The sequence below is a fragment of the Terrabacter sp. NPDC000476 genome, assembly GCF_040300125.1.
Classification (GTDB): domain Bacteria; phylum Actinomycetota; class Actinomycetes; order Actinomycetales; family Dermatophilaceae; genus Terrabacter.
Window position 1 is genome coordinate 1 of sequence record NZ_JBEPDF010000001.1, and the last position, 57,671, is coordinate 57,671.

General features: G+C 73.1%; 51 protein-coding genes and 1 pseudogene (1 of these 52 running past the window's edge). 44 read left to right on the forward strand and 8 right to left on the reverse strand.

Annotation, left to right across the window (positions count from 1 at the left end; all coding sequences use genetic code 11):
- The 5 genes and pseudogenes from ABT295_RS00005 to ABT295_RS00025 form a co-directional block, all read left to right on the forward strand.
- Nucleotides 1-236, forward strand: a pseudogene (locus ABT295_RS00005) (hypothetical protein); the annotation flags it as partial.
- Nucleotides 233-1,384, forward strand: coding sequence for a glycosyltransferase family 4 protein (locus tag ABT295_RS00010; RefSeq protein WP_352392386.1), 1,152 nt, complete (start codon nucleotides 233-235; stop codon nucleotides 1,382-1,384). The pseudogene ABT295_RS00005 and the gene ABT295_RS00010, both read left to right, overlap by 4 nt.
- A 16-nt stretch (nucleotides 1,385-1,400) precedes the next feature.
- Nucleotides 1,401-3,158, forward strand: coding sequence for a CTP synthase (gene pyrG, locus ABT295_RS00015; protein ID WP_352392387.1), 1,758 nt, complete (start codon nucleotides 1,401-1,403; stop codon nucleotides 3,156-3,158).
- A gap of 7 nt (nucleotides 3,159-3,165) precedes the next feature.
- A complete protein-coding gene (locus ABT295_RS00020; protein WP_352392388.1) occupies nucleotides 3,166-3,843 on the forward strand; it encodes an NUDIX domain-containing protein in 678 nt (225 codons plus the stop codon).
- Nucleotides 3,840-4,271, forward strand: coding sequence for a YchJ family protein (locus tag ABT295_RS00025; RefSeq protein ID WP_352392389.1), 432 nt, complete (start codon nucleotides 3,840-3,842; stop codon nucleotides 4,269-4,271). The genes ABT295_RS00020 and ABT295_RS00025 overlap by 4 nt, the downstream gene beginning before the upstream one ends.
- Here ABT295_RS00025 and ABT295_RS00030 read toward each other — a convergent pair.
- Nucleotides 4,173-5,180 carry an EamA family transporter gene (locus ABT295_RS00030; RefSeq protein ID WP_352392390.1) on the reverse strand — a complete coding sequence of 336 codons (1,008 nt, stop codon included), beginning with the start codon at nucleotides 5,178-5,180 and terminating at the stop codon, nucleotides 4,173-4,175. The genes ABT295_RS00025 and ABT295_RS00030 overlap by 99 nt on opposite strands.
- Before the next feature lie 73 nt (nucleotides 5,181-5,253).
- Between ABT295_RS00030 and ABT295_RS00035 the strand changes: the two genes are divergently transcribed.
- Nucleotides 5,254-6,168 carry a LysR family transcriptional regulator gene (locus tag ABT295_RS00035; protein WP_352392391.1) on the forward strand — a complete coding sequence of 305 codons (915 nt, stop codon included), beginning with the start codon at nucleotides 5,254-5,256 and terminating at the stop codon, nucleotides 6,166-6,168.
- On the opposite strand, the gene helR is transcribed toward ABT295_RS00035, so the two are convergent.
- Both helR and ABT295_RS00045 read right to left on the reverse strand, forming a co-directional pair.
- Nucleotides 6,165-8,399 (reverse strand): RNA polymerase recycling motor ATPase HelR, encoded by a 2,235-nt coding sequence (gene helR, locus ABT295_RS00040; RefSeq protein ID WP_352392392.1) that lies wholly within the window; start codon nucleotides 8,397-8,399, stop codon nucleotides 6,165-6,167. The two genes, ABT295_RS00035 and helR, sit on opposite strands and share 4 nt — an antisense overlap.
- Nucleotides 8,400-8,493: 94 nt before the next feature.
- The gene (locus ABT295_RS00045; RefSeq protein WP_352392393.1) at nucleotides 8,494-9,588 is read right to left on the reverse strand and encodes an acyltransferase family protein; all 1,095 of its coding nucleotides are present in this window, start codon (nucleotides 9,586-9,588) and stop codon (nucleotides 8,494-8,496) included.
- Nucleotides 9,589-9,715: 127 nt separating this feature from the next.
- Here ABT295_RS00045 and aspS point away from each other — a divergent pair, with 127 nt between their 5' ends.
- From aspS to ABT295_RS00060, 3 genes are all read left to right on the forward strand, one after another.
- Nucleotides 9,716-11,545, forward strand: coding sequence for an aspartate--tRNA ligase (gene aspS, locus ABT295_RS00050; protein ID WP_352392394.1), 1,830 nt, complete (start codon nucleotides 9,716-9,718; stop codon nucleotides 11,543-11,545).
- Nucleotides 11,546-11,646: 101 nt separating this feature from the next.
- Complete coding sequence (locus ABT295_RS00055) at nucleotides 11,647-12,099, forward strand: helix-turn-helix transcriptional regulator (protein ID WP_352392395.1); 453 nt, start codon at nucleotides 11,647-11,649, stop codon at nucleotides 12,097-12,099.
- Nucleotides 12,100-12,108: 9 nt separating this feature from the next.
- Complete coding sequence (locus ABT295_RS00060) at nucleotides 12,109-12,543, forward strand: VOC family protein (protein WP_352392396.1); 435 nt, start codon at nucleotides 12,109-12,111, stop codon at nucleotides 12,541-12,543.
- Between the two features lie 36 nt (nucleotides 12,544-12,579).
- On the opposite strand, the gene ABT295_RS00065 is transcribed toward ABT295_RS00060, so the two are convergent.
- Both ABT295_RS00065 and ABT295_RS00070 read right to left on the reverse strand, forming a co-directional pair.
- Nucleotides 12,580-13,356 carry a GNAT family N-acetyltransferase gene (locus tag ABT295_RS00065; RefSeq protein WP_352392397.1) on the reverse strand — a complete coding sequence of 259 codons (777 nt, stop codon included), beginning with the start codon at nucleotides 13,354-13,356 and terminating at the stop codon, nucleotides 12,580-12,582.
- On the reverse strand, nucleotides 13,353-15,548 hold the full coding sequence (locus tag ABT295_RS00070) for an MMPL family transporter (protein WP_352392398.1): 2,196 nt from the start codon (nucleotides 15,546-15,548) through the stop codon (nucleotides 13,353-13,355). The genes ABT295_RS00065 and ABT295_RS00070 overlap by 4 nt, the downstream gene beginning before the upstream one ends.
- Nucleotides 15,549-15,565: 17 nt before the next feature.
- Here ABT295_RS00070 and ABT295_RS00075 point away from each other — a divergent pair, with 17 nt between their 5' ends.
- The 15 genes from ABT295_RS00075 to aroQ all read left to right on the forward strand — a co-directional run bounded on the left by ABT295_RS00075 (nucleotide 15,566) and on the right by aroQ (nucleotide 33,037).
- Nucleotides 15,566-16,969 carry a replication-associated recombination protein A gene (locus ABT295_RS00075; protein ID WP_352392399.1) on the forward strand — a complete coding sequence of 468 codons (1,404 nt, stop codon included), beginning with the start codon at nucleotides 15,566-15,568 and terminating at the stop codon, nucleotides 16,967-16,969.
- Between the two features lie 267 nt (nucleotides 16,970-17,236).
- Nucleotides 17,237-18,268, forward strand: a complete 1,032-nt coding sequence (locus tag ABT295_RS00080) for an ABC transporter permease (protein ID WP_352394656.1) — start codon at nucleotides 17,237-17,239, stop codon at nucleotides 18,266-18,268.
- 94 nt (nucleotides 18,269-18,362) lie between these two features.
- Complete coding sequence (locus tag ABT295_RS00085) at nucleotides 18,363-20,117, forward strand: ABC transporter substrate-binding protein (protein WP_352392400.1); 1,755 nt, start codon at nucleotides 18,363-18,365, stop codon at nucleotides 20,115-20,117.
- Between the two features lie 115 nt (nucleotides 20,118-20,232).
- Nucleotides 20,233-21,219 (forward strand): ABC transporter permease, encoded by a 987-nt coding sequence (locus tag ABT295_RS00090; RefSeq protein WP_352392401.1) that lies wholly within the window; start codon nucleotides 20,233-20,235, stop codon nucleotides 21,217-21,219.
- Nucleotides 21,216-22,286, forward strand: coding sequence for an ABC transporter ATP-binding protein (locus ABT295_RS00095; RefSeq protein WP_352392402.1), 1,071 nt, complete (start codon nucleotides 21,216-21,218; stop codon nucleotides 22,284-22,286). The genes ABT295_RS00090 and ABT295_RS00095 overlap by 4 nt, the downstream gene beginning before the upstream one ends.
- Nucleotides 22,283-23,335, forward strand: a complete 1,053-nt coding sequence (locus tag ABT295_RS00100; protein WP_352392403.1) for an ABC transporter ATP-binding protein — start codon at nucleotides 22,283-22,285, stop codon at nucleotides 23,333-23,335. Before ABT295_RS00095 ends, ABT295_RS00100 begins: the two co-directional genes overlap by 4 nt.
- A gap of 303 nt (nucleotides 23,336-23,638) precedes the next feature.
- Complete coding sequence (alaS, locus tag ABT295_RS00105; protein ID WP_352392404.1) at nucleotides 23,639-26,311, forward strand: alanine--tRNA ligase; 2,673 nt, start codon at nucleotides 23,639-23,641, stop codon at nucleotides 26,309-26,311.
- A 2-nt stretch (nucleotides 26,312-26,313) separates the two neighbouring features.
- On the forward strand, nucleotides 26,314-26,844 hold the full coding sequence (ruvX, locus tag ABT295_RS00110) for a Holliday junction resolvase RuvX (protein WP_352392405.1): 531 nt from the start codon (nucleotides 26,314-26,316) through the stop codon (nucleotides 26,842-26,844).
- On the forward strand, nucleotides 26,841-28,100 hold the full coding sequence (mltG, locus tag ABT295_RS00115; protein ID WP_352392406.1) for an endolytic transglycosylase MltG: 1,260 nt from the start codon (nucleotides 26,841-26,843) through the stop codon (nucleotides 28,098-28,100). The genes ruvX and mltG overlap by 4 nt, the downstream gene beginning before the upstream one ends.
- Nucleotides 28,094-28,951, forward strand: coding sequence for a shikimate dehydrogenase (locus ABT295_RS00120; RefSeq protein WP_352392407.1), 858 nt, complete (start codon nucleotides 28,094-28,096; stop codon nucleotides 28,949-28,951). The genes mltG and ABT295_RS00120 overlap by 7 nt, the downstream gene beginning before the upstream one ends.
- Nucleotides 28,948-29,649, forward strand: coding sequence for a prepilin peptidase (locus ABT295_RS00125; RefSeq protein WP_352392408.1), 702 nt, complete (start codon nucleotides 28,948-28,950; stop codon nucleotides 29,647-29,649). The genes ABT295_RS00120 and ABT295_RS00125 overlap by 4 nt, the downstream gene beginning before the upstream one ends.
- Before the next feature lie 62 nt (nucleotides 29,650-29,711).
- Nucleotides 29,712-30,932 (forward strand): chorismate synthase, encoded by a 1,221-nt coding sequence (aroC, locus tag ABT295_RS00130; RefSeq protein WP_352392409.1) that lies wholly within the window; start codon nucleotides 29,712-29,714, stop codon nucleotides 30,930-30,932.
- Entirely contained in the window at nucleotides 30,926-31,465 is a 540-nt protein-coding gene (locus ABT295_RS00135; protein WP_352392410.1) for a shikimate kinase, read from the forward strand. Before aroC ends, ABT295_RS00135 begins: the two co-directional genes overlap by 7 nt.
- Nucleotides 31,462-32,589, forward strand: a complete 1,128-nt coding sequence (gene aroB, locus ABT295_RS00140) for a 3-dehydroquinate synthase (protein ID WP_352392411.1) — start codon at nucleotides 31,462-31,464, stop codon at nucleotides 32,587-32,589. The genes ABT295_RS00135 and aroB overlap by 4 nt, the downstream gene beginning before the upstream one ends.
- A gap of 10 nt (nucleotides 32,590-32,599) precedes the next feature.
- Entirely contained in the window at nucleotides 32,600-33,037 is a 438-nt protein-coding gene (gene aroQ / locus ABT295_RS00145) for a type II 3-dehydroquinate dehydratase (protein WP_352392412.1), read from the forward strand.
- Between the two features lie 26 nt (nucleotides 33,038-33,063).
- On the opposite strand, the gene ABT295_RS00150 is transcribed toward aroQ, so the two are convergent.
- Both ABT295_RS00150 and ABT295_RS00155 read right to left on the reverse strand, forming a co-directional pair.
- Nucleotides 33,064-33,378, reverse strand: coding sequence for a type II toxin-antitoxin system PemK/MazF family toxin (locus ABT295_RS00150; RefSeq protein ID WP_352392413.1), 315 nt, complete (start codon nucleotides 33,376-33,378; stop codon nucleotides 33,064-33,066).
- A 4-nt stretch (nucleotides 33,379-33,382) separates the two neighbouring features.
- Entirely contained in the window at nucleotides 33,383-33,616 is a 234-nt protein-coding gene (locus tag ABT295_RS00155) for a YlcI/YnfO family protein (RefSeq protein ID WP_352392414.1), read from the reverse strand.
- 228 nt (nucleotides 33,617-33,844) lie between these two features.
- On the opposite strand from ABT295_RS00155, the gene ABT295_RS00160 reads away from it, so the two are divergent.
- The 3 genes from ABT295_RS00160 (at nucleotide 33,845) to ABT295_RS00170 (ending at nucleotide 36,107) form a co-directional block, all read left to right on the forward strand.
- Nucleotides 33,845-34,708 (forward strand): PHP domain-containing protein, encoded by an 864-nt coding sequence (locus ABT295_RS00160; RefSeq protein ID WP_352392415.1) that lies wholly within the window; start codon nucleotides 33,845-33,847, stop codon nucleotides 34,706-34,708.
- A gap of 107 nt (nucleotides 34,709-34,815) precedes the next feature.
- Nucleotides 34,816-35,784, forward strand: coding sequence for an intradiol ring-cleavage dioxygenase (locus ABT295_RS00165; RefSeq protein WP_352392416.1), 969 nt, complete (start codon nucleotides 34,816-34,818; stop codon nucleotides 35,782-35,784).
- 29 nt (nucleotides 35,785-35,813) lie between these two features.
- Nucleotides 35,814-36,107, forward strand: coding sequence for a hypothetical protein (locus ABT295_RS00170; RefSeq protein WP_352392417.1), 294 nt, complete (start codon nucleotides 35,814-35,816; stop codon nucleotides 36,105-36,107).
- An 18-nt stretch (nucleotides 36,108-36,125) separates the two neighbouring features.
- Here the strand turns inward: ABT295_RS00170 and ABT295_RS00175 are convergent, their stop codons facing one another.
- Nucleotides 36,126-38,156, reverse strand: a complete 2,031-nt coding sequence (locus ABT295_RS00175) for a HelD family protein (RefSeq protein WP_352392418.1) — start codon at nucleotides 38,154-38,156, stop codon at nucleotides 36,126-36,128.
- A 267-nt stretch (nucleotides 38,157-38,423) separates the two neighbouring features.
- On the opposite strand from ABT295_RS00175, the gene efp reads away from it, so the two are divergent.
- The 17 genes from efp to ABT295_RS00260 all read left to right on the forward strand — a co-directional run.
- Entirely contained in the window at nucleotides 38,424-38,987 is a 564-nt protein-coding gene (gene efp, locus ABT295_RS00180; protein WP_352392419.1) for an elongation factor P, read from the forward strand.
- A 16-nt stretch (nucleotides 38,988-39,003) separates the two neighbouring features.
- On the forward strand, nucleotides 39,004-39,417 hold the full coding sequence (gene nusB, locus ABT295_RS00185) for a transcription antitermination factor NusB (RefSeq protein WP_352392420.1): 414 nt from the start codon (nucleotides 39,004-39,006) through the stop codon (nucleotides 39,415-39,417).
- A gap of 31 nt (nucleotides 39,418-39,448) precedes the next feature.
- Nucleotides 39,449-42,124, forward strand: a complete 2,676-nt coding sequence (mgtA, locus tag ABT295_RS00190; RefSeq protein WP_352392421.1) for a magnesium-translocating P-type ATPase — start codon at nucleotides 39,449-39,451, stop codon at nucleotides 42,122-42,124.
- A 63-nt stretch (nucleotides 42,125-42,187) separates the two neighbouring features.
- On the forward strand, nucleotides 42,188-42,790 hold the full coding sequence (gene pyrR, locus ABT295_RS00195) for a bifunctional pyr operon transcriptional regulator/uracil phosphoribosyltransferase PyrR (protein ID WP_352392422.1): 603 nt from the start codon (nucleotides 42,188-42,190) through the stop codon (nucleotides 42,788-42,790).
- Nucleotides 42,787-43,782 (forward strand): aspartate carbamoyltransferase catalytic subunit, encoded by a 996-nt coding sequence (locus ABT295_RS00200; RefSeq protein ID WP_352392423.1) that lies wholly within the window; start codon nucleotides 42,787-42,789, stop codon nucleotides 43,780-43,782. The genes pyrR and ABT295_RS00200 overlap by 4 nt, the downstream gene beginning before the upstream one ends.
- Nucleotides 43,779-45,122 carry a dihydroorotase gene (locus tag ABT295_RS00205; RefSeq protein ID WP_352392424.1) on the forward strand — a complete coding sequence of 448 codons (1,344 nt, stop codon included), beginning with the start codon at nucleotides 43,779-43,781 and terminating at the stop codon, nucleotides 45,120-45,122. The genes ABT295_RS00200 and ABT295_RS00205 overlap by 4 nt, the downstream gene beginning before the upstream one ends.
- Nucleotides 45,119-46,330 (forward strand): glutamine-hydrolyzing carbamoyl-phosphate synthase small subunit, encoded by a 1,212-nt coding sequence (gene carA, locus ABT295_RS00210; protein WP_502991055.1) that lies wholly within the window; start codon nucleotides 45,119-45,121, stop codon nucleotides 46,328-46,330. The genes ABT295_RS00205 and carA overlap by 4 nt, the downstream gene beginning before the upstream one ends.
- Nucleotides 46,330-49,665, forward strand: coding sequence for a carbamoyl-phosphate synthase large subunit (gene carB / locus ABT295_RS00215; RefSeq protein WP_352392425.1), 3,336 nt, complete (start codon nucleotides 46,330-46,332; stop codon nucleotides 49,663-49,665). Before carA ends, carB begins: the two co-directional genes overlap by 1 nt.
- Entirely contained in the window at nucleotides 49,662-50,552 is an 891-nt protein-coding gene (locus ABT295_RS00220; protein WP_352392426.1) for a dihydroorotate dehydrogenase electron transfer subunit, read from the forward strand. Before carB ends, ABT295_RS00220 begins: the two co-directional genes overlap by 4 nt.
- Nucleotides 50,552-51,574: a dihydroorotate dehydrogenase gene (locus ABT295_RS00225; protein ID WP_502991056.1), complete on the forward strand. Its 1,023-nt coding sequence runs from the start codon at nucleotides 50,552-50,554 to the stop codon at nucleotides 51,572-51,574. The genes ABT295_RS00220 and ABT295_RS00225 overlap by 1 nt, the downstream gene beginning before the upstream one ends.
- A gap of 92 nt (nucleotides 51,575-51,666) precedes the next feature.
- Nucleotides 51,667-52,473, forward strand: a complete 807-nt coding sequence (gene pyrF, locus ABT295_RS00230) for an orotidine-5'-phosphate decarboxylase (RefSeq protein ID WP_502991114.1) — start codon at nucleotides 51,667-51,669, stop codon at nucleotides 52,471-52,473.
- Between the two features lie 122 nt (nucleotides 52,474-52,595).
- Complete coding sequence (gene mihF / locus ABT295_RS00235; RefSeq protein ID WP_345505415.1) at nucleotides 52,596-52,913, forward strand: integration host factor, actinobacterial type; 318 nt, start codon at nucleotides 52,596-52,598, stop codon at nucleotides 52,911-52,913.
- Nucleotides 52,913-53,533 carry a guanylate kinase gene (gmk, locus tag ABT295_RS00240; protein ID WP_352392427.1) on the forward strand — a complete coding sequence of 207 codons (621 nt, stop codon included), beginning with the start codon at nucleotides 52,913-52,915 and terminating at the stop codon, nucleotides 53,531-53,533. Before mihF ends, gmk begins: the two co-directional genes overlap by 1 nt.
- 67 nt (nucleotides 53,534-53,600) lie before the next feature.
- A complete protein-coding gene (rpoZ, locus tag ABT295_RS00245; protein ID WP_020143994.1) occupies nucleotides 53,601-53,864 on the forward strand; it encodes a DNA-directed RNA polymerase subunit omega in 264 nt (87 codons plus the stop codon).
- 8 nt (nucleotides 53,865-53,872) lie between these two features.
- Nucleotides 53,873-55,147, forward strand: coding sequence for a bifunctional phosphopantothenoylcysteine decarboxylase/phosphopantothenate synthase (locus tag ABT295_RS00250; protein ID WP_352392428.1), 1,275 nt, complete (start codon nucleotides 53,873-53,875; stop codon nucleotides 55,145-55,147).
- Between the two features lie 114 nt (nucleotides 55,148-55,261).
- On the forward strand, nucleotides 55,262-56,485 hold the full coding sequence (gene metK, locus ABT295_RS00255) for a methionine adenosyltransferase (RefSeq protein WP_352392429.1): 1,224 nt from the start codon (nucleotides 55,262-55,264) through the stop codon (nucleotides 56,483-56,485).
- A gap of 16 nt (nucleotides 56,486-56,501) precedes the next feature.
- Nucleotides 56,502-57,671, forward strand: the 5' portion of a protein-coding gene (locus ABT295_RS00260; RefSeq protein WP_352392430.1) for a primosomal protein N'. The gene runs 876 nt beyond the window's last position; the window shows 1,170 of its 2,046 coding nt (coding positions 1-1,170); it begins with the start codon at nucleotides 56,502-56,504; the stop codon falls past the right edge of the window.

The following is a 57,671-nucleotide window of genomic DNA, read 5'->3' on the forward strand; positions in this document are numbered from 1 at the left end:
GCGCGGCCGTCGTCGCCGCCGCGGCCGCGGCCGGGTGGTGGCTCGGCGGCGCCTGGCACGTCGAGGGGCTCGCGGCCGCGGCGGTGCAGTGCGCCGCCGTCGCGCTGGGGGCCGTGCTCGTGCTCGCCGCGGTGACCCTGCTCGTCGACCGTTCGGTCGTGGCCCGACTGCGGCGTCCGGGCACCGGTCTCGCGGTGCCGGAGTCCGCGGAGGAGGGCACGGTGGGCGGACGGTGAGGGTGCTCATGGTGCTGGGGCGCGCCGCCGGAGGGGTCGGCGCGCACGTCGACGACCTGACGAGCCGGTTGCGGCTGCTCGGGCACGACGTCGACGTCGTCACCGCCGCCGAGACCGCCGACGCCTTCCGCGCGCTCGAGGCGCAGCGTCTCTGGCCGCTCCACCGGGGCGCGGCCGCCGTGCGCGGCCCCCTCGACTGGCACCGCGTCATGCGCCTCGCCGGCACCGTCGACGTCGTGCACGCCCACGGCCACCAGGCGGCCGTCGTGGCCGCGGTGGCGGTGGCGCGGGCCCGACCGCGACCCCGCCTCGTCGTCTCGCTGCACAACGACCTCGCGCCGGCCGGGGGGTCGCGGGCCCGCCGCGTCGCCACGGACCTCTTCGGCCGGCTGCTCCGGTGGTCGCTGCGCCGGGCCGCGCTCGTCACCGGGGCGAGCGACGACCTGGTGCGCCTCGCCGAGCGGCTCGGGGCCCGGAAGGCCGAGCTCGCGGCGGTGCCCGCCCCCCGGGTCGGAGAGCTGCTGCGCGCCGCGCCCCTCTCGACCGGAGGGCGCCGTGAGCTGCTCGCCTCCGCAGGCCTGCCGGCGGGGCTCGCCGAGCAGCCCGTCGTGCTCACCGTCTCGAGGATCGCGCCGCAGAAGGACCTCCCTACGCTCGTCGCGGCCGCCGAACGGTCACGCACGGCGGCCGTCTGGGTCGTCGTCGGCGACGGCGACGAGCGGCTGCGCGCGGCCCTCGTCGAGGAGGCGGACGGCATCCGGCCTCGGACCGGGGAGCGACGGGGCGCCGACGTGCGCCTCGTCGGCGCCCGGGACGACGTGGCCGCGTGGCTCCGGGCTGCCGACGTGTTCGTCGTCACGAGCCGGTGGGAGGCGCGGGCGCTCGTCGTGCAGGAGGCGATGGCGGCCGGCCTGCCGGTGGTCGTGACGCGGACCGGAGGCCTGCCGGGCCTCGTCGGTGACGCGGGTCGCCTTGTCGCGGTGGGCGACCCGGACGCCGTCGCCGAGGAGGTCGACAGCCTGCTCGCGGACGACGACGAGCGGGCCCGGCTCGGCGCCGCGGCCCGCGCCGCGGCCGCGTCGTGGGCCGGCCCGGACGACGAGGCGCGCCGGTGGGTCGGACGCTATCTCGACACCCTCCCGGGATGACGTAGAGTTAAAGCCCGTGGTGGAAACGACGAAGCACATCTTTGTGACCGGGGGCGTTGCCTCCTCGCTCGGCAAGGGGCTCACGGCCTCGAGCCTCGGACGACTTCTGCGATCGCGCGGCCTGCGGGTCACGATGCAGAAGCTCGACCCCTACATCAACGTCGACCCGGGGACGATGAACCCGTTCCAGCACGGCGAGGTCTTCGTGACCGACGACGGCGCGGAGACCGACCTCGACATCGGCCACTACGAGCGCTTCCTCGACGTCAACCTCGTCGGCAGCGCGAACGTGACGACCGGTCAGGTCTACAACAACGTCATCGCCCGGGAGCGGCGCGGGGAGTACCTCGGCGACACCGTCCAGGTCATCCCGCACATCACCAACGAGATCGTCTCGCGCATGCGGGCGCTCGCGACCGACGGCCCGGACGCCCCCGACGTCATCATCACCGAGATCGGCGGCACCGTCGGCGACATCGAGTCGCTGCCCTTCCTCGAGGCCGCCCGCCAGGTGCGCCACCTCATCGGCCGCGACAACAGCTTCTTCCTCCACGTCTCGCTCGTGCCGTACCTCGCGCCGAGCGGTGAGCTCAAGACGAAGCCCACGCAGCACTCCGTCGCGGCGCTGCGCCAGGTCGGCATCCAGCCCGACGGCCTCGTGCTGCGGGCCGACCGTGAGATCCCCGAGCCGATCAAGCGCAAGATCTCGCTCATGTGCGACGTCGAGGTCGACGCGGTCGCCGCGTGCGTCGACGCCCCGAGCATCTACGACATCCCCAAGGTGCTGCACCGCGAGCGCCTCGACGCCTACGTCATCCGCCGGCTCGGCCTCAACTTCCGCGACGTCGACTGGACGGAGTGGGACGAGCTGCTCCAGCGCGTGCACGACCCCGAGCACGAGGTCGAGATCGCCCTCGTCGGCAAGTACATCGACCTGCCCGACGCCTACCTGTCGGTGACCGAGGCGCTGCGCGCCGGCGGCTTCCACCACGACGCCCGCGTGCGCATCCGCTGGGTGGCGAGCGACGAGTGCCAGACCCCGGCCGGCGCCTCGCGCGCCCTCGGTGGCGTCGACGCCGTGCTCGTGCCCGGCGGCTTCGGCGTGCGCGGCATCGAGGGCAAGCTCGGCGCGCTGACGTGGGCCCGCGAGAAGCAGGTGCCGACGCTGGGCATCTGCCTCGGCCTGCAGTGCATGGTCATCGAGTACGCCCGCTCGGTGCTCGGCGTCGCCGACGCGAGCTCGACGGAGTTCGACGCGGACACCGAGCACCCCGTCATCGCCACGATGGAGGAGCAGAAGGCCTTCGTCGAGGGCGCCGGCGACCTCGGCGGCACCATGCGCCTCGGCGCCTACCCCGCCGCGCTCCGGGAGGGCAGCGTCGTGCGCGCCGCCTACGACGAGGCGCTCGTGCAGGAGCGCCACCGCCACCGCTACGAGGTCAACAACTCCTACCGCGACGACCTCGAGCAGGCCGGCCTCGTCTTCTCCGGCACCTCGCCCGACGGCACCCTCGTCGAGTTCGTCGAGCTGCCGCGCGAGGTGCACCCCTACTACGTCTCGACGCAGGCGCACCCGGAGTTCCTGTCGCGGCCGAACCGCGCGCACCCGCTCTTCGCCGGACTCGTGGGCGCCGCCCTCGAGCGCCAGCGCAGCGAGCGGCTCGTCGAGGTCGAGCGGCACCGGGCCGCCGTCGACGCCGGGGCCGAGGCGCGCGGCGCGGAGCGCGTGGACGAGGACGCCGAGGCCTACGCCACCGCGTCGGACGCCGGCTGAGGGCGGGGTGGGACTCCGCTCGCCGCTCGGCACCGGCGCCGACCTCGTCGAGGAGTGGGTGAGCGAGCCCGTCCTCGACGTCCAGACCCCGTTCCGGGGGCTCATCTTCGACGTGCGCCGTGACCGGGTCGACCTCGGCGCGGGCGGTGTCGTCACCCGTGACTTCGTGACGCACCCCGGTGCCGTCGCCGTCCTCGCCCTGCGCGAGGTCGACGGCGTCCCGCACGTGCTGATGATCCGGCAGTACCGCCACGCGAGCGCCGGCCACGTGTGGGAGCTGCCCGCGGGGCTGCTCGACGTCGACGGCGAGCCACCGTGGGAGGCCGCTGCCCGCGAGCTCGCCGAGGAGGTCGACCTGCTCGCGGGCGAGTGGCACGTGCTCGCCGACGACGTCACGTCGCCGGGGGCCTTCCCCGAGACGGTGCGCATCTTCCTCGCGCGGCAGCTGCGTGACGTGCCGCCCGAGGACGCGCACGAACGCACCGCCGAGGAGCTGACCCTGCGCCCGCTGTGGGTGCCCCTCGACGACGCGGTGGACGCGGCGCTCGCCGGGCGCATCAGCAACTCGGCCACCCTCGTGGGACTGCTCTCCGCCGGCCTCGCACGAGCGCGTGGCTGGTCGTCGCTGCGTCCGCGCGACGCCGCGTGGCCGGCCCGCGACGCGCAGCGCGCCCAGCGGTCGTGAGCGGCTCGGCGTTCGGCGCCGGCTCCGCCCTCTCCGGTGGGTCGTGCCCCTGCGGTTCGCAGCGCCCGTATGCCGGGTGCTGCGGCCCGCTGCTCGCGGCCGATCGTCAGGCGGTCACGGCCGAGGAGCTCATGCGCTCGCGCTACACGGCCTTCGCCCGTGGCGACGTCGGGCACCTCGTGCGCACGTGGCACCCGCGCACGCGACCGGACGACCTCGAGCTCGACCCGTCGACGCGGTGGACCGGGCTCACCGTGCTGCGCACGGAGCGGGGCGGGCCGCAGGACACCGACGGTGTCGTCGAGTTCGTCGCGCGCTGGCGCGAACCGTCAGCGCGGGGAGCCGTCCGGACGGGCGAGCTGCGCGAGGTGAGCCGGTTCACGCGGCGGGCGGGGCGCTGGGTCTACGTCGACGGCGACCAGGCCTGACCGTGGCGGCCGTCGACGTGGACCCAGAGCCCCGCGCGCTCGGCCTGGCCGGCGCAGCACGGCCACCGCGACACCCGCGAGCAGCAGGACGCCGCCGACGAGCTCGAGCAGGTTCGGACGCTCCCCGAAGGCCACGGCCGCCGAGGCCATGCCGAACACCGGCACGAGCATGGCGAAGGGCGTGACCGCGGCGACCGGGTGGCGGCTGAGCAGGGTGTTCCAGATGCCGTAGCCGACGAGCGAGGAGAGGTAGGCGGTGTAGGCCGTGGACAGCACCGCCGACCACTGCACGTGGGCGAGGGCCGCCGCGACGGCGGCCGGTCCCTCGACGAGGAACGAGAGGGCGAGGGCCGGGAGGGGCACGACGAGTCCCGACCACACGGTCACGCCGAGACCCGCCCCCGGGCCCGTCAGCGCACCGGCGCGTCGGGTGAGCACGTTGCCGACGGCCCACGAGACCGCGGCCAGCACGAGGACCACGAGCGGCAGCAGGGGAGCGGACATCCCGCGGCCGGCCGCGATGGTGACGAGGCCCGCGCCGCCGAGCGCGACGCCGACGCGCTGCGCCGGCGTCGGCCGCTCACGCAGCCACCCGGCGGCGATGACGACGGTGAGCAGCACCTGGGCCTGCAGGACGAGGGACGACAGGCCCGGGGGCATGCCGAGGTGCAGCGCGAGGTAGAGCAGGGCGAACTGGCCGAGGCTCGTGAACAGGCCGATGAGGGCGAGGTCGCGCCACGGCAGGGCGGGGCGCCGGACGAGGAGGACGGCCGGCACGCAGACGACGACGAATCGCACGGCGAGGAACAGCAGGGGCGGCACGGTGTCGAGGCCGGTGCGGATGGCCACGAAGTTGGTGCCCCACACGACGGCGATGAGGACGGCGAGGGCGATGTCACGACGGCGCATGACGCCATGGTGGGCGTCGCCCACCGTTCACGCCCATCAAACATTCGCACCCTCGACTGTGTAGCATCGCTGCATGATCGATCCCGTGGCGCTCCGCTCGCTCGTCGCGGTCGAGGCGCACGGCTCGGTGGGGGCGGCCGCCGCGGCCCTCGACTACACGCCGAGCGCCGTGTCGCAGCAGATCAAGCGGCTCGAGTCCCAGACCGGGGTCCAGCTGCTCGAGCGCCACGGGCGCGGGGTGCTGCTCACCGAGGCCGGCCGCACCCTCACCGACTCGGCCCGCGACCTGCTCGCGCACCTCGAACGCCTCGAGTCCCGGCTGCACGACGCGAGCGGCGCGGCGGTCGGCACGGTGCGCCTCGCGACCTTTGCCACCGCCTACCGCGGCATCGTCGTCGGCGCCCTCGGCCGGCTTCGGACGGCGGCGCCGGAAGTCACGCTGCGCCCTGACGAGATCGACCCGTGGGACGCCGTCGACGCCGTGGCCTCGGGGTCCCACGACCTCGCGCTCGTGCACAACTGGGAGCCGCTGCCGCTCGCGATCCCCGACCACCTCGAGGTGCGTCACCTCGGGCGCGACCGTGCCGACGTGCTCGTGCACGCCGGCCACCGGCTCGCCGGCCGCACGAGCATCGGCGTGCACGACGTGCTCGACGAGTCCTGGGCCAGCGTCGCCCCGGGCTCGATCTGCCACCAGTGGCTCCTGAAGATGTATGCCGACGTCGGCCGCGCGCCCCGGATCGGTCACCTCGCGCTCGAGTTCGCCACCCACGTGGCGCTCGTCGACCGCGGCGAGGCGATCGCACTCGTGCCCAGGCTCGGTCGTGGGCCCCTGCCCGGGCGCGTCGTCGCCGTCCCCATCGTCGATCCCGTCTCGGAGCGAACCGTCAGCCTCGTCTGGCGACGGACGATGACGGAGAGCCCGGCGCTCGCGGCGTCAGTGGAAGCCCTTGCGGCAGAGGGCTCCCGCGAGCTGGTGACGGTCTAGCAGGCGCGGCTCGTCAGGACGACAAGCTGCTGCGTGGCGCGCGTCATCGCGACGTAGCGGTCGACGGCGCCCACGACCCCGGAGCCGAACGACCCGGGGTCGACGAGCACGACGAGGTCGAACTCGAGGCCCTTCGTCAGCTCCGGCGGCAGCGAGCGCACCCGGTCGGTCGTGGCGAACGCCGGCGCCCCCACGACGCACGCCACCCCCTCGGGGTGCGAGGCGACCCATCGCTCGACGACGGAGTGCAGGTCGTCCGCGTCGCCGTGGACGACGGGGTGCCCGCCCGCGCGGATCGAGGTGGGCACGTTCGCGTCGGGGAGCGCGGCGCGGATCACCGGCTCGGCCTCGACCATGACCTCCTCGGGTGTGCGGTAGTTGACGGTCAGCGTCGCGACCTCGACCCGGCCGAGGCCCACCCGCGCGAGCCGCTCCTCCCACGACTCGGTGAAGCCGCGCCGGGCCTGGGCCCGGTCGCCGACGACCGTCAGGCTGCGCGACGGGCACCGGGCCAGGACCATCTGCCACTCGGCGTCGGTCAGCTCCTGCGCCTCGTCGACGACGACGTGGGCGTAGGGACCGTCCAGTCGTGCACGCTCGCCCGTCCTGCCGTGAGGCTCGCCGATGTCGGGCGGCACGTCGTCGAGGGCCGACTGCAGGTCGGTGCCGCGCAGCATCGACATGAGGTGCATCTCGGAGTCGTCGGCGGCGACGAGGTGCTCGGCGACGGCGGCGCGCGCCGCGCGCTCGGCGGCCACGGCGCTCGCCTGCCGCCGACGGCGCCCGGCCGCGTCGGGGTCGCCGAGCCGGTGCCGGGCGGCGTCGAGCAGGGGCAGGTCCGAGACCGTCCACGCCGAGGGGTCCTCCCGCTGCAGCGCCCGCACCTGCTCGACGGAGAGCTCGGGGGCGCACCGCCTGAGGTAGGCCGGCACGGTCCAGAGGTCGCCGACGACGTCGGTGGCCTCGAGCATCGGCCACGCGCGGTGGAGCGTGCGGCGCAGGTCGGCGTCCCGCTCGAGCACGCGCCGCACCTGGTCGGCGTCGACCTCGGCGTCCACCTCGGCGTCGGCCTCGGCGTCGACCTCGTCACCGTCGCCACCGACCGGGCCGTGCCGCTCGACGAGGATCGTCAGCAGCTCGTCCCACACGGCCTCGCGGGCCTCGTTGTGCGGGGTACCGGGCGCGGGGGCCTCGAACGCCGTGGCCCAGTCGTCGGGGCCGACCCACAGCTCGGCCCACGGGGTCGTCACCGCCTGGCCCGTCGTCGGCGGCTCCTCGTAGAGCGCGACGGCAGGGTCCACGGCCCGCACGAGCGCGAGCGAGGCCTTGAGCCGGGCCACCTCCGGGTCGGCCTCCGGCGCCGCGTGGGCGCCCTCGGGCACGAGGTCGCGCAGCGTGCAGGTGGCCGCGCCCTCCTCGCCGAGGCTGGGCAGCACGTCGGAGACGTAGGCGAGGTAGGGCTCGTGCGGCCCGACGACGAGCACGCCGCCGCGGCGGTGCCCGAGGCGTGGGTCGGCGTGGAGCAGGTAGGCCGTCCGGTGGAGCGCGACGACCGTCTTGCCGGTTCCGGGTCCGCCGTCGACGACGAGCGCCCCGCGCGAGCCGGCGCGGATGACGGCGTCCTGGTCGGCCGCGATGGTGCCGAGCACGTCGCGCATGCGGTCGGACCGGTCGGCGCCGAGGCTCGCGATGAACGCGGACTCGTCGTCGAGCGCGGCGGCCGTGCCCGGGGCGGTGCGCCCGTCGGCGGTGAAGACCTCGTCCCAGTAGTCGCGCACCCGCCCGCCCGACCAGCGGTAGCGGCGCCGGCTGAGCAGGCCCATCGGGTCGGCGAGGGTCGCCCCGAAGAACGGAGCGGCCGCGGGGGAGCGCCAGTCGACGAGGAGGCGCCGGCCGTCCGCGTCGGTCAGGCCGAACCGGCCGACGTAGACCGGCTCGGGGTCGGCGGTCCCGACCATCCGGCCGAGGGTGAGGTCGAGGCCGAAGCGCTGCAGGGCCCGCAGGCGCGCGCTCAGCCGGTGCACCTGCTGGTCGCGCTCCAGCGCGGACTGTCCGTGGCCGGCCGGCGAGCGCCGCACGGCGTCGAGGCGTTCCGTCAGCTCGTCGACGGTGTGCGCCAGCGCCGCGGCGACGGCGGCGAAGTGCCGGGCGTCGGCGTCGACGAGCGCCGGGGAGCGCTTGTGGGCGAGGTGGTCGGGAAGGTCGAAGGCCTGCGTGGTCAGTGGTCTCACTCGTCCGCTCCGTCGGTGCGCGGGCCGCCGGTGGACGGCCACGGGCGTGGATTCTGCGCCCCGACGGGGGTCTTGCCGCAAGCCCCCTGCTGCGCTATACCTTGGGAAGGGAGGGGCGGCGCCCCTCCTCCTGCTGTGCCCGCGCCGCGCGGCGCTCCTGCTGCCGACGTGAGGGCTGGTCGAGGCGAAGGCGCCCCCGCAGCCGGCCGACCGGACGCTCCACGAGCACCCACGAGAGCCACGACACGACGATCGCCACGGCGACGAGCGCGAGGTTGCGCGCCGTGGTGTGCTCGCCGAGCAGTCGGCTGTTGATGAGCGTCTGGTGCCACAGGTAGAGGGCGTAGCTGATGGTGCCGAAGAAGACCATGACGCGGGAGCCCACGACGCGTGAGTGTCCCGAGACGGCGGCATACACGAGCCACACGCCGAGCAGCGCGAAGACCGCACCGAGAGGTCGGAAGAGTGCGTGGTCGACGTCGGGGGAGTGGCTCGGGAAGGCCGACACGGCCACCAGCACGACGAAGGGGACGAGCGGGCTCGTCGCCGGCAGCTGCCAGCCCTGCGCCCGCACGCCGGCGAGCGCGAAGGCGAGGGCCACGCCGAGCAGGAGGGCGAACGCGTTCGTCTCGGTCGAGATGTCGAGGCGCAGGGCGCTGCCCCGGGTCCACACCGAGTAGAACGTGGCGAGCCCCGCGAGGGCGAGCACGACCGCGAGCGCCCGCCGCCGCAGCCACGTCATGAGGGTGAGGAAGACCGCGGGCCACACGACGTAGAACTGCTCCTCGACGCTGAGCGACCACAGGTGGTTGAGCACCCCGAGGTCGGTGCCGGCGATCCGCACCCAGTTGCCGACGTAGAGCAGCGACGCGAGCGCGCCGACGGCATACGTCGACAGGCGCTCGTCGTTCGTGGCCGCGAGGAGCACGGGCGTCAGGGCCAGCAGGAGCACGAGGGCGGGCAGCAGCCGCAGGGCGCGCCGGCCCCAGAAGCGCCACAGGCTGAGCGCGCCCCACGTGTCCCACTCGCGCAGGAGCAGGCTCGTGATGAGGTAGCCGGAGAGGACGAAGAAGAGCGTCACGCCCGAGAGCCCGCCCCACCGCACCGGGAGGCCGACGTGCGCAGCGACGACGAGGAGGATCGCGAGACCTCGGACGCCGTCGAGGTCGCGGTTGCGGGAGTGCTGCACGGCGAAGAGCCTAGGCGCAGGCGGTCTAGGATTGGTCCCCGGTGCCCGCGGCCACAAGGCCGAGCGGGCGCCCGCTCTGCCCTGGCGGCCCCGTCGTCGCCCGCCCCCGTCCCTGGAAGGACCCTCCGTGCTCCGCACTCACGAGGCCGGCACTCTCCGTGCCGACCACGCAGGCCAGACCGTCACCCTCACCGGTTGGGTGGCGCGGCGTCGAGACCACGGCGGCGTCGCCTTCCTCGACCTGCGCGACGCCTCGGGCGTGGCCCAGGTCGTCGCCCGCGACGAGGTGCTCGCCGAGGGTGGGGCCCACGACGTGCGCAACGAGTACTGCGTCCGCGTCACCGGCGAGGTGCGCACGCGCCCCGAGGGCAACGCCAACCCCGATCTGCCGACCGGCGAGATCGAGGTCATCGTCAGCGAGCTCGAGGTGCTCAACCCGGCCGCCCCGCTGCCCTTCCAGATCGACGAGCGCGTCACGGTCGGCGAGGAGGCCCGCCTCAAGCACCGCTACCTCGACCTGCGCCGCCCCGGTGCGAGCTCGGCCGGTGCCGCGATCCGCCTGCGCTCCAAGGTCAACGCCGCCGCGCGTGCGGTGCTCGGGGAGCGCGACTTCGTCGAGATCGAGACCCCGACGCTGACCCGCTCGACGCCCGAGGGCGCCCGCGACTTCCTCGTGCCGGCCCGTCTCGCGCCCGGCTCGTGGTACGCCCTGCCGCAGAGCCCGCAGCTGTTCAAGCAGCTCCTCATGGTCGCCGGCATGGAGCGCTACTACCAGATCGCCCGCTGCTACCGCGACGAGGACTTCCGCGCCGACCGCCAGCCGGAGTTCACCCAGCTCGACATCGAGATGAGCTTCGTCGACCAGGACGACGTCATCGAGCTCGGTGAGTCGATCGTCTCGGCGCTGTGGCGCCTCATCGGCGTCGAGCTCGACGCGCCGTTCCAGCGGATGACCTACCACGACGCCATGGCGCGCTTCGGCTCCGACAAGCCCGACCTGCGCTTCGGCAACGAGCTCGTCGAGTGCACGGAGTACTTCGCCGACACGACCTTCCGCGTCTTCCAGTCCGACTACGTCGGCGCCGTCGTCATGCCCGGCGGCGCGAGCCAGCCGCGCAAGCAGCTCGACGCGTGGCAGGAGTGGGCCAAGCAGCGCGGTGCGCGCGGCCTCGCCTACGTCCTCGTCCAGGAGGACGGCGAGCTGGGCGGCCCCGTCGCCAAGAACCTCACGGACGCCGAGCGCGCGGGCCTCGCGGCCCACGTCGGCGCCCGGCCCGGCGACTGCATCTTCTTCGCGGCCGGCGCGGCCAAGCCCTCGCGCGCCCTCCTCGGCGCCGCCCGCCTCGAGATCGGCCGTCGCTGCGAGCTCATCGACGAGGACGCGTGGAGCTTCCTCTGGGTCGTCGACGCCCCGCTCTTCGAGCCGGCCGCCGACGCGGTCGCCTCGGGCGACGTCGCCGTCGGCGCGGGTGCGTGGACCGCGGTGCACCACGCCTTCACCTCGCCCAAGCCCGAGTTCCTCGACACCTTCGACACCGACCCCGGGCCGGCGCTCGCCTACGCCTACGACATCGTCTGCAACGGCAACGAGATCGGTGGCGGCTCGATCCGTATCCACCAGCGTGACGTGCAGGAGCGCGTCTTCACCGTCATGGGCCTGTCGGAGGAGGACGCGCAGGAGAAGTTCGGCTTCCTGCTCGACGCCTTCGCCTTCGGCGCCCCGCCGCACGGCGGCATCGCCTTCGGCTGGGACCGCATCGTCTCGCTCCTCGCGCGCACCGACTCGATCCGCGACGTCATCGCCTTCCCGAAGTCGGGCGGTGGCTACGACCCGCTGACCGCCGCTCCCGCGCCCATCACGCCCGCGCAGCGCAAGGAGGCCGGCGTCGACGCCAAGCCGGCCGACTCCGCGCCGGCCGCCCAGGGCGCCCCCGAGGTGAACCCGAAGCAGGGCTGAGCCCGGCGACGGTGGAGCCCTGCCGGCACCCGGTGCCGGCAGGGCTCCACCGATCCCGTGGTCGGCACGCCCGTCGCCCGCCGCCGGGGCACACTGTCCCGGTGACCTCGGTGGGACGACCAGCGCCGGACGACGTGCTCGTCCACCTCCGGCGTGCCCGCGACCTCGCCGACCGCGAGTACGCCGCGCCCCTCGACCTCGCCCGGCTGGCCGCGGCGGCGGGCCTGTCGAAGTTCCACTTCCTGCGGCTCTTCCGCACCACCTACGGCACCACGCCGGCCGAGTACGTCTCGAGACGCCGGATCGAGCGGGCCCAGGACCTGCTGCGGGCCACGAACCTCACCGTGACCGAGGTGTGCCACGCGGTCGGCTTCTCGAGCCTCGGCTCCTTCAGCAGCCGGTTCCGCGCCGTCGTGGGCGAGAGCCCGAGCGACTTCCAGGCGCGGTACGCCGCCACCGGAGCGCCGCGCATCCCGGGCTGCGTCATGTTCATGTGGGGTCTGGCCGAGAGCTCCGCAACCCGGGAGAAGCACGACGGCCCGCCGCCGTCCTAGCGTGGCCGCATGATCACCAACATCTCCATCGTCAGCGTCTTCGTGAAGGACGTCGACGAGAGCAAGCGCTTCTACGTCGACGTCCTCGGGTTCGAGGAGAAGGACGACATCACCCTCGACGGCGGCTACCGCTGGTGCACCGTCACGCACCCCAACCAGCCGGAGCTGCAGGTCAGCCTGGCGATCCCCGGCCCGCCCTTCCCGGACGACCTCGTCACGGCGATGAGGCGGGCGCTCGACGCGGGCGGCCTCAACGGCCTCGGCCTCTCCGTCGACGACTGCGAGCAGACGTATGCCGAGCTGAGCGCCAAGGGGGTCGAGTTCCTCCAGCCCCCGTCGGCGCGGCCCTACGGCACCGAGGCCGTGTGCCGCGACAACTCGGGCAACTGGATCGTCCTCGTGCAGGAAGCCGATCGCAAGGTCGTCGCCGCCGACTTCGCCTGACGTGCCGTCGGGTCCAGCCGCCGGTCGCGCCGCCGGTCAGGGGTCGACGAGGACCGGGCGGCTCGACCAGGCACACGTGCGGTCGTAGCCGAGCGAGAGGTAGAGCGCGCGGGCGACCGTGTTGTGCGAGTACATCCCGAGGGTGCACACGCCGGCCTCCTGCACCGCGCGGCGGGTCACCGCACCGACGATGGTGCGCCCGAGCCCCTGCCCCCGCAGTCGGGTGTCGACGGCGACCGACGAGAGGTGCGGGGCGCCGGCGCGTGTCGTGCCCCAGGCGGCCACCGCCGCGAGGGCGCCGTCGGGCTGCTCGACCGCGAACCAGCGCTCGCCCCGGCCCGGCTCCGTGTCGGCCGTGGGGGAGTGCGCCGCGAGGAAGGCGACGACCTCGTCGGCGCGCCCGACGTCGTCGAGGGCGACGACCCTGTCGTACGAGGGCAGCTCGTCGGGCGCGGTCGTCGTGTGGAACCACTCCCAGTCGCCGCCCTCGAGCACGCGGTAGCGCTCGCGCAGGCACGCCTCGAGGTGTTGCGGCACGCTGACCGAGAGTGCACGCCGCTCCGGCGCGACGGATGCCGCGATGGCGGGGAGGTGGTCGAGCAGGGCGGCCACGCCCTGGTCGGGGCCGAGCACGCTGACGGTGCGGCGCACCTGCTTGCGGGTGCGCTGGAAGGCCACGGCCCCGGCTGCCGCCCACCACGTGTCGGCGAGGTCGGGGGTCACCTCCCACCGCACGAACGGATGCCGTCCGGTGGCCTCGAGCAGCGCCTCGAGGCCGTGGCCGGTGACGACCTCGGGCGACGTCGCGGTCACTCGGTGATCCCGAAGCGGTCGTGGAGGCGCCGCAGGGGCGTGGGCGCCCACCAGTTCCAGCGCCCCAGGAGGGTCATCGTGGCCGGCACGAGGAGCATCCGCACGAGGGTCGCGTCGATGACGACGGCCGCGACGAGGGCGACGCCCATCTGCTTGATGATGAGGATGTCACCGGCGACGAACCCGGCGAAGACGATGACGATGAGCAGCGCGGCCGACGTGATGATGCGGCCGGTCCGCTGCAGCCCCAACGAGACCGCGCGGTCGTTCTCCGCGCCGTGGCGGTGGAACTCGACGATGCGCGAGAGGAGGAAGACCTCGTAGTCCATGGAGAGCCCGAAGCCGAAGGCGAGCACGAGGAACGGCACCAGCGACTCGACCGCACCGACCGACGTGAAGCCGAGCAGCCCCTCGAGGTGGCCCTCCTGGAAGATCCACACGACGACGCCGAGGGCCGCGCCGAGCGAGATGACGTTGAGCAGCAGGGCCTTGAGGGGGATGACGAGCGAGCCGGTCATGAGGAAGAGCAGCACGAGCGTGCCGAGGACGACGAGGCCGACGGCATACGGCGCGCGGGCCGACATGGAGTCGAGGAAGTCGATCTGCCCGGCGGCCTGGCCCGTCGTCAGCGTCTCGAACGGCGCGCGCGCCGCACGCACCGTCGCCACGAGCTCCTGCGCCTCGTCGGAGGTCGGCCGCCCGGCGACGCGCAGGTCGACGCGCTGGTGGTCCTCGCCGAGGGGGCTCACGGTGACGCCCTCGACGCCGGGCTCGGCCGCGAACTGCGCGGCCCAGTCCTGCACCGCGGCGGTGTCGGACGACGCGGCGACGACGGTGACCTCGGGCGCCGACAGCGCCGGGTAGTCGCGGGCCAGCTGCTCGAAGAAGACACGCTGCTGGGCGTCCTTGGGGAGCAGCTCGGTGCCCGACGACGTCAGTCGCATCGACAGGGTGGGCAGCGCGAGGGCCACGAGGACGACGGTGACGCCGACGATGACGGCGACGGGCCGGCGCTGCACGCCGGCGGCGAGCCGGGAGAAGACCCCGACGTCGGACGTCGCCACCGTGGCCCGCCGGGCGAGGCGGCGGCCGCCGAGGACGCAGAGCGCCGGCACGAGGGTGATGGCCACGACCATGGCGACGAGCACGACGCTGACGCCGGCGACCCCGATGGCGCGCATGATCGAGGCCTCGAAGACGAGCAGGCCGGCGAGGGCGATGGCCACCGTCAGGCCGGAGAAGAGCACGGTGCGACCGGCCGTCGCGACGGTGCGCTCGGCGGCGTGCGCGATCTCCTCCCGCGTCGGCGTGCGGTGCGCCCGCTCGCCGAGCTCCTCGCGGAACCGGCTCACCGTCAGCAGGCCGTAGTCGATGGAGAGCCCGAGACCGAGCAGCGTGACGATGTTGACGACGGTCGCGTCGAGCTCGACCGCGTGCGAGAAGCCGAAGAGCGAGAGCAGGGCGCCGCCGATGGCCACGACGGCACCGACGACGGGCATACCCGCGGCGACGAAGCCGCCGAAGACGAGCACCATGACGAGGAAGGTCAGCGGCAGGGCGATGCCCTCGCCGCGGAGCAGGTCCCGCTCGACGGTGCTCGTGATCGCGGTGATGACCTTGCTCGTGCTGCCGATCGACCCCTGACCGTCGACAGCCGACGCCACCTCGAGCAGCGCCGCCTCCACCGCCTGCTCGGCGCGGTCCTGGTCCGGCTTCGACAGCCCGGCCTCGAAGTCGACGACGGTGACGAAACCACCGCGGGCGGGGGAGCCGCCGAGCAGGAGGGGTGCCACCGACGGGTCGGAGGGTCCGCCCGGTGCGAGGAGCGGCGAGCGCACCTCGTTCACCCCCGGCACCGCCGCCACCGCGCGGGCGGCGCGCTGCCCGGCCGCGACCGTGGCGGCATCGCCGAGGTCGGCGCCGGTCACCTGCAGGGTGAGCGTCTCGAGCGCCGGCTGGCTCTGCGCGATGACGTCCTGGGCCCGCGACGACTCGGACTCGACGGTGGGTGCCCCGGAGTGGAGGCGCTCGAAGAGCGACTCGCCGGTGACGCCGCCGACGGCGACGGCGAAGCAGGCGATCGTGGCGACCGCCCACGCGGCGACCCACGTGCGGGGGTGCCGGGCGATGAGCCCGCCCAGGCGGGCGAGACGGGTGCGCGGCGCCGGGCCGGCAGGAGAGGGGTGCTGCACGCGGATAGCCTTCCACAGTGACGACGAACAGCTCGGGGGACCTCTTCGGTGCGGCCGCGGCCGCCGACCGGGGCGAGGCCCCGGCGTCCGCCGGCGCCGCACCGCTCGCCGTGCGGATGCGCCCGCGCTCGCTCGAGGAGGTGCGCGGGCAGGCCAAGGTGCTGCGACCCGGCAGCCCGCTGCGCCGGCTCATCGAGGGCTCCGGTGGCGCGGCCGGGCCGCTCTCGGCGATCCTGTGGGGCCCGCCGGGCACCGGCAAGACGACGCTCGCCCACCTCGTGGCGACGGCCGCCGAGCGGCGCTTCGTCGAGCTGTCCGCGGTGACCGCGGGCGTCAAGGACGTCCGCTCGGTGATGGACGTCGCCGTGCGCGACCGCGACCTCTACGGCCGCCAGACCGTGCTCTTCCTCGACGAGATCCACCGCTTCACCAAGGCGCAGCAGGACGCCCTGCTGCCCGGCGTCGAGAACCGGACCGTCATCCTCGTCGCGGCCACGACGGAGAACCCGTCGTTCAGCATCATCGCGCCGCTGCTCTCGCGGTCGGTGCTCGTCACCCTCGAGTCGCTCTCCGACGCCGACGTCGCCGACCTGCTCGCAGCCGCGCTGACCGACGAACGGGGCTTCGACGGCGCCCACACCCTGGCCGACGACGCGAGCGAGCACCTCGTGCGGATCGCCGGGGGCGACGCGCGCCGGGCCCTGACCTCCCTCGAGGCCGCGGCCGGGGTGGCCCTCGACGCCGAGCCCGCCGGCCGCACCTCGGACGACCCCGTCGCGATCACCCTCGCGCACGTCGAGCAGGCCGTGGCCCAGGCCGCGGTCCGCTACGACCGGGCCGGCGACCAGCACTACGACGTCGCGAGCGCGCTCATCAAGTCGATGCGCGGCAGCGACGTCGACGCCGCCCTGCACTACCTCGCCCGGATGCTCGAGGCGGGGGAGGACCCGCGGTTCATCGCGCGGCGCATCGTCATCTCGGCGAGCGAGGACGTCGGGATGGGCGACCCGACGGCGCTGCAGACGGCGGTGGCCGCGATGCACGCCGTCGCGCAGATCGGCATGCCCGAGGCGCGGATCATCCTCGCCCAGGCCGTCGTGCACAACGCGCTCGCACCCAAGTCGAACGCGGCATACCTCGGCATCAACGAGGCGATCGCCGACGTGCGCGGCGGGCGCGGCGGTGTCGTGCCGGCGCACCTGCGCGGGAGCGGCTACGCCGGAGCCGAGCGCCTCGGCCACGGCAAGGGCTACGTCTACAGCCACGACGAGCCGGACGGCGTGGCCGCGCAGCAGTACCTGCCCGACGACCTGCACGACGCGATCAGCTACTACCGACCGACCGACCGGGGCTTCGAGGAGCGGCTCCGGACGCGCTGGGAGTGGCTCGCGGGACGTCTGGGACGCACGCGTCGGGACTGACGCGAGGGCGGCGCGCCGGGGACCGTTTCGGGGATTGTTTCGGGGCGGTCACGCTGGAGCGGACATCGTGCGGCGGGCCCCCGGGGCTCGGTAACGATTTGTCATCCATGCGCGTCTCGGTGCTTGGACAGCGCGAATCTGTGTGGCAGTGTGACGACGTCCCGACGGGGGTGGCACGCGATCTGTGCGGCCACGACGTCGGGGGCCCGCCAGAGCTCGTCGGGCCGATGAGATCCCCCCCAGGATGGAGACGACGCGTTGAACGCAATGCCGGAGCCCTCAGCAGGAACGCTGATCGAGGAATCCGAGGAGCAGGGTTCGACGAAGGCCCCCGAGCACCAGGAGAAGCGCACCGGTCGTTCTCCCGGTCAGGTGGCCTGGTCCCGGCTCAAGAAGGACAAGGTGGCGATCGTCTGCTTCGCCATCGTGCTCTTCTTCATCGTGGTGGCGATCTTCGCGCCGCTGCTCTACTCCCTCGAGTCGGTCGACCCGCTGACCGGGGTGAAGGCGGACCCGTACGCCACGCACACGCAGCTCATCGACTTCAACGGCCTGCCCGAGGTCGGTGCGAGCTCGGCCCACTGGCTCGGCGTCGAGCCGCGCCTCGGTCGTGACCTCTTCGCCCGCTGGGCGATCGGGGCGCGCCCGTCGCTCATCATCGGCTTCGTCGCCGCGGCGGCCTCGACGATCATCGGTGTGACGCTCGGCCTCATCGCCGGCTACCTCGGCGGCGTCGCCGACAAGGTCATCTCGTGGGTCATCGACTTCTTCCTCTCGCTGCCGATCCTGCTCCTCGTGCTCGCCATCGTGCCGATCATGCAGAAGAGCCTCGCCGGCAACGGAGACCTCACGGCCGACGAGATCTCGCAGATCCGCTTCGTCGTGCTCATCGTCATCCTCTTCGTCTTCGGCTGGATGGGCCTGGCCCGCCTCGTCCGAGGAGAGGTCAAGAGCCTGCGCGAGCGCGAGTTCGTCCAGGCCGCGCGCGCCATCGGCGTCCCGACCCGCCAGATCCTCTTCCGCGAGATCCTGCCGAACCTCGTCGGCCCGATCATCGTCTCGGCGTCGATCGCCGTGCCCGCCTACATCACGTACGAGGCGACGCTGAGCTACCTCGGCGCCGGTCTCGTCGAGCCGACCGCGTCGTGGGGCCGCACCATCGCCGACGCGCAGAACCTCTTCGCCACGTATCCGCTGTGGCTCTGGCCCTCGGTCATCGGCCTGTCGCTCCTCGTCCTCGCCCTGAGCCTGCTCGGCGACTCGATCCGCGACGCCTTCGACCCCACCAGCCGCCGCTAGCCCCACCCCGGCTTCGGCACACCGATGTTCCCGGCAAAGAGCCGGGACAAGCACAAGGGAGCAAACAACAATGCGCTGGACCAAAGTCCTGACCGTGGGAGCCGCGGCTTCCCTCGGCTTCGTCGCGGCCTGCGGCGCCCCGTCCGCCAACAACGGTGGGGCCGGCAACGGCACCAACGGTGGCAACGCGCCTGTCGACCAGGCCGGCGCCGCCCTCGACCCGAACGCCAAGGGCCCCGCCCCGGAGATCCAGGGCGCCAAGCGCGGCGGCATCCTCACGGTGCCCTACGCCTCGGTCCCGGCCAACTTCGACCCGAGCGACCAGTTCTACCAGGACACGGCCGTCATCTTCTCGCTCACCCACCGCGCCCTGACGACCTACGTCAGCCGCGAGGGCAAGCAGGTGCTCGTTCCGGACCTCGCCACCGACCTCGGCAAGCAGTCCGAGGACGGCCTGACGTGGACCTTCACGCTCAAGGACGGCATCAAGTACGAGGACGGCAGCCCCGTCAAGGCCCAGGACATCGTCTTCGCGGCCAAGCGCTCGTTCGACCCCGACCTCGCGGCGAACGGCCCCACGTACCAGCGCGAGTTCTTCAAGGGCGGCGCGGACTACCAGGGCCCCTACAAGGGTGACAAGAACTGGAAGGGCGTCGAGGCCACCGACGACAAGACGATCGTCTTCCACCTCGAGAAGCGCTTCGAGACGCTGCCCTACTTCGTCTCCTTCAACCAGTTCACGCCGATCCCCGAGGCGAAGGACAAGAAGGCCGACTACCAGCTGCACCCGCTCGCCACCGGCCCGTACATGTTCGACAAGTACACGCCCGGCACCGAGCTCATCCTCAAGCGCAACCCCAACTGGGACAAGAACACCGACCCGGCGCGTCACGACTACCCGGACGGCTTCCACTTCAAGTGGGGCGTCGACACCATCAAGACGCAGACCGCCATCCTCGCCTCCAACGGCGACGACGCGACGAGCCTCAACTGGGACCCGATCGACTCCTCGCTCATCCCGCAGATCGAGGGCGACAAGAAGGCGCAGTTCGCCGAGGGCCCGTCCTCGTGCGTGCTCATGGTCAACCTCGACGCCCGCAAGATCCCGCTGCCGATCCGCAAGGCGATCGCCGTGGCGTGGCCCTTCGACTCGATCCACAAGGCCGGCGGTGAGACGACGCACTCGTTCTCGCCCGCCAGCACGATCATCCCGCCGCAGATCCCGGGCCACCTCGACTACACGGCCGAGGCCGCCCCGGGCTTCAAGATGAACGGCCAGGGCGACGGCAACGCCGACGAGGCCAAGAAGATGCTCGCCGCCGCCGGTTACGGCGCCGACAAGCCCTTCGAGCTCATCTACTACTACACGAACGACGACGACACCGCCCAGAAGGTGAACCAGGTCCGCAAGCAGGCGCTGCAGAAGGCCGGCTTCAAGGTCACCGACATCGGCGTGCCGAACGCCGAGCGTCGCAAGCTCGTCGGCGACCCGAAGGGCAAGTACAACATGCTCCAGTCGCCGCGCGGCTGGTGCTTCGACTGGCCGTCCGCCGACTCGATCATCCCGCCCACCTTCGGCACGATCGCCCTCTCGCAGGGTGGCACGACGTTCGGCAACTTCTCCGACGCCAAGATCGACGCCGAGATCAAGCGCATCCAGCAGCTCTCGATCACGGAGCAGGGCCCGGAGTGGGGCAAGATGGACAAGTGGCTGACGGAGACGTACCTGCTCGCCATCCCGGACAACAACGACAAGGGCAACTCGGTCTTCGGCACGAAGGTCAAGAACGTCGTCAACAACCCGAACAAGGGCATGCCGGACCTCAACGACGTGTGGCTCGACCAGTAAGTCATCAGTGACAGCACCCCCTCGGGGGAGCAGGATCTGACTTGATAGCCGTGGTGGGGGCCCGGGACATCCCGGGTCCCCACCACCGGCGCCCACCTCGTTTGGAAGGCAAACCGTGCTCACGTACATCCTCAGGCGGCTGGCGCTCGCCCTGAGCGTCATCCTGGCCACGCTGGTGTCGACGTTCCTCATCTTCTTCGCCGGACCGTCCGACCCCGCCCGCGCCATGTGCCCCGAGACCCGGTGCAACGCGCAGCGCCTCGAGGCGATCACCAAGAGCCTCGGGCTCGACAAGCCGCTCGGCGCGCAGTTCCTCGACTACTTCAAGGGCCTGTTCGTCGGTCGCGACTTCCTCTACGCCGGCGACACCGTGCACTGCGGCGCTCCCTGCCTGGGCTTCTCGTTCGTGACGCGTCGCTCGGTCAACGACGAGCTCTTCTCCCGCTTCCCGAACACCGTCGTGCTGGCCCTGATGGCCGCCGTCGTGTTCGTGACCATCGGCGTCGCGGTCGGCATCTTCGCCGCCGTGCGCCGCGGCACCGCCCTCGACCGCACCGTCGTCGGTGCCTCGCAGGTGCTCGGCGCCATCCCGTACTACGTGCTCGCGCTGCTCGTCGCGCTCTACCCCGTGATCCTCTGGAACATCCTGCCGCAGTACTCGTCCCTGTCCTCAGGGGTCGGGCCGTACTTCCTCGGCATGCTGGCACCGGCGTTGATCCTCGGTTTCGTGACGTCCGCGTCCTACGTGCGCTACACCCGCAACTCGATGATCGAGACGCTGTCGATGGACTACATCCGCACCGCGCGCTCGAAGGGCATCAGCGAGCGGACCGTGCTCTTCCGGCACGGCTTCCGGGCCGCCATGAGCCCGATCGCGACGATCCTCGGACTCGACATCGCGGCCCTGCTGACGGGCACGCTCATCACCGAGCAGATCTTCGGCGTCGACGGCATCGGCCGTCGCGGCCTCGCGGCGCTCAAGGCGCAGGACCTGCCCGTCATCATGGGCACCGTGCTCATCGGAGCCGTGGTCGTCGTCATCATGAACCTCGTGGTCGACATCATGTACTCCTTCATCGACCCGCGAGTGAGGCTCTCGTGACCGCGACCGCAGACACCATCTCCACCCAGGGCGACGAGGCGCGCAACGCCGGCGACGTCGTGCTGGAGGTCACCGACCTGTCGGTGGCGTTCCCGACGGAGGAGGGCCTGGTCAAGGCCGTCTCCAACCTCAACTACAAGGCGCGGCTCGGGCGCACGCTCGCCATCGTCGGCGAGTCCGGCTCGGGCAAGTCGGTCAGCAGCATGGCCGTGCTCGGCCTGCACAACCCGAAGCGCACGCAGATCACGGGCAGCATCAAGCTCGACGGCCTCGAGCTCGTCGGCGCGCCGGCCTCGACCTTCCAGAAGGTGCGCAGCACCAAGGCGGCGATGGTCTTCCAGGACCCGCAGAGCTCGCTGCACCCGTTCCACAAGGTCGGCAAGCAGATCGCCGAGGCCTACCGCGCGCACCACCGGGTGAGCAAGCAGGTCGCCCTCAAGCGGGCCGTGGAGATGCTCGACCTCGTCGGCATCCCCAACCCGCAGCGCCGCGCCAACCAGTACCCGCACGAGTTCTCGGGCGGCATGCGCCAGCGCGCGATGATCGCCCTCGGCCTCGTCAACGACCCGAAGCTGCTCATCGCCGACGAGCCGACGACGGCCCTCGACGTGACGGTGCAGGCGCAGATCCTCGACCTCGTCAACGACCTCCAGAAGGAGTTCGGCTCGGCGGTCATCCTCATCACGCACGACCTCGCGGTCGTCGCCGAGACGGCCGACGACATCCTCGTGATGTATGCCGGTCGTGGCGTCGAGAAGGGCTACGCCAAGGAGGTGCTGGCGGCGCCGTCGCACCCCTACACCCACGGGCTGCTCCAGTCGCTGCCCTCGACGTCCGAGGACCTCGAGGAGCTGCGCGCCATCAAGGGCGCGCCGCCCAGCCTGCTCAACCTGCCGTCCGGCTGCTCGTTCCACCCGCGCTGCGAGTTCAAGTCGCAGGTCGAGGGTGACGCGTGCTGGACGCAGCTGCCCGAGTGGCGCCCGACGCCGGGCCTGCTCAACCGCGAGATCCGCTGCCACCTGGCCGATCCCGTCGCCACCCTGAACGAGGACGAGGGAGCCCGATGAGCGACCAGACGCTGCTCAAGGTCACGGACCTCCAGCGCCACTTCCCCTTCCGCGAGGTCCAGGGCCTCCGGATGGTGCGGGCCGACGTCAAGGCCGTCGACGGCGTGAGCTTCACCGTCAAGCAGGGCCAGACCCTCGGCCTCGTCGGCGAGTCCGGCTGCGGCAAGTCGACGACCTCGCGGCTCGTGACCCGTCTCGACGAGCCCACCGGTGGCTCCATCGAGTTCGAGGGGCGTGACATCACGCACCTCAAGGAGAGCGACCTGCGCGGCATCCGCCGCGACGTGCAGATGATCTTCCAGGACCCGTACTCCTCGCTCAACCCGAGGCACACGGTCGGCTCGATCCTCACCACGCCGCTGCGCGTGCACGGCCTGCACAAGGGCAAGGAGAAGGCCCGCGTCCAGGAGCTGCTCGAGCTCGTCGGCCTCAACCCCGAGCACATCAACCGCTACCCGTCCGAGTTCTCGGGCGGGCAGCGCCAGCGCATCGGGATCGCCCGGGCCCTCGCGGTGGAGCCGAAGCTCATCGTCGCCGACGAGCCCGTCTCGGCCCTCGACGTCTCGATCCAGGCGCAGGTGATGAACCTGCTCGCCAAGCTGCGCAACGAGCTCGACCTCGCCTTCATCTTCGTCGCCCACGACCTCGGCGTCGTGCGCCACTTCTGCGACCAGGTCGCGGTGATGTACCTCGGCAAGATCGTCGAGTACGGCGACAAGAAGAAGATCTACGAGGCCCCGGAGCACCCGTACACGCAGGCGCTGCTGTCGGCCGCGCCGGACATCAACGTCGCGCGCGGCATCGCCCCCAAGGAGCGGATCCGTCTCGTCGGCGACGTGCCCAGCCCGATCGACCCGCCGAGCGGTTGCCGCTTCCGCACGCGCTGCTGGAAGGCGCAGGACATCTGCGCCACCCAGGAGCCGCCGCTCACGTCGTCGACGTCCGACGCGGCGACGCGCACCCACCGCGAGGGCGGCGTGCACCTGCACGCGTGCCACTTCCCGGAGGTCAAGACCAACCTCGTCGCCGAGGTCGAGCACACCGCCTGACCCGCCGACCCCGTATGCCGCTGGGCCGGCTCCCGCACGAGGGAGCCGGCCCAGCGGCGTGCTGCGACGGCATACGTGGTGGGCCCGCGAGGGCCGGGTCCGTTAGGGTTGACTGACCTCGGCGCGACTGCGTGCGCCGACGAACGAAGGACGACGACCGTGGTTCGAACGGGACCCAGCGCGACCCGGCTCCTCGCCGTGGCGCGAGCGAGGCGAGCTCGCCGGGGGTCAGCCGCGCGCCCGTGACGCGCGCGCTGCCCCCGCCCCGCCTGCCACCTTCCCGACCACTGCAAGGACTTCACCATGGAAACCGCTGAGATCAGGCGTCGTTGGCTCTCCTACTTCGGCAGCCGCGGCCACACCGTCGTGCCGAGCGCGCCGCTCGTGCACGAGGACCCGAACCTGCTGTTCGTCAACGCCGGCATGGTCCCCTTCAAGCCGTACTTCCTCGGCCAGGAGACCCCGGCGTTCAGCCGCGCCACGAGCGTGCAGAAGTGCGTGCGCACCCTCGACATCGAGGAGGTGGGCAAGACGACCCGCCACGGCACGTTCTTCCAGATGAACGGCAACTTCAGCTTCGGCGACTACTTCAAGGAAGGCGCCATCGAGCTCGCGTGGGAGCTCATCACGCGCAGCCAGTCCGAGGGCGGCCTCGGCTTCGACGAGAAGGACCTCTACGCGTCCGTCTACCACGAGGACGACGAGGCGATCGCGCTCTGGAAGAAGGTCGCCGGCCTGTCCGACGACCGCATCGTGCGCCTCGGCCGCAAGGACAACTACTGGAACATGGGCGTCGCCGGTCCCGGTGGCCCCTGCTCCGAGATCCTGCTCGACCGCGGGCCCGAGTTCGGCGCCGACGGCGACTGGGAGGCGGGTGACCGCTACCTCGAGTTCTGGAACCTCGTCTTCATGCAGTACGAGCTCGAGAACGTGCGCTCCAAGGAGGTCTTCGACATCGTCGGGGACCTGCCCAAGCGCAACATCGACACCGGCATGGGCCTCGAGCGCGTCGCGTTCCTGCTCCAGGGCGTCGACAACATCTACGAGACCGACGAGGTCTTCCCCGTCATCGCGGCCGCGGAGGACCTGACCGGTCGCCGCTACGGCGCGAACCACGACGACGACGTGCGTTTCCGCGTCGTCGCCGACCACGTGCGCAGCTCGCTCATGCTCATCGGCGACGGCGTGACGCCCGGCAACGAGGGGCGTGGCTACGTGCTGCGTCGCCTGCTGCGCCGCGCCGTGCGTTCGATGCGCCTGCTCGGGGTCGACGTGCCGACGCTCGAGCACCTGCTGCCGGTCAGCATGGAGCGGATGAAGGCGTCCTACCCGGAGCTCGAGACCGACTTCCGCCGGATCAGCCAGGTCGCCTACGCGGAGGAGGAGGCGTTCCGCCACACCCTGAGCTCGGGCACGACGATCCTCGACACGGCGGTCGCCAAGGCGAAGGCGTCGGGCTCGACGAGCCTCGGCGGCGCGGAGGCGTTCGCGCTGCACGACACCTACGGCTTCCCCATCGACCTGACCCTCGAGATGGCCGCGGAGCAGGGGCTGCAGGTCGACGAGCCGGGCTTCCGCCGGCTCATGGGCGAGCAGCGCGACCGCGCCAAGGCCGACGCGCGGGCGAAGCGGTCGGCGCACGGCGACACGAGCGTCTACCGCCAGGTGAGCGACACCCTCGGCCGTGAGGTCGAGTTCACCGGCTACGACCAGACCGTCACGGACACCCGCGTGCGCGGGCTCATCCGCGACGGCCTCGTCGTCGACCGGGTCGGCCCGGGCGACGAGATCGAGCTCGTCCTCGACCGCACCCCGCTCTACGCGGAGTCGGGCGGCCAGCAGGCCGACCACGGCCGCATCCGTCTCGCGAACGGTGCGCTCGTCGAGGTCACGGACGTCCAGCGCCCCATCACCGGTCTCGTCGTGCACCGGGCCACCGTGCTCGACGGCGAGGTCGCCGTCGGCGAGGACGCGGAGGCGGAGGTCGACGTCGTGCGCCGCCGCTCCATCTCGCGCGCCCACACGGCGACGCACATGGTGCACCAGGCGCTGCGCGACGAGCTCGGCGACACGGCCACCCAGGCGGGCTCGGAGAACTCGCCCGGTCGCCTGCGCTTCGACTTCAAGTCGCTCCAGGCGGTGCCGACCTCGGCGATGGCCGAGATGGAGGCGCGGATCAACGCCGTGCTCCTCGACGACCTGCCCGTGACGGCCGACATCATGGCGCTCGACGCCGCGAAGAAGCTCGGTGCGATGGCGCTCTTCGGGGAGAAGTACGGCGACCGCGTGCGCGTCGTCTCCATCGGCGAGTGGTCGCGCGAGCTCTGCGTCGGCACGCACACGCCGCGCGTCGGCCAGATCGGCGTCGTCAAGCTGCTCGGCGAGAGCTCGATCGGCTCCGGTGTGCGCCGGGTCGAGGCGCTCGTCGGTGCGGACGCGTACTCGCACCTCGCGCGGGAGGCCTCGATCGTCAGCCAGCTGACCGACTCGCTCGGCGTGCGTCGCGACGAGCTGCCCGACCGCATCGCCACGATCGTCAGCCGGCTGCGCGACGCGGAGAAGGAGATCGCCGCCGTCCGCCAGAGCCAGGTGCTCGGCGCGGCCGCAGGCCTCGTCGCCTCCGCGCGCGACATCGGCGGGGTGACGTTCGTGAGCCACGACGCGGGCGAGGGCGTGACGGGTGACGACCTGCGCAAGCTCGTCACCGACGTGCGCGGCCGGCTCGGCAACGACCGTCCCGTCCTCGTCTCGATGGCCTCCGTCGCGAACGGTCGCCCGGTCGCCGTCGTCGCGACGAACGAACGGGCCCGCGAGATCGGCCTCAAGGCGGGCGCGTTCGTCAAGGTCGCGGCGCAGACCCTCGGCGGTGGTGGCGGCGGCAAGGACGACCTCGCGCAGGGTGGTGGCACGGACGCCTCGCTCGTGTCGGCCGCGCTCGGCGCGGTCGAGGACCAGCTGTCGCGGCGGGGCGCCTGACCTTGACGGAGCAGCGCTCCCGCCCCGGGGCACGCGTCGGCGTCGACGTGGGCAACGCCCGCGTCGGCGTCGCCGCGTCGGACGCCTCCGGGGTCTTCGCCCACCCGGTGCGCACGCTCCCGCGTGACGTGGCCGGCGGCTCCGACCTCGAGGCCGTCGTGGCGCTCGTCGAGGAGCTCGGGGCCGTCGAGGTCGTCGTCGGGCTGCCCCGGCTGCTCTCGGGCGAGGAGGGTGAGTCGGCCCGGATCGCGCGCGAGTACGCGAGGGAGCTCGCCGTCCGTCTCGGCGTCCGTGCCGGTGGCGGCGCGGGTACGGTGGGGGTGCGGCTCGTCGACGAACGCTTGACCACGGTGGACGCGCACCGCAGACTACGCGACAGCGGCGTCCCGGGCAGGGGGCAACGGGCCGTCATCGACCAGGCCGCAGCCGTGCTCATCCTGCAGACGGCTCTCGACACCGAGGCGCTCTCGGGCCGGCCGCCGGGGGAGACCCTCTCGGCCGAGGGCAAACGGAAGAAGGAACGTCGTCGATGAAGGACCACCTGGAGTCGTCGATCTTCGGTGACCACGACGACCACGACGCGCACGCCCACGAGGCGCAGGCCCTCGACCTGCCGGACGCGCACGAGCAGGACGACCCGCACCGACGGGAGGCCGAGGCGGCCACCCCGTCGGCGAGCCGCCGCGAGCGACGCGACCCCGACGGTGGGCGTGGACGCCGGCGACGTCGTGGCGCGCGCGCGGGCAAGGCCCGTGCGCTGCGGCGGCTGCTCGTCATCGTGCTCGCGCTCGTCGTCATCGGTGGCGGTGTGGCCGTGGCATGGACGGCGCTGCGGCCGGTCGTCGAGGGTTTCCTCGAGTCGAACGACTACCCCGGCCCCGGCACCGGCGAGGTGCGCGTCACCGTCGCCCAGGGTGCGGGCGGGGCGAGCATCGCCAAGGAGCTCGCCGACAGCGACGTCGTCAAGTCGAGCAAGGCCTTCATCGAGGCCGCGAACGCCGACGCGAAGAGCAGCGGCATCCAGCCCGGCGTCTACGTCATGAAGAAGCAGATGCGCGCGGCCGACGCGCTCGCGATCCTCGTGGACCCGAAGAACCGTCTCGTCACCCGCGTCACCGTGCCCGAGGGGCTCTGGGCGAGCGAGATCTACCCCCGGCTCTCTGCGGCGTCGGGCATCCCCGTGGCGCAGTACCAGGCCGCCGCCAAGAAGGTCGACGAGCTCGGCCTCCCGCCGTCGGCCAAGGGCCGCATCGAGGGCTACCTCTTCCCGGCCAGCTACGAGTTCGGGCCGACCTCGAGCGCCCTCGACCAGCTGACGCAGATGGTGGCCGAGTCGACGAAGCGCCTCGACGCGCTCGGCATCGCGCCCGAGCGGATGGAGCGCGTCGTCACCATCGCGAGCCTCGTCGAGGGGGAGGCCAAGACCGAGGCGGACCGCTCGAAGGTGGCGCGCGTCGTCGAGAACCGCCTCGCCGCCAAGATGTCGCTCGGGTTCGATTCGACGGTCAACTACATCTTCAAGAAGCGGGGCGTGCCGACCCAGCAGATGCTCGACAGCGACAACCCGTACAACACCCGCCGGTTCACCGGGCTGCCGCCCGGTCCGGTCGCCAACCCGGGGGAGAGCGCCCTGGCCGCCGCGGCGAGCCCCGTCGCGGGGCCCTGGCTCTACTTCGTCACCGTCGACCTCTCGACGGGCGAGACGAAGTTCGCGGCGACCTATGCCGAGCACCAGCGCAACGTCGCGCAGTTCCAGCAGTGGTGCACGCAGAACAAGGGCGCGTGCTGAGCGGGCAACCGGGCCCGGTCACCGCGCGCTGCGCCGTCTGGGGCAGTCCCGTCGCGCACTCGCTCTCACCAACGCTCCACCGCGCGGCCTACGCCGCCCTCGGGCTCACCGGCTGGGCCTACGACCGGCGGCAGGTCGACGAGGCCGCCTTCGGGGGTGCCCTGGCCGGTCTCGACGCGACGTGGCGGGGGCTCTCGCTGACGATGCCGCTCAAGGAGGCGGCGCTTCGTGCGGCCTCCGTCGTCGACGCCACCGCGGCGGCGACGGGCGCGGCCAACACCCTCGTAGCCACCGCGGCCGGGTGGCACGCGCACAACACCGACGTGCACGGCATCGTCGCGGCGCTCCGGTCCGCCGGGGCCACGGCGCCCGCGCACGCCCTCGTGGTGGGCAGCGGCGCCACGGCCCGGTCCACGGTCGCCGCCCTCGCCGCGCTCGGCGCCGCACGCGTGACCTTCCTGGTGCGCGGCGCCCCGCGCGAGCTGACCGTCGCGCAGGCCCGGTCGGCCGGGCTGGAGGTCGACGTCGTCGGCCTGGGCCACTGGCCGGTGGCGGACGTCGTCGTCAGCACGGTGCCGCCGGAGGCCGTCCCCGGCCTCGACGACCTCCCGGGGCCACGAGGCACGGGTGCCGTGCTCGACGTCGTCTACGGCGAGGGCCCGACACCGCTGCAGCGCCGGGCCCGGGAGGCCGGCTGGGCCCTGGCCCCCGGCACCGACATGCTCCTGCACCAGGCTGCGGCCCAGGTGACGCTCATGACGGGCCTGCCGGCACCGCTCGAGGCCATGGCCGCCGCACTCGCCTCCGTCGTCGATCCCGAGTGGGGCACCCCGGTGCGCCGGGGCTCATGACCTGGGCCGCGTTCCCGGCCACGCCGGCGTGGTTCGTGCTCGTCGTGGCGCTCGCCGGCGGCGCGGTCGGCGAGGTGCTGCGCCGCCGCCTCGCGACGGGCGGCTACCGCCTCGACGACGAGACCGGCCCCCCGCCGCGCGTGCCGGCCACGGTCGTGCCCGCCGCGCTCTGCCTCCTCTGGGGCCTGATCGCCTGGCGGTTCGGCCCGCTCTCCCAGTGGGCGCTCGCCCCGGCCTACCTCGGTCTGGCCGCCGTCTCCGTCGCGTTGACGTGGATCGACGCGGACGTGCACCGCCTGCCCCGGGGACTGACCCGGCCGGCATACCCCCTCCTCGTGGTGCAGCTCGCGATCGCGTCGGCCGCCTCGGGCGACTGGGGGGCCCTGTGGCGCGCGCTCGTCGTGGGGGCGGTGCTCTGGCTCGTCTACGCCCTGCTCGCCCTCGTGGCGGCGTTGCTCGGCAGCGGCTTCGGGCTCGGCGACGTGACCCTCGCGGGGCTCGTCGGCCTCGCCACCGGCTACCTCGGCGTGTCGGCCACGCTCGTCGCGACGTATGCCGCCTTCCTGCTCTCCGCGGCCTACGGGCTGTCGCGCATCGCCCTGCGCCGCGGCGGCCGCAAGGACGACATCGCCTTCGGGCCGTGGATGCTCCTCGGCCTGCTCCTCGCGCTCGTCGTCGCCGTGCGACCGCTCTTCTGAGCGGCGGTCCCGCGGAGCGGGCGGGTCGCGAGGGCGTGCGGCGCGCGTGGGAGGATCGGGGCATGTTGCGTTGGTTGACCGCCGGGGAGTCCCACGGCCCCGCCCTCGTGGCCATGATCGAGGGCCTGCCGGCCGGGGTCGAGGTCGGCGCGAAGGACCTCCAGGCCGCCCTGTCCCGCCGCCGCCTCGGCTACGGTCGCGGCGCGCGGATGAAGTTCGAGCAGGACGAGGTCGAGTTCCTCGGCGGGCTGCGCCACGGGGTGACCCTCGGCTCGCCGCTCGCCGTGCGCGTCGGCAACAGCGAGTGGCCGAAGTGGACGACGGTGATGAGCCCGGAGGCCGTCAGCGAGGCCGACTACGCGGCCTCCGACGACGTCAACGCCGAGAAGGAGGTCGCGCGCAACAAGCCGCTGACGCGACCGCGTCCCGGCCACGCCGACCTCGTCGGCATGCAGAAGTACGGCCACGAGGACGCCCGGCCCGTGCTCGAGCGCGCCTCGGCGCGCGAGACCGCCGCCCGCGTCGCCCTCGGCGAGATCGCCGCGCGCTTCCTCGAGCAGGCGTACGGCATCCGCCTCGTCTCGCACACCGTCTCGATCGGCACGGCGGGGGTGCCCGCGGGCGCCGAGCTGCCCACGCCCGACGACCTCGAGCGCCTCGACGCCGACCCGGTGCGCGCCTTCGACCCCGAGGGGTCGGCCGCGATGGTGGCGGAGGTCGACGCGGCGAAGAAGGACGGCGACACCCTCGGCGGCGTCGTCGAGGTGCTCGCCTACGGGCTGCCACCGGGCCTCGGCTCGCACGTGCACTGGGACCGCAAGCTCGACGGCCAGCTGGCGCAGGCGCTCATGAGCATCCAGGCCATCAAGGGCGTCGAGGTCGGCGACGGCTTCGAGACCGCCCGCCGCCGCGGCTCGGCGGCCCACGACGAGATGGAGCTCGTCGACGGGGTCATCACCCGGCGCACCGGCCGGGCCGGTGGCACCGAGGGCGGCATGTCGACCGGCCAGGTGCTGCGCGTCCGGGCCGCCATGAAGCCGATCAGCACCGTGCCACGGGCCCTGTCGACGGTCGACGTAGCGACGGGCGAGGCCGCGACGGCCATCCACCAGCGGTCCGACGTCTGTGCGGTGCCGGCTGCCGGCGTCGTCGCCGAGGCGATGGTCGCGCTCGTGCTGGCCGCCTCGTGCCTCGAGAAGTTCGGCGGCGACTCGGTCGCCGAGACCGCGCGCAACCACACGACCTACCTCGACGGCATCCGGAAGGGGCTGCGCACGTGGTGAACGAGTCGAGCACACCGGGCACGCGACCGGTGGCGGTCGTCGTCGGCCCGCCCGGAGCCGGCAAGACGACCGTCGGGCAGGCGCTCGCCGCCCGCCTCGGGGTCGCCTTCCACGACGTCGACGCCGCGATCGAGGCGGCCCAGGGCCGGTCGATCAGCGACATCTTCGTCGACGACGGCGAGTCGGCCTTCCGCGACCTCGAGCGCGCCGAGGTGGCGCGCGCGCTCGACTCCGAGGCCGGTGTCGTGTCGCTCGGCGGGGGAGCGGTCATGGACCCCCTCACCGAGCACGCCCTCGCGGGCCACGCCGTCGTCTTCCTCGACGTCGCCATCGCCGACGCCAGCAAGCGCATCGGCTTCGACCGGTCGCGCCCGCTGCTCTCGGTCAACCCGCGCGCGTCGTGGGTGCGGATGATGAACGACCGGCGCCCCACCTACGAGCGCGTGGCCACCGTGCGGGTCGACACCGCCGGACGCACCCCCGAGGAGGTCGTCGACGTCGTCGTCGACGCGCTCGAGGCGGCCGGCGCGTGAGCGGTGCCGCCGAGCCGACGACGATCGCCGTCGGCTCCGACTACGACGTCGTCATCGGCTCGGGCGTGCTGGGCCGCGTCGGTGGGCTGCTCGGCCCCGACGTCGAGCGCGTGCTCGTCGTGCACCCGCCGACCCTGCCCGAGCTGACGGCCCGTGTGACCGCTGCGCTCGAGGGCGAGGGGTATGCGGTGCACGTGGCCGAGGTGCCCGACGCCGAGGCCGCCAAGACGGCCGAGGTCGCAGCCTCGCTGTGGTCCCAGCTCGGCGTGGCGGGATTCACGCGCACCGACGCCGTCGTGGGGGTCGGGGGCGGCACCGTCACCGACCTCGCGGGCTTCGTCGCGGCGTCGTGGCTGCGCGGCGTGCGCGTCGTGCAGGTGCCGACCACGCTGCTCGGCATGGTCGACGCGGCCGTCGGCGGCAAGACCGGCATCAACACCGTCGAGGGCAAGAACCTCGTCGGTGCCTTCCACCCGCCCGCGGGCGTGCTCTGCGACGTCGACGTGCTGGCCACGCTGCCGGAGGCGGACCTCGTGGCGGGGCTCGCCGAGGTGGTCAAGTGCGGCTTCATCGCCGACCCCGTCATCCTCGACCTGGTGGAGTCGTCGGTCGCGACGGACCCGGCGCTCGCCCGCAGCGCGTCGAACCCGCACCTGCGCGAGCTCATCGAGCGCGCCGTGCGGGTCAAGGCCGAGGTCGTCGCGGCCGACCTGCGCGAGAGCTCGCTGCGCGAGATCCTCAACTACGGCCACACCTTCGGCCACGCCATCGAGCAGGTCGAGCACTACGCGTGGCGCCACGGCGAGGCGGTGGCCGTCGGCATGGTCTACGTCGCCGAGCTCGCTCGCCTCTCTGGTCACCTCTCCGGGAGCGAGGGCGACGCGCTCGTCGCGCGGCACCGCTCCGTCCTCGAGTCGCTCGGCCTCCCGACGACGTATGCCGCCGGGCGCTGGGACGAGCTGTTCGCGGCCATGCGCCGCGACAAGAAGTCCCGCGGGTCGACCCTGCGCTTCGTCGTGCTCGACGGGCTCGCCCGGCCGACCCGGCTCGCCGGCCCCGACGACGCGCTGCTGCAGGCGGCGTACGGCCTCGTCGCGCGTCGCGGCGCCGCGCGCGCTCACTAGACTCGCGGCCATGACGGCACCCACGGTCTTCGTCCTGTCGGGCCCCAACCTCAATCGCCTCGGCACGCGCGAGCCGGAGGTCTACGGCTCCGACACGCTCGAGGACGTGCACGCAGCCGTGCAGCGCGAGGCCCGCGACCTGGGGCTCGTCGCCGACTGCCGACAGACCAACCACGAGGGCGAGCTCATCGACTGGCTGCACGAGGCCGTCGACGTCGGCGCCGACGTCGTGCTCAACCCGGGCGCCTTCACGCACTACTCGTACGCCGTGCGCGACGCGTGCGCCATCGTCACGACGAGCGGGCGCAGCCTCGTCGAGGTGCACCTGTCCAACCCGGCCGCGCGCGAGGAGTTCCGGCACACCTCGGTCGTGGCCGGCGTCGCGACGGGCACCGTCGCCGGGTTCGGCCTGCAGTCCTACCTGCTCGCCCTGCGCGCTCTCGTCTGACGCCTCGCGGCTGTGGCTGCCGTCAGCTACCCGAGCAGTGGCACGTCGAGGTCGTACGCCAGCACGACAGCTCGGGCTAGCAGCCTCTCCTGGGCGGGGCTGAGGTAGCCGACCGTGCGCCCCAGCGCTCCGACCGGAACGGTCAGGACGTTGTCCAGGGAGACCACGCAGTCGTGGTCCAACCCATTTCCGCGCCCCACCGCCACCTCGCTGGACAACCCCTTGATGGTGCCCGTGATGGGCGCCACGGTCACCTTGGTCATCGCGCCCCGAGCGGCGTCCCGGGTCAGGACGAGCGCTGGGCGGGTCTTGTCGAGGCGGACCAAACAGATCTCCCGCACCCGGTCAGTCCTCGACCCGAACGTGGGCGCTGGTCCACACGACGAGGTCGTCGAGATCGTCTGCCGCACCCTGGGCGCCAAGGATGCGCGCGTCATGCTCTGCGACCAGTCGGCGCATCTCGCGTTCCAGCGCCGACGTGACGAGGGCTGCCCTGCTCGGCGCCTCACCCGCGGCCACAGCACGGTCGAGGAAAGCCACCATCGCATCGGGCAGGCGAACGGCGATCTGGGTGCTCATGCAGACAAGACTACGCCTCTGGATCCCAATATGGGATGCACGCTCTTGACGCCCTGCGGGAATCGAGGTGCGAGGAGACGCGGGTAGGCAACATGCTCGCTTCGCCGGTGGCCAGGCATGTTCGACGCCAACTTCTACGTCAGTGACCCGGAGAGCGGGTCAGTGACGCAGCGAACGGTGACGTGTCGACGTCGAGACGGACGAGGAGGGCGCTCGTCATAATGGCGCATGCTCACTGCCGACAGCCACGTCCACAGCGAATGGTCCTGGGACACCGGGGGGCCAGACTCCGATGCTCGCGGCACCATGGTGGCCACCTGTGAGCAGGCGCGGCGCATCGGGCTCCCCGCGTTGGTCTTCACCGAGCACTTCGACTTCGAGGAGGCGTGGCGCGCCGGCGAGCAGGAGTTCCCTGCGGCGGCTTCCCAGCACATCGACGAAGCCGGCTACCTCGTGCCGCCGCCCCTGGACGTCGAGGGCTACTTCGGGGCGATCGCCGAGTGCCGGCGACTCTTTCCGGACCTCACCATCCTCAGCGGGGTGGAGTTCGGACAGCCCCACCTCGTCGAGCACCGCGCTCGCGAACTCGTCGACCTCGACCGATTCGACCGGGTCAACGGCTCGCTGCACACGCTGCCCGTGGGGCCGGACCGGGCCGAACCGATCACGCTCTACCGCCACTGGGGCCCGGACGAGGTGATGGATGCCTACCTGGACGAGGTACCCGCCATGCTCGCCTCGGACGCCTTCGAGGTCTTCACGCACCTCGACTACGCCGTCCGGCACTGGCCCGTCGAGCAGGCTGGTCCCTTCGACCCGCGCCGCTTCGAGGAGCAGTTCCGGGTCGCCCTCCGGGCGGTTGCCGAGTCGGGGCGTGCCCTCGAGATGAACACCCGCCGCCTGTCGTCGTGGCTTCCGCAGTGGTGGACGGAGGAGGGGGGTCAGGCCGTGTCCTTCGGCAGTGACGGCCACGTCCCGACGGCACTGGCCGGCGGCTTCCCGGAGGCGCAGCACATGCTGGAGCACTTCGGCTTCCGCCCCGGTCGACGCCCGGAGCACCTGTGGACCCGTCAGGCGGTGCCGGGACGATGAGCGCGGCGCTCACAGAGCGGACACAGGCCGCGCACCGCCGAGGCAGGGCCGCGGCTCCCAGAGTCTTCCCAGGAGGACCCGTCGGGTCCGCGACGAGAGGCTCGACCATGGCACCGACGACCGACCCGCACAGCGCGTCCGCTCCACCCGCGCACGAGTGGCTCGACGAGCACGGCAACGAGATCGAGGACCACGACCGTGGCCTCGTCTTCGACCTGCGCACGCTCGTCGACCGGCGCCGCGCCCTGACGCTCCTCGGCGGCCTCGGCGGCCTCGGCGTCGCGGGGGCGCTCGCCGCGTGCAGCGCCGGCTCGACACCGGCGGCCTCCGGAGCCGGCGCCACGTCGAACGGTGCCACGTCGAGCAGCGCCACGCCGAGCAGCGCCACGTCGAGCAGCGCCACGTCGAGCAGCGCCACGTCGAGCAGCGCCACGTCGGCGGCGGCCGCGGGCCTCGTCGAGGCACCGGACGAGACGGCCGGGCCGTTCCCGGGCGACGGCTCCAACGGCCAGAACGTGCTCGACGACTCGGGCATCGTGCGCCGCGACATCCGCAGCAGCTTCGGCGCCTCGACGACGACGGCCCAAGGTGTCCCCCTCACCGTCAAGCTGACGGTGAAGGATCTCGCGACGAGCTCGGCCCTCGTCGGCGCCGCCGTCTACGTCTGGCACTGCGACCGTGACGGCAACTACTCCATGTACAGCCAGGCCGCCGCGGGTGAAAACTACCTCCGCGGCGTGCAGGAGACCGACGACTCCGGCACGGCGACCTTCACCTCGATCTTCCCCGCCTGCTACTCCGGGCGCTGGCCGCACATCCACTTCGAGGTCTACTCGAAGGTGAACGATGCGGTGTCGAGCGGACCCATCGTCAAGACATCGCAGATCGCGCTGCCCCAGGCAGCGTGCGACGCGGTGTACGCCACGAGCGGCTACGAGCAGAGCGTCGGCAACCTCGCGCAGGTGAGCCTCGCGCGCGACAACGTCTTCGGCGACGACGGTGGGGTGCACCAGCTCGCGACCATGTCGGGCGACGCCTCCTCGGGCTACACGGCCGCCCTGACGATCGGGGTCTGACAGGCCTGCAGCGTGGCAGGCTGGGCGGCATGGACGAGGACGAGCCCATCGTCGTCAGTGCGATGGCGATCAACGTGGCGATCCCCGAGTCGCTGCGGTGGACCGACTCCCGCCGTGGGCAGGAGTTCCGCCTCGACACGATCAACGTGCGGATGCTGCCCGACGGGCACCTCGCGGCCAAGGCGTACGGCCGCCCCGTCGAGGGTGGCCGGGGCGCCTACGTGTCCTTCCCCGTGCCCGACCGGCCCGAGCTGCACGCCCTCGTCGACGCGGCCGGACACCGCGCGGCGCAGGTGTGGTCGGCGCACCGCGGGCTGCGCTGACCAGCCGGACGAGGGCCGTCAGGCCAGGGCGTCGGGCAGCGGCTCGGCGTGCACGATCGTCAGCTCCGACACCGCGCGCGTCAGCACGACGTAGAGGCGGCGCAGGCCGGTGCGCTCGTCGGGCTCGGCCGCCGCGATGGCAGCCGGCTCGACGACGACCGTGCGGTCGAACTCGAGGCCCTTCGCGACGCTGGCGGGCACGACCTCGACCTGGTGGTCCTCGTCGTCGCCGTGCTCGAGGTCGAGCCGGCCGTGCTCGACACCGGCTGCGGCGAGCGCTGCGGACAGCTGCTCTACGTCCCGGTCGGGCACGATGACCCCGACCGAGCCGGGTGACGCGGCCGAACGTTGCGCCGCGCCCACGACCTCGGCCGCGAGGCCGTCGGCGCCGACCGGGCGCAGCTCGAGTCGCCCGGGGTTCTCGCGCACGGACACGGGTGCGCCGAGCCCGGGCGCCATGACGGGCAGGAGGCGGGCGGCGTACTCGATGACGACCGCGGGCACGCGGAAGCCGCGGTCGAGCACGACGAGGTCGTGCTCGACCTTGCCGAGGTGGCGCATGGCCTCCTCCCACGACGCGGTCGCCCACGGCGTGGTGCCCTGCGCGATGTCGCCGAGCACGGTCACCGACCCCGTCGAGGCGCGCCGCCCGACGGCCCGCAGCTGCATGGGGGAGAGGTCCTGCGCCTCGTCGAGCACGACGTGCCCGAGGCTCGGAACGCGCCGCAGCAGGTCGTCGAGCTCGTCGAGCAGGGCCATGTCGGCGAGCGACCAGCGGGCGGCGCCCTTCGTGCGGGCCGGCTTGTCCCACAGCAGCGTCGCCTGCTCGTCCGCGGTCAGGTCGTCGCCGGCCGCCGCCCGCAACGCGTCCGCGTCCGACCACAGCCGGTGGAGCACCGCCTGGGGGTCGAGCGCGGGCCAGATCGAGGCGACGTACTTCTTCACGGCCGCCGACTTCGCGACGGCGTCCTGCACGCGGTCGTCGGGGGCGTCGCCGGCGCGCTCCATCTCGAGCAGCACGTGGTGGGCGAGCCGCTGCGGCAGCAGGTCCCGCGCGGCCGCGTAGCGCACGCCACGCGCCGCGAGCTCGTCGACGATCCCGGCGACCTCGTATGCCGGCACGCGCCACTTGCGCACGCCGCGCGGCACCACGAGCGCCTCCGTCGGCCGCACGAGGCTCGACCAGACCGCCCGGCGCAGCACGCCCGCGAGCCGGGCGTCGCCCTTGAGGGTCGCGACGTCGGCGGGCTCGGTGGCCCGCACCCTGCCGTGGTCGAGGAGGGTCTCGATGGTGGCGTGCCCGACGCGCACCTCGCCGAGCGAGGGCAGCACCGCCCCGATGTGGTCGAGGAAGGCCCGGTTGGGCCCGACGACGAGCACGCCCGAGCGGTCGAGGCGGTCACGGAAGGAGTAGAGGAGCCAGGCCGCGCGGTGCAGCCCGACGGCCGTCTTGCCGGTGCCGGGTGCGCCCTGCACGCAGACGCTGACCGTGACGTCGCTGCGGACGATCTCGTCCTGCTCCGGCTGGATCGTCGAGACGATGTCGCGCATCGGTCCGGTGCGCGGCCGCTCGATCTCGGCGGCGAGGATCGAGCCGGCCGCGCCGTCGGCGGCGGCGGGCTCGCGCAGGTGCTCGTCCTCGAGGGCGGTCAGGCGGCCCCGGTCGACGCCGAAACGGCGGCGCAGCACGACGTCGAGGGGCTCGTTCGGCGACGCGCGGTAGAAGGCGGTCGAGATCGGGGCGCGCCAGTCGACGACGACCGGGTCGCCTGCCTCGTCGGAGACGTGCCGGCGCCCGATGTGGAACTGCTCGGCCGGGCCGTCGGCCGGCTCGACGTCGATGCGCCCGAAGAAGAGCGTCGTGCGCGGGTCGTCCTGGAGGGAGGCGATGCGGCGGGCGAGCACCCAGCCGAGCACCTCGCCCGACACGGCGTCGCTGGCCTTGGACGCGTCGAGCGACTCGGCCAGCTCACGCATCCGTGCCAGCTGGGCCCGGGCCTCGTCGAGGTAGGCCTGCTCCCGGGCGAGCTCGGAGTCGAGGGCGGTCACGCGAGCACCTTTCTGCACCCGACACACCGAGAAGGTGGCAACGCACCGGGATCGGATGCCGGTGGGTCGGGACCTGCACGGTGTGTTGCGGTGGGGAGGGACGGGGGAGCGGATCAGGGTACACCGGCCGGGTGGAGCGATTCCGCGATCCGGTGGGCGCCCGGCTAGACTCGTGCGGCAACTCCCCAAGTCAAAGAACGCCCGGGGCTGCGGCGTGCCCAGCGGCACCCGACCGGGCCCGCCGGCATACGAAAGTGGTTTGTGACGATGGCTTCGACCAACGACCTGAAGAACGGCATGGTGCTCAACCTCGAGGGACAGCTCTGGTCCGTCGTCGAGTTCCAGCACGTGAAGCCCGGCAAGGGGCCGGCGTTCGTGCGCACCAAGCTCAAGGCCGTCCTCTCCGGCAAGGTCGTCGACAAGACGTTCAACGCCGGCACCAAGGTCGAGACGAGCAACGTCGACAAGCGGACGATGCAGTACCTCTACAAGGACGGCAGCGACTTCGTCTTCATGGACACCGACACCTACGACCAGATCAACGTGTCGGAGACCGTCGTGGGCGACTCGGCGAACTACCTCCTCGAGAACCAGAACGCCATCGTCGCGACGCACGACGGCGCGCCCCTCTACGTCGAGCTGCCGGCCTCGGTCGTCCTCGAGATCACGCACACCGAGCCGGGCCTGCAGGGCGACCGCTCGACCGGTGGCACGAAGCCGGCCACGCTCGAGACCGGTGCGCAGATCAACGTGCCGCTCTTCCTCGAGTCCGGCACGCGCGTCAAGGTCGACACCCGCGACGGGTCGTACCTCGGCCGCGTCAACGACTGAGCGGACCCGAACTCCCTTGGCAGCACGCACCAAGGCCCGCACGCGGGCCCTCGACATCCTCTTCGAGGCGGACCAGCGCGGCCTCAACGCCGAGACGCTCCTCGACGAGCGCCTCGGCGACCGCGAGTCGCGGGCGGCCAACAACCCCTACACCGCGGAGCTCGTGCGCGGCGTGGTGGGCCACTGGAACGACATCAACGCGGCCCTGACCGACTACAGCCAGGGCTGGACCCTCGAGCGCATGCCCGCCGTCGACCGCGCGATCCTGCGGCTCGGCGCGTGGGAGGTGCTCTGGAACAGCGAGATTCCCGACGCCGTGGCGATCTCCGAGGCCGTGGCGCTCGCGACCGAGCTCTCGACCGACGAGTCGCCGACGTTCGTCAACGGCCTGCTCGGCCGCATCGCCGAGGTCAAGGCGACGATCGTCTGACACCGGGCCGCGCCCGTCACATGATGGAGGTGTGAGGGCGCGGTCCGAGCAGTGGTCGGCCGTCGAGGCCGCGACGCTCGACGTCGCGGACGTGCATGCTCGGCTCGCGACCTCGCCCGCCGGGCTCACCCCGGCGGAGGCCGCCGCCAGGCTCGTCGAGTTCGGCCCGAACGCCGTGCGCTCGCACGGCGCCCACTGGGCGCCGGTGCTGGTGCGCCAGCTGCGCTCGCCCCTCCTGCTGCTGCTCGGGGCGGCCGCGGTCGCGTCGGCGTTCTTCGGCGAGCGCACCGACGCCGTCATCATCGCCGTCATCCTCGCCGGCTCGATCGGCCTCGGCTTCGTCAACGAGTACCGCGCCGAGGTCGCCGCCGACGCGCTGCACTCGCGGATCCACCACGACGTCACCGTCGTGCGCGACGGGCGGCCCCAGCGCCTCGACGTGGCCCTGCTCGTGCCGGGCGACGTCGTGCGCCTGCAGCTCGGCGAGGTCGTGCCCGCCGACCTGCGCCTCACGGCGGCGACCGGCCTCGAGTGCGACGAGGGGATGCTCACCGGCGAGTCGCTGCCGGTGGCCAAGGACCCCGCGCGCGACGCCGGCGCGACCCCGGCCGACGTCGCGTGGATGGGCACGGTCGTCTCGGCGGGGTCGGGGGAGGGCGTCGTCGTCGCGACCGGGTCGGCGGCTCGCTTCGGCCGGATCGCCGTCGCCCTCGGCACCCGCCACGGCGAGACGGAGTTCCAGGTCGGCCTGCGCCGCTTCTCGGGGATGCTCGTCGTCGTGGCGGCGGCCCTGACGGCGTTCGTGCTCGCGGCGAACCTCGTGCTGCACCGCCCGTTCCTCGACGCACTGCTCTTCTCGCTCGCCATCGCGGTCGGCATCACGCCGCAGCTGCTCCCGGCGATCGTCTCGACGAGCCTCGCCACCGGGTCGCGCGAGCTGGCCCGGCGCAAGGTGCTCGTCAAGCGCCTCGTGTGCATCGAGGACCTCGGCGACATCCACGTGCTGATGACCGACAAGACCGGCACGCTGACGCAGGGCCACATCACCTTCATGCGGGCGCTCGGCCCGGACGGCGGCTCGTGCGACGAGGCCGCCCGCCTCGGGATGCTCTGCACGAGCGCCCCCGTCGACGCCGTCGACGCCTCCGGCCGCACGCCCACGTATGCCGGCAGCGACCCCCTCGACGCGGCGCTGTGGTCCGCACCGGGGGCGCCCGACCTCGTGGCGGGCCCGGCGCAGCCGCGTCGGGTCGCCACACTGCCCTTCGACCACGCGCGACGCCGCGTCTCCGTCGTGCTCGAGAGCGCCGACGGCTCGCGCGAGCTGGTGACGAAGGGCGCCCCCGAGCAGGTGCTGCCCGCCTGCACCCGCCTCCCCGACACCGCCACCAGCGTGGCAGAGCGCAAGTTCCGTTCCGGCGCAAGGGTGGTCGCGGTCGCGCGCCGACCCTGGGACGCCGCGGCCGCGCCGACCCCGGCCGACGAGGACGGCCTCGAGCTGGTCGGCTTCCTCGTGTTCCTCGACGCGCCGAAGCAGAGCGCCGTGGCTGCCCTCGAGCGGCTCGACCGGCTCGGCGTCGACGTCAAGGTCATCACGGGCGACAACCCCCTCGTGGCCGAGTCGGTGTGCCGACGCCTCGGGCTTCCGGCGCGCGGCACGCTCACCGGGGCGGACGTCGAGGCCATGGACGACGCCACGCTCGCCGACGCCGTGGAGTCGTCCGGCGTCTTCGCCCGCGTCTCGCCCGAGCAGAAGGCACGGATCGTGCGGGCCCAGCGCTCGCGGGGGCTCGACGTGGCCTTCCTCGGCGACGGGGTCAACGACGCCCTCGCGCTCCACGCGGCCGACATCGGCATCTCGGTCGACTCGGCGACCGACGTCGCCAAGGACGCCGCCGACATCGTGCTGCTCGACAAGGACCTGGGCGTGCTCGCCGACGGCGTCGTCGAGGGGCGCCGGGTCTTCGCGAACACCGTCAAGTACGTGCTGATGGGGACGTCGAGCAACTTCGGCAACATGTTCTCGGCCGCCGCGGCCTCGGCCGTGCTGCCCTTCCTGCCGATGCTGCCGCCGCAGGTGCTGCTCGGCAACCTGCTCTACGACACCGGGCAGCTCGCCATCCCGGGCGACGCCGTCGACCCCGAGCAGCTGCGGCGGCCCTCGCACTGGGACCTGCGGCTCATCCGGCGCTACATGCTCTTCTTCGGCCCGCTCAGCTCGCTCTTCGACCTCGGCACGTTCGCCCTCATGCTGTGGGGGTTCCACGCGTCGCAGTCCCTCTTCCAGACCGCCTGGTTCGTCGAGTCGCTCGCCACGCAGTCGCTCGTGATCTTCGTCATCCGCACCCGGCGCACCCCGTTCTTCCGGAGCCGGCCGAGCCTCGGCCTCGTCGTCTCGGTCACCTCGATCGTGCTCGTGGGGGCGGTGCTGCCGACGACGCCGTTGGCCGCGGAGCTGGGCTTCGTCCCGCTGCCCGGGGCGGTGGTGGCCGCCGTGGTCGCCCTCGTCGTCGCCTACCTGGCGCTCGTCGAGGTGGCCAAGGGGCGCTTCTTCCGGCGCGTGCCGACGGGCGACGACACGCCGAGCGGGCCGGGCGGGAGAGGCGCCCCGGCGCGGCTGCACCGGCGCGCGGCGCGGTTCAGCTCGCGGGCCCCGGTCACGTCCACGACGCGGTCCGGGTCGAGGGCCGGTCCGGCCGGCCGCTAGACTCCACGGCGACGACATCCTTTAACCACCGTCCTGTGAGGCGGGGAAGGAGGTCCGGCAGCCATGGCCTGCCCAGACCTGAGTGCATCTGCCCAGTCCTCGAGCGACCGCCCGAGCATCCCCGACGACGCGCGTGACGTCATGACCGCGGGGGACGTCTCCCGGGCCCTGCGGCGCATCGGTCACGAGATCCTCGAGCGGAACAAGGGGAGCGAGGGGCTCGTCCTGCTCGGCATCCCCTCCCGCGGCGTCCCGCTCGCGCGGCGCCTCGCCGCCGGCATCGAGGCCGTCGAGGGCACGCCGGTGCCCGTCGGCGAGCTCGACATCACGCTCCACCGCGACGACCTGCGCCGCAACCCGGTGCGCACGGCGCACCGCTCGCGCATCCCCGACGGCGGCATCGACGACAAGGTCGTCGTGCTCGTCGACGACGTGCTCTACTCCGGCCGCACCATCCGGGCCGCCCTCGACGCGCTCGCCGAGCTCGGCCGCCCGCGCGCCGTGCGCCTCGCGGTCCTCGTCGACCGCGGCCACCGCGAGCTGCCGATCCGGGCCGACCACGTCGGCAAGAACCTCCCGACGTCGCGCGACGAGCGCGTGCACGTGCGGGTCGCCGAGGTCGACGGACTCGACGTCGTGCGGATCAGCGGCGGGGAGACGCGATGACCAAGCACCTCATCTCCTCCGCCGACCTCACGCGCACCGAGGTCGAGGACATCCTCGAGACGGCCGCGTCGATGCACGACCTGCAGCGCCGCGAGGTCAAGAAGGTGCCCACCCTGCGGGGGCGCACCGTCATCAACTTCTTCTTCGAGGACTCGACGCGCACCCGCAGCTCCTTCGAGATCGCGGGCAAGTGGATGTCGGCCGACACGATCAACCTCTCGGCCAAGGGGTCGTCGACGAGCAAGGGCGAGAGCCTGCGCGACACGGCCATGACCGTCGACGCCATGGCCGTCGACGCGCTCGTCATCCGCCACAACGCCTCCGGCGCCTGCCACCAGGTGGCCCAGTGGGTGCGCTGCAGCGTCATCAACGCGGGGGACGGCACCCACGAGCACCCCACGCAGGCCCTGCTCGACGCCTACACCCTGCGCACGCGCCTCGGTGACCTCGACGGCAAGCACGTCGTCGTCGTCGGCGACCTGACCCACTCGCGGGTCTTCCGCAGCAACGTCATCACCCTCAAGACGCTCGGCGCACGGGTCACCGTCGTCGCTCCGCCCACCCTCATGCCGAGCGGGATCGCCGCGTGGAGCGCGGCCGACGGCTTCGCCACGAGCTGGCACCTCGACCCGGTGCTCGCCGGCGAGGGCGAGCACGGCCCCGTCGACGCGGTCATGATGCTCCGCGTCCAGCGCGAGCGGATGAGCGGTGGCTTCTTCCCGACGCCGCGGGAGTACACCGTGGGCTACGGGCTGACCCGCGACCGCCTCGAGACGCTCGTCGCCCGCAACCCCGAGGTGCTCGTGCTGCACCCCGGCCCGATGAACCGGGGCCTCGAGATCGCTCCCGAGGCCGCCGACTCGCCGCAGTCGGTCGTGCTCGACCAGGTCTCGGCCGGCGTGGCCGTGCGGATGGCCGTGCTCTACCACCTGCTCGCCGGCGAGGACTCGCCGGCGCCCACCGTCCCCGTCGCCGAAGGAGCCTCCCGATGACCCGCCTCGTGATCCGCGGCGCCCGCCTCCTCGGCGCCGCCGCGGCAGACCTGCTCGTCGAGGACGGCGTCATCACCGAGGTCGGCAGCATCGGCGCGCCGCGCGACGCCGAGGTGCTGGACGCCGACGGCCTCGTCGCCCTCCCCGGCCTCGTCGACCTGCACGTGCACCTGCGCGAGCCCGGCCGCGAGGACGCCGAGACGATCGCCACCGGCTCGGCCGCCGCCGCCGCCGGCGGCTTCACGGCCGTCTTCGCGATGGCCAACACGAGCCCGGTCACCGACACCGCGGAGGCGGCCGAGCGCATCCTCGACCTCGGTCGCGCCTGCGGCCTCACCGAGGTGGTGCCCGTCGGCGCCGTGACGAAGGGCCTCGAGGGCGCCGAGCTCGCCGAGCTCGGCCTGATGGCCCGCTCCCGGGCCCGGGTGCGGGTCTTCAGCGACGACGGCCACTGCGTGCACGACGCGCGGATCATGCGGCGGGCGCTGGAGTACGTCAAGCCGTTCGGCGGCGTCGTCAGCCAGCACGCCCAGGACCCGCGTCTCGCGGGCCGCGAGGCCTGCTGCCACGAGGGCGAGGTGTCGGGCCGGCTCGGCCTGCCCGGCTGGCCCGGCATCGCCGAGGAGTCGGTCGTCGCCCGCGACGTCATGCTGGCCCGCCACACCGGCTCGCGCGTGCACGTCGCGCACGTCTCCACGGCGGGCACCGTCGAGGTGATCCGCTGGGCCAAGGCGCAGGGCATCGACGTCACCGCCGAGGTCACCCCGCACCACCTCGCCCTGACGACCGACCTGCTCGTCGGCTACGACCCGGTGTTCAAGGTGAACCCGCCGCTGCGCCCGACGGAGGACGTCGAGGCGCTGCGGGCGGCGCTCGCCGACGGCACCATCGACGCCGTCGCCACCGACCACGCGCCGCACGCGCGGCACGACAAGGAGCACGCCTTCGTCGACGCAGCCTTCGGCATGCTCGGTCTCGAGACGGCCCTCTCGGTCGTCAGCGACGTCATGGTGCGACCGGGCCTGCTCGGCTGGGCCGACGTCGCTCGCGTCATGTCGAGCGCGCCGGCCCGCATCGGCGGACTCGCCCACCAGGGAAGGGATCTCGCCGTCGGCAGCCCGGCCCACATCACCCTCGTCGACCCCGACCGCGAGGTCACCGTCGACGCCGCCGCGAGCCTCAGCCGCTCGCGCAACAACCCGTGGCACGGGCGCACCCTCCGCGGCGCCGTCCAGGCGACGGTCCACGCGGGCCGCGTCACCCACGACGTCCGCAGCGCGGCGGACACCGGCACCACCCACCGAGAACTGACGAACGCGACCACGGGAGCAGACCTGTGACCACCCAGACACCGCTGACCGTCCCGAGCCGGGACGGCCGCCCCACCCGCGCGCGCGGCGCGGCCACCCTCGTCCTCGAGGACGGCCGAACCTTCCACGGCGCGTCCTACGGCGCCATCGGGCAGACGGTGGGGGAGGCGGTCTTCTCCACCGGCATGACCGGCTACCAGGAGACCCTCACCGACCCGAGCTACCACCGGCAGGTCATCGTCATGACCGCGCCCCACGTCGGCAACACCGGCGTCAACGCCGAGGACGACGAGAGCTCGCGCATCTGGGCGGCCGGCTACGTCGTGCGCGACCCCGCGATCCGCTCGTCGAGCTGGCGCGCCACGCGCGACCTCGAGGACGAGCTCGCCGACCAGGGCGTCGTCGGCATCTGCGACGTCGACACGCGCGCCCTGACCCGCCACCTGCGCGAGCGCGGCGCGATGCGCGTCGGCATCTTCAGCGGCGACGCGGCCGACCGTTCCGAGGCCGAGCTGCTCGACGCGGTGCGCACGAGCCCGCAGATGGCCGGCGCGGCCCTCGCGGCCGAGGTCACGACCGCCGAGCCGTATGCCGTCCGCGCCCTCGGCGAGAAGCGCTTCACGGTCGCCGCCGTCGACCTCGGCATCAAGGCGATGACGCCGGCGCTGCTGGCGCAGCGCGGCATCGAGGTGCACGTGCTGCCGGCGACCGCGACGATCGAGGACCTGCTCGCCGTGGGGGAGTCCGGACCGGACGGCGTCTTCTTCTCGAACGGTCCCGGCGACCCGGCGTCGGCCGAGCACGAGGTGGCCCTGCTCCGTGAGGTGCTCGACCGGAGGATCCCGTTCTTCGGCATCTGCTTCGGCAACCAGCTCCTCGGTCGCGCGCTCGGCTTCGGCACGTACAAGCTCAAGTACGGCCACCGCGGCATCAACCAGCCCGTCATGGACCGCACGACGGGCAAGGTCGAGGTGACGGCGCACAACCACGGCTTCGCGGTGGACGCCCCGCTCGACGAAGACAGCGACACGGCATACGGCCGGGTACGCGTCTCGCACGTGTGCCTCAACGACGACGTCGTCGAGGGGCTGGAGTGCCTCGACGTGCCCGCCTACTCCGTGCAGTACCACCCCGAGGCGGCGGCCGGCCCGCACGACGCCGCCTACCTCTTCGACCGCTTCGTGGAGCTCATGACCGACCGACAGACCGCACACCAGACCACGGAGGTCAGCGCCTGATGCCCAAGCGCGACGACATCAAGAGCGTCCTCGTCATCGGCTCCGGCCCGATCGTCATCGGCCAGGCCTGCGAGTTCGACTACTCCGGCACGCAGGCCTGCCGCGTGCTGCGCGAGGAGGGCATCCGCGTCATCCTCGTCAACAGCAACCCGGCGACGATCATGACCGACCCGGAGTTCGCCGACGCCACCTACGTCGAGCCGATCACCCCCGAGGTCGTCGAGGCGATCATCGCCAAGGAGCGCCCCGACGCCGTTCTCGCGACACTCGGTGGGCAGACCGCCCTCAACTGCGCGATCTCCTTGCACGACAACGGGGTCCTCGAGAAGTACGGCTGCCCCCTCATCGGCGCGAACGTCGACGCCATCCAGCTCGGCGAGGACCGCGAGAAGTTCAAGGGCGTCGTCGAGCGGTGCGGCGCGGAGTCGGCGAAGTCCGTCATCTGCCACTCCATGGACGAGCTGCTCGCCGCCGCCGACGAGCTCGGCTACCCCGTCGTCGTGCGCCCGTCGTTCACGATGGGCGGCCTCGGCTCCGGCTTCGCCTACGACGAGGCCGACCTGCGGCTCCTCGGCGGCGCCGGCCTGCAGTACTCCCCGACGACCGAGGTGCTCCTCGAGGAGTCGATCCTCGGCTGGAAGGAGTACGAGCTCGAGGTGATGCGCGACCACGCCGACAACGTCGTTGTCGTCTGCTCCATCGAGAACCTCGACCCGATGGGCGTGCACACCGGCGACTCGATCACCGTCGCGCCGGCCCTGACGCTCACCGACCGCGAGTACCAGCGGCTGCGCGACATCGGCATCGCCGTCATCCGCGAGGTCGGCGTCGAGACGGGTGGCTGCAACATCCAGTTCGCCGTCAACCCGGCCGACGGTCGCATCATCGTCATCGAGATGAACCCGCGCGTCTCGCGCTCGAGCGCCCTCGCCTCCAAGGCGACCGGCTTCCCGATCGCCAAGATCGCGGCGAAGATGGCCATCGGCTACACCCTCGACGAGGTGCCGAACGACATCACCCGCGAGACCCCCGCGAGCTTCGAGCCCACGCTCGACTACGTCGTCGTCAAGGTGCCCCGCTTCGCGTTCGAGAAGTTCCCCGCGGCCGACCCGACGCTGACCACGACGATGAAGTCGGTCGGCGAGGCCATGGCGATCGGCCGCAACTTCACCGAGGCGCTGCAGAAGGCGCTCCGCTCGCTCGAGAAGAAGGGGGCGACCTTCCACTGGGAGGGCGAGATCACCCGGGCCGCCGCCGAGCGCGCGCTCGAGGCCGCCCGCACGCCCACCGACGGTCGGATCGTGCTGGTGCAGCAGGCCCTCCGCGGCGGCTTCACGGTCGAGGAGGTGCACGACGCCACGGGCATCGACCCGTGGTTCCTCGACCAGATCGCGCTCGTCAACGACGTGGCGGCCATGCTCGCGGACGCGGACGAGGTGACGCCCGAGCTGCTGCGGCTCGTCAAGCGGCACGGCTTCAGCGACGCCCAGGTGGCCACCCTGCGCCGGATGCCGGAGGCGGTCGTCCGCGGCGTGCGGCACGCGCTGGGCGTACGCCCGGTCTACAAGACCGTCGACACGTGCGCGGCCGAGTTCGCGGCCGCGACGCCCTACCACTACAGCTCGTACGACGAGGAGACCGAGGTCGCGCCGCGCGAGCGCCCGGCCGTCATCATCCTCGGCTCCGGGCCGAACCGCATCGGTCAGGGCGTCGAGTTCGACTACTCCTGCGTGCACGCGTCGTTCGCCCTGCGCGACAAGGGTTTCGACACCGTCATGGTGAACTGCAACCCCGAGACGGTCTCGACCGACTACGACACGAGCAGCCGGCTCTACTTCGAGCCGCTGACCCTCGAGGACGTGCTCGAGGTCATCCACGCCGAGAGCCAGGCGGGCCCCATCGCCGGCGTCATCGTGCAGCTCGGTGGCCAGACGCCGCTCGGGCTCGCCCAGGCCCTCGAGGACGAGGGCGTGCCGATCGTCGGCACCTCGCCGAGCGCCATCCACCTCGCCGAGGACCGCGGCGCCTTCGGCCAGGTGCTCGCCCGAGCGGGACTCGTCGCGCCGAAGCACGGCACGGCCTACAGCGCCGACGAGGCGCTCGTCATCGCCCGCGAGATCGGCTACCCGGTGCTCGTCCGCCCGTCCTACGTGCTCGGCGGGCGGGGCATGGTCATCGTCTACGACGACGACTCCCTCGTCACCTACGTCGAGAAGGCCACGGAGGCCTCTCCCGACCACCCGATCCTCGTCGACCGCTTCCTCGACGACGCCATCGAGATCGACGTCGACGCCCTCTTCGACGGCGAGGACATGTACCTCGGCGGCATCATGGAGCACGTCGAGGAGGCCGGCATCCACTCGGGCGACAGCTCGTGCACGCTGCCGCCCGCGACGCTGGGCGACGGCGAGCTCGAGCGCGTGCGGGTGGCCACCCGGAAGCTCGCCGAGGGCATCGGCGTACGCGGCCTCATGAACGTGCAGTTCGCCCTCGCGCAGGACATCCTCTACGTCATCGAGGCCAACCCGCGGGCCTCGCGCACCGTCCCGTTCGTGGCCAAGGCCACCGGCGTGCCGATCGCGACGGCCGCCGCCCGCGTCATGCTCGGCGCGACGATCGCGGAGCTGCGCGAGGAGGGCGTGCTGCCCCCGACCGGTGACGGCGGCTCGCTGCCCGACCACGCGCCGGTCTCGTGCAAGGAGGCCGTGCTGCCGTTCAAGCGCTTCCGCACCAAGGAGGGCGTCGCCGTCGACTCGCTCCTCGGGCCCGAGATGCGCTCGACCGGGGAGGTCATGGGCATCGACCGCGACTTCGGTTCCGCGTTCTCCAAGGCGCAGCAGGGCAGCGGCTCCGGCCTGCCCCGGTCCGGCGCGATCTTCGTGTCGGTGGCCAACCGCGACAAGCGCGCCATGCTCTTCCCGGTCAAGCGCCTCGTCGACCTCGGCTTCACGATCCTCGCGACGAAGGGCACGGCCGCGGTGCTCAAGCGCAACGGCATCCCGGCGACGGTCGTCCGCAAGATCACCGAGCGGTCCGGCGAGGGCGACCCGAGCGAGCGCTCGATCGTCGACCTCATCACCGACGGAACCGTGCAGATGGTCGTCAACACGCCCTCGGGCCAGGACGCCCGCGCCGACGGCTACGCCATCCGCGCGGCGACGACGAGCGCCGACAAGCCGATCATCACCACGATCGCGACGCTCGCGGCCGCCGTGCTCGGCATCGAGTCGCACATGACCGAGGAGATCCGCGTCACCTCGCTGCAGGACCACGCCCGCGACCTCGACCTCTACGGTCGGCGCCCGGCGCTCGCCGGTGCGGAGGTGCAGGCATGAGCCCCGCCCCGCTGCGCGCCCGCGTCACGCAGGAGGTCGCCGAGGTCATCGCCACGAAGCGGGTGGGCGCGTACCAGCACCTGACGCTGGTCGCGCCCGGGGTGGCGGAGCTCGCCCGCCCGGGCCAGTTCGTCGCCCTCGCGGTGGGCGGGGAGACGTCGGGCACGCTGCTGCGCCGCTCGTTCTCGATCCACAAGGTGAGCCCCAGCGGCACCTACGGCGGCACCGTCGAGATCGTCGTCTCCGCGGTCGGCGCCGGCACGCGCTGGATCGTCGACCGCGTGCCGCACGACACCGTCGACGTCGTCGGGCCGCTCGGCAAGGCGTTCCCGCTGCCCACCGAGCCGGTGCCGTGCGTGCTCGTCGGCGGCGGCTACGGCAGCGCCCCGCTCTTCTGGCTCGCGAGCGAGCTGCGCGAGCGGGGCTGCCACGTCGAGATGGTGCTAGGCGCGGCGAGCGAGGACCGCCTCTTCGGCGTCGTCGAGGCCCGGAGGAGCTGCGACGGGGTGACGGTGACGACCGACGACGGCTCCGCCGGCCAGCAGGGGTGGGTCAGCGACGTGCTGCCCGGCATCCTCGGCCGCACCGGGGCCGGGGTGGTCTACGGCTGCGGACCGATGGGGATGCTCGGCTCGATCACCCGCATCGCCGAGGCCCACGGCGCGGTGGCGCAGGTCGCCGTCGAGGAGGCCATGGCCTGCGGCGTCGGCGTCTGCATGACGTGCGTCATGCCGGTGGTCGGCGGCGACGGGCGCACGCGGATGGTCCGCTCCTGCGTCGAGGGCCCCGTCTTCCGGGGCGACCGCGTGCGCTGGGACGCCTTCGACGGCGGGCGGGCCAGGGTGCCCGACGACGCGGTCGGGGCGCCGAAGGTGGGAGGTCACTGATGACGACGACGCACGACACGACGACGCCGGGCGGCGCAGGGCACCCGGCGGCCCCGACGGCGAGCGTCGACATGGCCGTCGACCTCGGCGGCGGTCACCGCCTGCCCAACCCGCTCATGACCGCGTCGGGCTGCGCGGCCAACGGCCGCGAGCTGCACCGCTTCTTCGACGTCGCCGACCTCGGCGCGTTCGTCACCAAGTCGGTCATGGCCGACCCGCGCTCGGGCCGGGGCACGCCCCGCATGGCCGAGACGCCCTCGGGCATGCTCAACTCGATCGGCCTGCAGGGGCCGGGCATCGCCGCGTTCGTCGACGACGACCTGCCGTGGCTGCACTCGGTCGGGGCGCGCGTGCTGCCCTCCATCGCCGGCGGCTCGAGCACGGAGTACGCGCACGTGGCGGCGACGCTGCGCGCGAGCCGCGCCTTCGACGCGGTCATCGGCGTCGAGGTGAACATCTCGTGCCCCAACGTCGCCAACCGCGGCCTCGTCTTCGCCTGCGACCCGATGGCGTCGGCCAAGGTCGTCGCCCTCGTGCGCGAGCAGCTGCCCCGCAACATCCCCGTCTTCGCCAAGCTGAGCCCCGACGTCACCGACATCACCGCGATCGCCGCGGCCTGCGTCAAGGCCGGGGCCGACGGCCTCACGATGATCAACACCCTGCTCGGCATGTCGATCGACACCGACCGGATGCAGCCGCACCTCGGCGGCGTCACCGGCGGCCTCTCCGGCCCCGGCATCCGCCCCGTGGCGGTGCGCGCCGTCTGGCAGGTGCGCCAGGCGATGTTCGAGGGGCGCATCCCCACGGTGCCGATCATCGGCGTCGGCGGCGTGCGCACCGGGCGCGACGCCCTCGAGCTCGTCGCGGCCGGTGCGAGCGCGATCCAGGTCGGCACGGCGGTGTTCAACGACCCGTCGGCACCCGTGCGGGTGCTCGCCGAGCTGACCGAGCTGCTCGGTGAGCGGGGCTACACCCGCTTCACCGACGCCGTCGGGGCGGCCCACGGACGGGGGCGCCGGTGAACGCCCCGACGAGCGACCCGACGAGCAACCCGACGGGCAACCCGTTTGGCGCCCCGGCTGCCGCGCCGTTCGGGGCGCGCCTGCACGCGGCCATGCGCGAGCGCGGGGCCCTCTGCGCCGGCATCGACCCGCACCGCGCGCTCGTCGAGTCGTGGGGTCTGACCTACGACGTCGCGGGTCTCGAGCGTTTCGCCCTGACCTGCGTCGAGGCGTTCGCCGGCCGGGTGGCCGCCGTCAAGCCGCAGTCGGCCTTCTTCGAGGTCTTCGGCAGCCGCGGCATCGCCGTCCTCGAGCGCGTGCTCACCGAGCTGCGCGAGGCGGGCACGCTGACGATCCTCGACGCGAAGCGCGGCGACATCGGCTCGACGATGACGGCATACGCCCACGCGTACCTCGCCGACGACGCCGTGGCACCGCCCGACGCGCTGACGGTGAGTCCCTACCTCGGCTACGAGTCGCTGCGACCCGCCGTCGACCTCGCCACGCGCACGGGCCGGGGGCTCTTCGTGCTCGCGCTCACCTCGAACCCCGAGGGGGCGCAGGTGCAGCACGCGCGCCGTGACGGGGAGTCCGTCGCGGCCTCGATCGTGCGCGGCGCGGCGAGCGACAACGCCCCGGCCCGCGCGCGGGGCGAGCTCGGCAGCATCGGCCTCGTCGTCGGCGCCACCGTCGGCACCGCCGTGGCCGACCTCGGGCTCGACCTCGTGTCGGCCGCCACACCCGTGCTCGCCCCCGGCTTCGGGGCGCAGGGCGGCACCGTCGCCTCGCTCGGGGCCACCTTCGGCGCAGCTCGGGGCCAGGTGCTCGCGGCCTCGAGCCGTGAGGTGCTCTCGGCCGGCCCGGAGCCGAGCCGGCTCGCCGCGCAGGCGCTGCGCATCGCCGAGTCGCTGCCCGTCTGAGCACCGACGGGGGGCCCGCGTTGCGGCGCGGACGCGCGGCTCGCTAGGTTCGGCGGATACACATGACCGAACAGGACGGGGGGCGCGCGGCGCTCCCGCAGGCATCGAGGAGACCGACCACCGTGGCGCTTCCACCGCTCACCCCCGAGCAACGGGCCGCAGCCCTCGAGAAGGCCGCGGCCGCTCGACGGGAGCGGGCAGCGGTCAAGAACCGCCTCAAGTACTCGAGCGGCTCGCTCGCCGAGGTGCTCGAGGACGGCAAGGCCGACCCGGTCATCGGCAAGATGAAGGTGACCGAGCTGCTCGAGTCGATGCCCGGCGTCGGGCGCGTGCGGGCCCGCGCGATCATGGACGAGGTCGGCATCGCCGAGTCCCGGCGGGTGCGCGGCCTCGGCGCCAACCAGGTCGCCGCCCTGCTGCGCCGCTTCGAGAAGCCGTGATGGCGGCTGCGACCACCCCGAGCGACCCGACCGGCCCCGACGCGCAGGAGCGCCCGCGCGGACGCCTCACGGTGCTGGCCGGGCCCACCGCGGTCGGCAAGGGCACCATCGCCGCCTACGTGCGCACGCACTTCCCCGGTGTGTGGTTCTCGGTGTCGATGACGACGCGTCGTCCCCGCCCGGGCGAGGTCGACGGTGTGCACTACCACTTCGTCGACGACGCCGAGTTCGACCGGCTCGTCGCGGCGGGGGAGTTCCTCGAGTACGCCGTCGTGCACGGCGCCGCCAAGTACGGCACCCCGCGCGGCCCGGTGGAGCGGGTCATCCGCGAGGGCCGCGACGCCCTCCTCGAGATCGACCTGCAGGGCGCGCGCCAGGTGCGCGAGACGTGGCCCGAGGCGCTCTTCGTCTTCCTCGCGCCGCCGAGCTGGGACGAGCTGGTGCGTCGGCTCGTCGGCCGCGGCACCGAGGACGAGGCCGAGCGGGAGCGTCGCCTCTCGACTGCGCGCGCCGAGCTGGCCGCCCAGAGCGAGTTCGACGAGGTCGTCGTCAACGACGATGTTCGGCGGGCCAGCGAAGAACTCGTATCATTGATGAGATCGGGACGCGCCGGACGGTGAGTCCCGATCCCGTTCGCGTGCTCGCACGCGAGCGTGACCCTGCTGAAACCAACGAAACGAGATCACTGTGTCCGGTACCCAGGCTGCTCCCATCGGCATCACCAACCCGCCGATCGACGACCTCCTGACCGCCGCCGACTCGAAGTACGCGCTCGTCATCTACTCCGCCAAGCGCGCGCGCCAGATCAACGCCTACTACTCCCAGCTGCAGGAGGGCCTGCTCGACTACGTCGGACCGCTCGTCGAGACCGAGGTCCACGAGAAGCCGCTGTCGATCGCCCTGCGCGAGATCAACGAGGGCCTGCTCACCTCGACGCCCACCGAGGCCTGAGCGACGCGATGCGGGTCGTCCTCGGTGTCGGTGGGGGCATCGCCGCCTACAAGGCCGCGTCGCTCCTGCGCCTCTTCACCGAGGGCGGGCACGAGGTCCGCGTCGTGCCCACGGCGGCCGCCCTGCAGTTCGTCGGGGCGCCGACGTGGTCGGCGCTCTCCGGCCGGCCTGTCAGCACCGACGTCTGGACGTCGGTGCACGAGGTGCCGCACGTGCGCATCGGCCAGGCGGCCGACCTCGTCGTCGTCGCCCCGGCCACGGCCGACCTGCTGGCCAAGGCCGCGGCCGGCCTCGCCGACGACCTGCTGACCACGACCCTGCTCACCGCCCGGTGCCCGGTCGTCTTCGCGCCCGCCATGCACACCGAGATGTGGGAGCACGCGGCCACCCGCGCCAACGTCGCGACGCTGCGCTCGCGCGGCGCCCACGTCGTCGAGCCTGCCGTCGGTCGCCTCACCGGCAAGGACACCGGCGCCGGCCGCCTCCCCGAGCCCGAGCAGCTGTATGCCGCGTGCCTCGAGGTGCTTGCCGCCGACGTCCCGCAGGGCGAGGACCCCAGCGGGGGCCCCGGCTCCGGCGGGCACGGCGGTCCCGCGCGGCGCGACCTCGAGGGGCGCCGCGTCGTCGTCTCCGCCGGTGGCACGCGCGAGCCGCTCGACCCGGTGCGCTACCTCGGCAACCGGTCGTCGGGCAAGCAGGGCGTGGCGATCGCCAGGGCGGCCGCCGCGCGCGGCGCACGTGTGACCCTCGTCGCGGCGAACGTCTCCGTGCCGCTGCCCGACGGCGTCGACGTCGTGCCGGTCGGCACGACCCTCGAGCTGCAGCGGGCCGTCGAGGAGGCCGCCGAGGGGGCCGACGTCGTCGTCATGGCCGCCGCACCCGCGGACTTCCGGCCCGCCGCCGTGAGCGACAGCAAGATCAAGAAGTCCGCCGACCCCGGCGCCGGCCTGCGGGTCGAGCTCGTCGAGAACCCCGACATCGTGCGCGGCCTCGTGGCCGCCCGTGCGGCGCGCGGGTCGAGCAGCCCCTACATCGTCAGCTTCGCCGCCGAGACGGGCGACGCCGACGGCTCGGTGATGGACCACGCCCGGGCCAAGTTCGCCCGCAAGGGCAGCGACCTGCAGGTCGTCAACGAGGTCGGCACCGACCTCACCTTCGGCAAGGACGACACGACGGTGCACCTGCTGCGCCGTGGCACCGACGAGGTCACCTCCGTGGGCCCGACGTCGAAGGACGCCGTCGCCGACGTGCTCTGGGACACCCTCTCGCCCCTGCTGGGCTGAGCACTAGACTCGCGCAGCGACGTGACCCGCCGCCCGCACCATCCACCGGCGCCCGGCCACCGAACCACACCCAGCCACCACGCACCCACCCCGCACCGAAGCTAGGGAGAGCACGTGTCCGCACGCCTGTTCACGTCCGAGTCCGTCACCGAGGGACACCCGGACAAGATCTGCGACCAGATCAGCGACTCGATCCTCGACGCCCTCCTCGCGGAGGACCCGCAGGCCCGCGTCGCCGTCGAGACGATGGTCACGACCGGTCTCGTGCACGTCGCGGGCGAGGTGTCGACGACGGCATACGTGGAGATCCCGCGGATCGTGCGCGAGACGATCCTCGAGGTCGGCTACGACGGCTCCCAGAAGGGCTTCGACGGGCGCACCTGCGGCGTCTCGATCTCGATCGGCGCCCAGTCGCCCGACATCGCCCAGGGCGTCGACACGGCCCACGAGCACCGCTCAGGCGACGTCGACGACCTGCTCGACAAGCAGGGCGCCGGCGACCAGGGCCTGATGTTCGGCTACGCCTGCGACGACACGGCCGAGCTCATGCCGCTGCCGATCCACCTCGCGCACCGCCTCTCCGAGCGCCTGACGCAGGTGCGCAAGAACGAGCAGCTGGCCTACCTGCGCCCCGACGGCAAGACGCAGGTGACGATCGCCTACGAGGGGGACCGCGCCGTCGCGCTCGACACCGTGGTGCTCTCGACCCAGCACGCGCCCGACGTCTCGCTCGAGGGCATGCTCGAGCCCGACATCCGCCAGCACGTCATCGACCCCGTGCTCGCCGAGCTGCGCGAGAGCGGCACCGACCTCGACATCAGCGGCTACCGCGCGCTCATCAACCCCACCGGTCGCTTCGAGATCGGCGGCCCGATGGGCGACGCCGGCCTCACCGGCCGCAAGATCATCGTCGACACCTACGGCGGCATGGCCCGCCACGGCGGTGGCGCCTTCTCGGGCAAGGACCCGAGCAAGGTCGACCGCTCCGGCGCCTACGCCATGCGCTGGGTGGCCAAGAACGTCGTGGCGGCCGGCCTCGCCCGCCGCTGCGAGGTCCAGATCGCCTACGCCATCGGCAAGGCGCAGCCCGTCGGCCTCTACGTCGAGACCTTCGGCACCGAGACCGTGCCCGTCGACAGGATCCAGCAGGCCATCGGCGACGTCTTCGACCTGCGCCCGGCCGCGATCGTCGACGCCCTCGACCTGCTCCGCCCGATCTACCGCCCGACGGCCGCCTACGGCCACTTCGGCCGCACGAGCGCCGAGGGCGTCGAGCACCCGTTCACGTGGGAGCGCACCGACCGCGTGGAGGCCCTGCGCTCGGCCGTCTCCGGCTGAGGCTAGATTCGCCCCCGTGGGCGAGCAGAGCACGACGACGACGCAGCGACCGGCCGGGCGGCCGGTCGCTGCCGTCGTCGTGGAGACCCCGCTCGCGCACCTCGACCGCGTCTTCGAGTACGCGGTGCCCGACGAGCTGGCCGACGACGCCGTGCCGGGGGCCCGGGTGCGCGTGCGCTTCTCCGGTCGCGAGCTCGACGGCTTCGTCGTCGAGCGGCGCGAGGCGCCCGAGCACGACGGGCGCCTGACCCCGCTGCGCCGCGTGGTCAGTCCCGAGCCGGTGCTGACCCCCGAGGTGCTCGCCCTCTGCCGTGCCGTCGCCGACCGGTATGCCGGCACGCTGAGCGACGTGCTGCGCCTCGCCGTGCCGAAGCGCCACGCGACGGCCGAGCGCAACCTCGCCGTCGAGCCCCCGCCCCGCGAGGAGGTCGCGGCGCCCGACCCCGGGCCCTGGACGGCCTACCCGGCCGGGCCGGCGTGGCTGCGCCGCGTCACGGCCGGCGAGGGCCCGGCGGCCGCGTGGGGGGCGCTGCCGGGGCGCGCGCCCGACGCCGACTGGCCCCAGGCGCTCGCCGTCGCCGTCGCCACCGCGCAGGCCGCGGGGCGCGGGGCGCTCGTCGTCGTGCCCGACCACCGCGACGTCGACCGCCTCGACGCCGCCCTGACCGGCCTGCTCGGCAAGGGGCGGCACGTGCGGCTCACGGCCGACCAGGGCCCCCAGGCGCGCTACACCGCGTGGCTCAAGGTGCTGCGCGGCCACGTCGACGTCGTCATCGGCACCCGCGCGGCCGCCTTCGCCCCGGTGCGCGACCTCGGGCTCGTCGCGTGGTGGGACGACGGCGACGACCTGCTCGCCGAGCCGCGGGCCCCGTACCACCACGTCGGCGTCGTGCTCGGCCTGCGCGCGGAGGCGACCGGCGCGGCGTTGCTCGCCGGCGGCTTCGGCCGCAGCCTGCGCGTGCAGGTCGGCGTCGAGTCCGGCGCCCTCGTGCCCGTCGAGGCCGACGCGTCGACCCTGCGCGCGGCGGCGCCCCGGGTCACCATCGCGGGCGAGGGCGTCGACGAGGAGCGCGACGGGCCGGCCGCCCGGGCGCACCTGCCCTCCCGCGCCTGGCGCGTGGCCAAGGACGCCCTCGTCGACGGCCCGGTGCTCGTCCAGGTGCCCCGGCGCGGCTACCTCCCGTCG

Coding starts and splice junctions, on each gene's coding strand:
- ABT295_RS00030 (WP_352392390.1), bottom strand. CDS start 5,180: ATGCGCCGTCGTGACATCGCCCTCGCCGTCCTCATCGCCGTCGTGTGG.
- ABT295_RS00035 (WP_352392391.1), top strand. CDS start 5,254: ATGATCGATCCCGTGGCGCTCCGCTCGCTCGTCGCGGTCGAGGCGCAC.
- ABT295_RS00060 (WP_352392396.1), top strand. CDS start 12,109: ATGATCACCAACATCTCCATCGTCAGCGTCTTCGTGAAGGACGTCGAC.
- ABT295_RS00080 (WP_352394656.1), top strand. CDS start 17,237: ATGCCGGAGCCCTCAGCAGGAACGCTGATCGAGGAATCCGAGGAGCAG.
- ABT295_RS00100 (WP_352392403.1), top strand. CDS start 22,283: ATGAGCGACCAGACGCTGCTCAAGGTCACGGACCTCCAGCGCCACTTC.
- alaS (WP_352392404.1), top strand. CDS start 23,639: ATGGAAACCGCTGAGATCAGGCGTCGTTGGCTCTCCTACTTCGGCAGC.
- mltG (WP_352392406.1), top strand. CDS start 26,841: ATGAAGGACCACCTGGAGTCGTCGATCTTCGGTGACCACGACGACCAC.
- ABT295_RS00125 (WP_352392408.1), top strand. CDS start 28,948: ATGACCTGGGCCGCGTTCCCGGCCACGCCGGCGTGGTTCGTGCTCGTC.
- aroC (WP_352392409.1), top strand. CDS start 29,712: ATGTTGCGTTGGTTGACCGCCGGGGAGTCCCACGGCCCCGCCCTCGTG.
- aroQ (WP_352392412.1), top strand. CDS start 32,600: ATGACGGCACCCACGGTCTTCGTCCTGTCGGGCCCCAACCTCAATCGC.
- ABT295_RS00155 (WP_352392414.1), bottom strand. CDS start 33,616: ATGAGCACCCAGATCGCCGTTCGCCTGCCCGATGCGATGGTGGCTTTC.
- ABT295_RS00160 (WP_352392415.1), top strand. CDS start 33,845: ATGCTCACTGCCGACAGCCACGTCCACAGCGAATGGTCCTGGGACACC.
- ABT295_RS00165 (WP_352392416.1), top strand. CDS start 34,816: ATGGCACCGACGACCGACCCGCACAGCGCGTCCGCTCCACCCGCGCAC.
- ABT295_RS00170 (WP_352392417.1), top strand. CDS start 35,814: ATGGACGAGGACGAGCCCATCGTCGTCAGTGCGATGGCGATCAACGTG.
- efp (WP_352392419.1), top strand. CDS start 38,424: ATGGCTTCGACCAACGACCTGAAGAACGGCATGGTGCTCAACCTCGAG.
- pyrR (WP_352392422.1), top strand. CDS start 42,188: ATGGCCTGCCCAGACCTGAGTGCATCTGCCCAGTCCTCGAGCGACCGC.
- ABT295_RS00200 (WP_352392423.1), top strand. CDS start 42,787: ATGACCAAGCACCTCATCTCCTCCGCCGACCTCACGCGCACCGAGGTC.
- ABT295_RS00205 (WP_352392424.1), top strand. CDS start 43,779: ATGACCCGCCTCGTGATCCGCGGCGCCCGCCTCCTCGGCGCCGCCGCG.
- carB (WP_352392425.1), top strand. CDS start 46,330: ATGCCCAAGCGCGACGACATCAAGAGCGTCCTCGTCATCGGCTCCGGC.
- ABT295_RS00220 (WP_352392426.1), top strand. CDS start 49,662: ATGAGCCCCGCCCCGCTGCGCGCCCGCGTCACGCAGGAGGTCGCCGAG.
- ABT295_RS00225 (WP_502991056.1), top strand. CDS start 50,552: ATGACGACGACGCACGACACGACGACGCCGGGCGGCGCAGGGCACCCG.
- pyrF (WP_502991114.1), top strand. CDS start 51,667: ATGCGCGAGCGCGGGGCCCTCTGCGCCGGCATCGACCCGCACCGCGCG.
- gmk (WP_352392427.1), top strand. CDS start 52,913: ATGGCGGCTGCGACCACCCCGAGCGACCCGACCGGCCCCGACGCGCAG.
- ABT295_RS00250 (WP_352392428.1), top strand. CDS start 53,873: ATGCGGGTCGTCCTCGGTGTCGGTGGGGGCATCGCCGCCTACAAGGCC.